This is a genomic window from Streptomyces tateyamensis, assembly GCF_003205575.1.
GTDB classification, from domain to species: Bacteria; Actinomycetota; Actinomycetes; order Streptomycetales; family Streptomycetaceae; genus Kitasatospora; species Kitasatospora tateyamensis.
Genome location: NZ_PYBW01000050.1, coordinates 1 through 57671 on the forward strand (window position 1 = coordinate 1; position 57671 = coordinate 57671).

At 73.1% G+C, this 57671-nt stretch carries 44 protein-coding genes and 1 riboswitch (1 of these 45 running past the window's edge); of the genes, 10 read left to right on the top strand and 34 right to left on the bottom strand.

The window, feature by feature from the left end; all coding sequences use genetic code 11:
- Positions 1–126: 126 nt before the first annotated feature.
- From cimA to C7C46_RS16140, 4 genes are all read right to left on the bottom strand, one after another.
- Entirely contained in the window at positions 127–1737 is a 1611-nt protein-coding gene (gene cimA, locus C7C46_RS16125) for a citramalate synthase (protein ID WP_110670226.1), read from the bottom strand.
- Positions 1738–2190: 453 nt separating this feature from the next.
- On the bottom strand, positions 2191–3309 hold the full coding sequence (locus tag C7C46_RS16130) for a branched-chain amino acid aminotransferase (protein ID WP_110670228.1): 1119 nt from the start codon (positions 3307–3309) through the stop codon (positions 2191–2193).
- Positions 3310–3453: 144 nt separating this feature from the next.
- Positions 3454–4491: a 3-isopropylmalate dehydrogenase gene (locus tag C7C46_RS16135; protein ID WP_110670230.1), complete on the bottom strand. Its 1038-nt coding sequence runs from the start codon at positions 4489–4491 to the stop codon at positions 3454–3456.
- A 61-nt stretch (positions 4492–4552) separates the two neighbouring features.
- The gene (locus tag C7C46_RS16140; RefSeq protein ID WP_110670338.1) at positions 4553–5116 is read right to left on the bottom strand and encodes a Uma2 family endonuclease; all 564 of its coding nucleotides are present in this window, start codon (positions 5114–5116) and stop codon (positions 4553–4555) included.
- Between the two features lie 92 nt (positions 5117–5208).
- Between C7C46_RS16140 and C7C46_RS16145 the strand changes: the two genes are divergently transcribed.
- On the top strand, positions 5209–7665 hold the full coding sequence (locus C7C46_RS16145; protein WP_110670232.1) for a YfhO family protein: 2457 nt from the start codon (positions 5209–5211) through the stop codon (positions 7663–7665).
- Here C7C46_RS16145 and C7C46_RS16150 read toward each other — a convergent pair.
- From C7C46_RS16150 to C7C46_RS16255, 22 genes are all read right to left on the bottom strand, one after another.
- On the bottom strand, positions 7625–10852 hold the full coding sequence (locus C7C46_RS16150; protein WP_110670234.1) for a S8 family serine peptidase: 3228 nt from the start codon (positions 10850–10852) through the stop codon (positions 7625–7627). The genes C7C46_RS16145 and C7C46_RS16150 overlap by 41 nt on opposite strands.
- A 99-nt stretch (positions 10853–10951) precedes the next feature.
- Positions 10952–11143: a hypothetical protein gene (locus C7C46_RS16155; RefSeq protein WP_110670236.1), complete on the bottom strand. Its 192-nt coding sequence runs from the start codon at positions 11141–11143 to the stop codon at positions 10952–10954.
- Between the two features lie 296 nt (positions 11144–11439).
- Positions 11440–13032, bottom strand: coding sequence for a phosphoglycerate dehydrogenase (gene serA, locus C7C46_RS16160; RefSeq protein ID WP_181442383.1), 1593 nt, complete (start codon positions 13030–13032; stop codon positions 11440–11442).
- Positions 13033–13315: 283 nt separating this feature from the next.
- Positions 13316–14311 carry a ketol-acid reductoisomerase gene (ilvC, locus tag C7C46_RS16165; RefSeq protein ID WP_110670238.1) on the bottom strand — a complete coding sequence of 332 codons (996 nt, stop codon included), beginning with the start codon at positions 14309–14311 and terminating at the stop codon, positions 13316–13318.
- A gap of 103 nt (positions 14312–14414) precedes the next feature.
- Complete coding sequence (ilvN, locus tag C7C46_RS16170) at positions 14415–14939, bottom strand: acetolactate synthase small subunit (protein WP_110670240.1); 525 nt, start codon at positions 14937–14939, stop codon at positions 14415–14417.
- A gap of 28 nt (positions 14940–14967) precedes the next feature.
- Entirely contained in the window at positions 14968–16818 is a 1851-nt protein-coding gene (locus C7C46_RS16175) for an acetolactate synthase large subunit (protein ID WP_110670242.1), read from the bottom strand.
- 246 nt (positions 16819–17064) lie between these two features.
- Positions 17065–20040, bottom strand: a complete 2976-nt coding sequence (locus C7C46_RS16180; protein WP_425470083.1) for a putative bifunctional diguanylate cyclase/phosphodiesterase — start codon at positions 20038–20040, stop codon at positions 17065–17067.
- Between the two features lie 187 nt (positions 20041–20227).
- Complete coding sequence (locus tag C7C46_RS37335; protein ID WP_281278553.1) at positions 20228–23302, bottom strand: helix-turn-helix transcriptional regulator; 3075 nt, start codon at positions 23300–23302, stop codon at positions 20228–20230.
- Positions 23303–23472: 170 nt separating this feature from the next.
- Positions 23473–23676, bottom strand: a complete 204-nt coding sequence (locus C7C46_RS16190; protein WP_110670246.1) for a hypothetical protein — start codon at positions 23674–23676, stop codon at positions 23473–23475.
- Between the two features lie 220 nt (positions 23677–23896).
- Complete coding sequence (gene gatB, locus C7C46_RS16195; protein WP_110670248.1) at positions 23897–25399, bottom strand: Asp-tRNA(Asn)/Glu-tRNA(Gln) amidotransferase subunit GatB; 1503 nt, start codon at positions 25397–25399, stop codon at positions 23897–23899.
- Between the two features lie 78 nt (positions 25400–25477).
- Positions 25478–25717, bottom strand: a complete 240-nt coding sequence (locus C7C46_RS16200) for a hypothetical protein (RefSeq protein ID WP_110670250.1) — start codon at positions 25715–25717, stop codon at positions 25478–25480.
- Positions 25714–27207 carry an Asp-tRNA(Asn)/Glu-tRNA(Gln) amidotransferase subunit GatA gene (gatA, locus tag C7C46_RS16205; protein ID WP_110670252.1) on the bottom strand — a complete coding sequence of 498 codons (1494 nt, stop codon included), beginning with the start codon at positions 27205–27207 and terminating at the stop codon, positions 25714–25716. The genes C7C46_RS16200 and gatA overlap by 4 nt, the downstream gene beginning before the upstream one ends.
- A gap of 5 nt (positions 27208–27212) precedes the next feature.
- Entirely contained in the window at positions 27213–27509 is a 297-nt protein-coding gene (gene gatC / locus C7C46_RS16210; protein ID WP_035845952.1) for an Asp-tRNA(Asn)/Glu-tRNA(Gln) amidotransferase subunit GatC, read from the bottom strand.
- A 119-nt stretch (positions 27510–27628) separates the two neighbouring features.
- Complete coding sequence (locus C7C46_RS16215) at positions 27629–29389, bottom strand: putative bifunctional diguanylate cyclase/phosphodiesterase (RefSeq protein ID WP_110670254.1); 1761 nt, start codon at positions 29387–29389, stop codon at positions 27629–27631.
- Positions 29390–29717: 328 nt separating this feature from the next.
- Complete coding sequence (ligA, locus tag C7C46_RS16220) at positions 29718–32009, bottom strand: NAD-dependent DNA ligase LigA (protein WP_110670344.1); 2292 nt, start codon at positions 32007–32009, stop codon at positions 29718–29720.
- A gap of 19 nt (positions 32010–32028) precedes the next feature.
- Entirely contained in the window at positions 32029–33039 is a 1011-nt protein-coding gene (locus tag C7C46_RS16225) for a methionine synthase (protein ID WP_281278554.1), read from the bottom strand.
- Between the two features lie 10 nt (positions 33040–33049).
- On the bottom strand, positions 33050–33721 hold the full coding sequence (locus C7C46_RS16230) for an NUDIX hydrolase (RefSeq protein ID WP_110670256.1): 672 nt from the start codon (positions 33719–33721) through the stop codon (positions 33050–33052).
- 68 nt (positions 33722–33789) lie between these two features.
- Positions 33790–35319: a hypothetical protein gene (locus C7C46_RS16235; RefSeq protein ID WP_110670258.1), complete on the bottom strand. Its 1530-nt coding sequence runs from the start codon at positions 35317–35319 to the stop codon at positions 33790–33792.
- Between the two features lie 158 nt (positions 35320–35477).
- On the bottom strand, positions 35478–36167 hold the full coding sequence (locus tag C7C46_RS16240) for an SDR family oxidoreductase (RefSeq protein WP_110670260.1): 690 nt from the start codon (positions 36165–36167) through the stop codon (positions 35478–35480).
- Positions 36168–36176: 9 nt separating this feature from the next.
- Positions 36177–36704: an LOG family protein gene (locus C7C46_RS16245; protein WP_110670262.1), complete on the bottom strand. Its 528-nt coding sequence runs from the start codon at positions 36702–36704 to the stop codon at positions 36177–36179.
- Between the two features lie 16 nt (positions 36705–36720).
- Positions 36721–37863 (bottom strand): tRNA 2-thiouridine(34) synthase MnmA, encoded by a 1143-nt coding sequence (gene mnmA / locus C7C46_RS16250; protein ID WP_110670264.1) that lies wholly within the window; start codon positions 37861–37863, stop codon positions 36721–36723.
- A 93-nt stretch (positions 37864–37956) separates the two neighbouring features.
- Complete coding sequence (locus C7C46_RS16255; protein WP_110670266.1) at positions 37957–39126, bottom strand: cysteine desulfurase family protein; 1170 nt, start codon at positions 39124–39126, stop codon at positions 37957–37959.
- A 154-nt stretch (positions 39127–39280) separates the two neighbouring features.
- Here C7C46_RS16255 and C7C46_RS16260 point away from each other — a divergent pair, with 154 nt between their 5' ends.
- Positions 39281–40102, top strand: coding sequence for an IclR family transcriptional regulator (locus C7C46_RS16260; protein WP_110670268.1), 822 nt, complete (start codon positions 39281–39283; stop codon positions 40100–40102).
- On the opposite strand, the gene C7C46_RS16265 is transcribed toward C7C46_RS16260, so the two are convergent.
- Positions 40038–40697: a trimeric intracellular cation channel family protein gene (locus tag C7C46_RS16265; protein WP_110670270.1), complete on the bottom strand. Its 660-nt coding sequence runs from the start codon at positions 40695–40697 to the stop codon at positions 40038–40040. The two genes, C7C46_RS16260 and C7C46_RS16265, sit on opposite strands and share 65 nt — an antisense overlap.
- An 86-nt stretch (positions 40698–40783) precedes the next feature.
- On the opposite strand from C7C46_RS16265, the gene C7C46_RS16270 reads away from it, so the two are divergent.
- On the top strand, positions 40784–41473 hold the full coding sequence (locus tag C7C46_RS16270) for a hypothetical protein (protein WP_110670272.1): 690 nt from the start codon (positions 40784–40786) through the stop codon (positions 41471–41473).
- Between the two features lie 21 nt (positions 41474–41494).
- Here C7C46_RS16270 and C7C46_RS16275 read toward each other — a convergent pair whose 3' ends face one another.
- The 7 genes from C7C46_RS16275 to C7C46_RS16305 all read right to left on the bottom strand — a co-directional run bounded on the left by C7C46_RS16275 (position 41495) and on the right by C7C46_RS16305 (position 49644).
- On the bottom strand, positions 41495–42595 hold the full coding sequence (locus C7C46_RS16275; protein WP_110670274.1) for an ABC transporter ATP-binding protein: 1101 nt from the start codon (positions 42593–42595) through the stop codon (positions 41495–41497).
- Positions 42596–42617: 22 nt separating this feature from the next.
- On the bottom strand, positions 42618–43673 hold the full coding sequence (locus C7C46_RS16280) for an ABC transporter ATP-binding protein (protein WP_110670275.1): 1056 nt from the start codon (positions 43671–43673) through the stop codon (positions 42618–42620).
- Positions 43670–44680 (bottom strand): ABC transporter permease, encoded by a 1011-nt coding sequence (locus C7C46_RS16285; protein WP_110670277.1) that lies wholly within the window; start codon positions 44678–44680, stop codon positions 43670–43672. Before C7C46_RS16285 ends, C7C46_RS16280 begins: the two co-directional genes overlap by 4 nt.
- A gap of 115 nt (positions 44681–44795) precedes the next feature.
- Positions 44796–46562, bottom strand: a complete 1767-nt coding sequence (locus C7C46_RS16290) for an ABC transporter substrate-binding protein (protein ID WP_110670278.1) — start codon at positions 46560–46562, stop codon at positions 44796–44798.
- Positions 46563–46621: 59 nt separating this feature from the next.
- On the bottom strand, positions 46622–47623 hold the full coding sequence (locus C7C46_RS16295) for an ABC transporter permease (RefSeq protein ID WP_110670280.1): 1002 nt from the start codon (positions 47621–47623) through the stop codon (positions 46622–46624).
- Positions 47624–47941: 318 nt separating this feature from the next.
- Positions 47942–48793 carry an enhanced serine sensitivity protein SseB C-terminal domain-containing protein gene (locus C7C46_RS16300; RefSeq protein WP_110670282.1) on the bottom strand — a complete coding sequence of 284 codons (852 nt, stop codon included), beginning with the start codon at positions 48791–48793 and terminating at the stop codon, positions 47942–47944.
- A 41-nt stretch (positions 48794–48834) separates the two neighbouring features.
- The gene (locus C7C46_RS16305; RefSeq protein WP_181442381.1) at positions 48835–49644 is read right to left on the bottom strand and encodes an enhanced serine sensitivity protein SseB C-terminal domain-containing protein; all 810 of its coding nucleotides are present in this window, start codon (positions 49642–49644) and stop codon (positions 48835–48837) included.
- A gap of 171 nt (positions 49645–49815) precedes the next feature.
- Positions 49816–49917, top strand: a riboswitch (glycine riboswitch).
- A 147-nt stretch (positions 49918–50064) separates the two neighbouring features.
- Between C7C46_RS16305 and gcvT the strand changes: the two genes are divergently transcribed.
- From gcvT to C7C46_RS16340, 7 genes are all read left to right on the top strand, one after another.
- The gene (gcvT, locus tag C7C46_RS16310; RefSeq protein WP_110670286.1) at positions 50065–51183 is read left to right on the top strand and encodes a glycine cleavage system aminomethyltransferase GcvT; all 1119 of its coding nucleotides are present in this window, start codon (positions 50065–50067) and stop codon (positions 51181–51183) included.
- An 84-nt stretch (positions 51184–51267) separates the two neighbouring features.
- Positions 51268–51651 carry a glycine cleavage system protein GcvH gene (gene gcvH / locus C7C46_RS16315; protein ID WP_110670288.1) on the top strand — a complete coding sequence of 128 codons (384 nt, stop codon included), beginning with the start codon at positions 51268–51270 and terminating at the stop codon, positions 51649–51651.
- An 82-nt stretch (positions 51652–51733) separates the two neighbouring features.
- Positions 51734–53002 carry a serine hydroxymethyltransferase gene (gene glyA, locus C7C46_RS16320; RefSeq protein WP_110670289.1) on the top strand — a complete coding sequence of 423 codons (1269 nt, stop codon included), beginning with the start codon at positions 51734–51736 and terminating at the stop codon, positions 53000–53002.
- 183 nt (positions 53003–53185) lie between these two features.
- Positions 53186–54553 (top strand): L-serine ammonia-lyase, encoded by a 1368-nt coding sequence (locus tag C7C46_RS16325; RefSeq protein ID WP_110670291.1) that lies wholly within the window; start codon positions 53186–53188, stop codon positions 54551–54553.
- A 142-nt stretch (positions 54554–54695) separates the two neighbouring features.
- Positions 54696–55094, top strand: coding sequence for a hypothetical protein (locus C7C46_RS16330; protein WP_110670293.1), 399 nt, complete (start codon positions 54696–54698; stop codon positions 55092–55094).
- 28 nt (positions 55095–55122) lie between these two features.
- Entirely contained in the window at positions 55123–57315 is a 2193-nt protein-coding gene (locus C7C46_RS16335) for a hypothetical protein (protein WP_110670295.1), read from the top strand.
- Between the two features lie 10 nt (positions 57316–57325).
- Positions 57326–57671: the 5' end (the start) of an SPFH domain-containing protein gene (locus C7C46_RS16340; protein ID WP_110670297.1), read on the top strand. It continues 773 nt past the right edge of the window; only the first 346 of its 1119 coding nucleotides appear in the window; its start codon is at positions 57326–57328; its stop codon lies beyond the right edge, outside the window.

Here is a 57671-nt window from a genome sequence, read left to right on the forward strand (position 1 = left end):
CCTCCTCGCCCGCCTGCGCTAGGGCTGACTGTCCGACGGCCCCGGCCGCGAGCACGGGCGTGCGCCGAACGCGAAGGAGCGGGGACCCCGGTTCGAGGTCCCCGCTCGCGCTCGTGTGACGCCTGCTCAGTCCTGCGGCCGCACGCCCGCCTTGAGCAGCCCGTAGGCGTAGGCGTCCTGCAGGGCCAGCCAGGAGGCGGCGATCACGTTGTCGGCCACGCCCACGGTGGACCAGGTGGAGCTGCCGTCGGTGCTCTCGATCAGCACCCGGGTCTTGGACCCGGTGCCGTGCTGGCCCTCCAGGATCCGCACCTTGTAGTCGGACAGCTCCAGCTTGGCCAGCTGCGGGTAGATCCGCTCCAGCGCGGTGCGCAGGGCCCGGTCCAGCGCGTCCACCGGGCCGTTGCCCTCGCCGGTGGCGATCATCCGCTCACCCTTGGCCCAGAGCTTCACCGTCGCCTCGTTGCCCGCCGTCCCGGCCGGGCCCTGCTCGCTGATGGTGCGCCAGGACTCCAGCGTGAAGTACGCCGCCGGACGCCCGTGCACCTCGCCGTGCAGCAGCAGCTCGAAGGAGGCGTCGGCCGCCTCGTAGGTGTAGCCGAGCAGTTCCTGTTCCTTGACCCGGGCCACCACCCGGCCGGCCAGGTCGCGGTCGGTGGACAGGTCGTAGCCGAGCTCGCGGCCCTTGAGCTCGATCGAGGCCCGCCCGGCCATGTCGGAGACCAGCATCCGCATGGTGTTGCCGACCAGTTCGGGGTCGATGTGCTGGTAGAGGTCCGGGTCCACCTTGATCGCCGAGGCGTGCAGGCCGGCCTTGTGTGCGAAGGCCGAGAAGCCCACGTACGGCTGGTGGGTCGAGGGGGTGAGGTTGACCACCTCGGCGATCGCGTGCGAGATCCGGGTCATCTCGGCCAGCTTGCCGGGCGGCAGCACCCCGCGGCCGCACTTGATCTCCAGCGCGCCGACCACCGGGAACAGGTTGGCGTTGCCCACCCGCTCGCCGTAGCCGTTGGCGGTGCACTGCACGTGGGTGGCGCCGGCGTCCACCGCGGCCAGCGTGTTGGCCACCGCGCAGCCGGTGTCGTCCTGGGCGTGGATGCCGAGCCGGGCGCCGGTGGCGGCCAGCACCTCGGCGACGATCTCGCGCACCCCGCCGGGCAGCATGCCGCCGTTGGTGTCGCACAGCACCACCACGTCCGCGCCCGCCTCGTGCGCGGTGCGCACCACGGCCAGGGCGTACTCGGGGTTGGCCCGGTAGCCGTCGAAGAAGTGCTCGCAGTCGATGAAGACCCGCCGGCCCTGCTCGCGCAGGAAGGCGACGCTGTCCCGGACCATCTCCAGGTTCTCCGCCAGCGTGGTGCGCAGCGCGAGCTCCACGTGCCGGTCGTGCGACTTGGCCACCAGGGTGACCACCGGGGCGCCGGAGTCGACCAGGGCGGCCAGCTGCGGGTCGTCCGCGGCCCTGGTGCCGGCCCGGCGGGTGGCGCCGAAGGCGACCAGCTGGGCGTGCTTGAAGTCCAGTTCGGCCCGGGCCCGGGCGAAGAACTCGGTGTCGCGCGGGTTGGCCCCGGGCCAGCCCCCCTCGATGAACCCGACGCCGAAGTCGTCCAGGTGCCGCGCAATGGTCAGCTTGTCGGCCACCGTGAGGTTGATCCCCTCGCGCTGCGCGCCGTCGCGCAGGGTGGTGTCGAAGACGTGGAAGGCGTCGTCGGGGCGCCGTGTACTGGCGTCGGTCATGGCCCTGGTTTCTCCGCTCGTGGGGGCACCACCCGGCCGAAGGCCGGGGGAGAGAGTCTGCTGCTGCCGGAATCGAGTTCCCGCTCCACTGTCCACCTTCCCGCGCGCCACCCGGAATCTTGACCCGCCCGGTCGGCGGGGGTGGAGGTCCGGGTCCTGCCCGGTCGGCGTGGGGTGGGCCTGACCGGGCAAAACAAAAGACCCCTCGCGGGTGCGAGAGGTCTGCGCGCGGGTCTGAGGACACGGTGGTCGTCCCGCGGGGTTCACCACAGGACGGTCACTGCGGACCGGCGCGCCTGCTGCCAATAATCAGCGCGAGCGAGGACACGCTCGCATTCTGGCACAGGTTCAGCGGCGGAGCGGGGACGTCTCGCGATGCGGGACGGGGCCGCAGCGGCGCGCTGGTGCGGAACCCGGGCGCCGCGCGGCGGTGGGGCGCCCGGGTGGGAGGTGTCAGGCCGTCACGATCGGGTGCAGCCAGCCGTGGGTGTCCGCGACGGTGCCGCCCTGGATGCCGAGCAGGGTCTCGCGCAGGCGCATGGTGACCGGGCCGGGCTCGCCGGCGCCCACCGTCCAGTCGGCGCGGGCCGACTTGACCGAGCCGACCGGGGTGATCACGGCGGCGGTGCCGCAGGCGAAGACCTCGGTCAGGGTGCCGTCGGCGTTGGCCTGCTTCCACTCGTCGGTGGAGATCTTCCGCTCCTCGGTGGCGTAGCCGAGGTCGGCGGCCATGGTGAGCAGCGAGTCGCGGGTGATGCCGGGCAGCAGCGCGCCGGACAGCGCCGGGGTGACGATGCGGGCGCTGTCGCCCTCGCCGAAGACGAAGTAGAGGTTCATGCCCCCCATCTCCTCGACCCACTTGTGCTCGGCCGCGTCCAGCCAGACCACCTGGTCGCAGCCCTGGGCCGCGGCCTGGGCCTGGGCGACCAGCGAGGCCGCGTAGTTGCCGGCGCACTTGGCGGCCCCGGTGCCGCCGGGCGCCGCGCGCACGTACTCCTCGGAGAGCCAGACCGAGACCGGCTTGACGCCGCCGGGGAAGTAGGCGCCGGCCGGGGAGGCGATCAGCACGAAGAGGTACTCGTTGGCCGGGCGCACGCCCAGGCCCACCTCGGTGGCGAACATGAACGGGCGCAGGTACAGGCTCTGCTCCGGCTCGGTGGGCACCCAGTCGCGGTCCTGCTGGACCAGCAGCTCGACCGCCTCGACGAAGGTGTCGGCGGGCAGCTCGGGCATCGCCAGGCGGCGGGCCGAGGACTGGAACCGGGCCGCGTTCGCCTCCGGGCGGAAGGTGGCGATCGAGCCGTCGGGCTGCCGGTAGGCCTTGAGTCCCTCGAAGATCGACTGCCCGTAGTGCAGGGTCATGTTCGCCGGGTCCATCTCCAGCGGGGCGTACGGGGTCAGCTGGGCGTCGTGCCAGCCGCGGCCCTCGGTCCAGCGGATGGTGACCATGTGATCGGTGAAGATCCGGCCGAATCCGGGGTTCGCCAGCCGGGCCGCGCGCTCAGCCGAGGGCAGCGGGTGCGCGGAGGGCTTGAGGTCGAACGGAATGGGCGCCTGGGTGGGCGTGGTCATGGCTTCAGTCCTTCACCGTGGGGTTGGTCAGGGCCGGCCCGCCAGGTGTTGGGACACACGACGGCACGGCCCACTGTTGATAGTCGCATCTCAGGGGCCGTGCCGAACAGCTGTGGGGTTGTGAGTGCCTCTCAGCCGGCCCGATCAGCCGGATACTCGGGCGGCGAGGGCGTCGCCGACCTCGGTGGTGGTCCGGGTACCGGCGCGCTCGGCGAGGTCGGCGGCGACGGCGGCCTCGACCTTGGCGGCCTCGGCGGTGTGGCCGAGGTGGTCGAGCAGCATGGCGACCGAGAGCACGGTGGCGGTCGGGTCGGCCTTGCCCTGGCCGGCGATGTCGGGGGCCGAGCCGTGGACCGGCTCGAACATCGAGGGGAACGCGCCGGAGGGGTTGATGTTGCCGCTGGCGGCCAGGCCGATGCCGCCGGTGACGGCGGCGGCCAGGTCGGTGAGGATGTCGCCGAACAGGTTGTCGGTGACGATCACGTCGAACCGCTCGGGCTGGGTGACGAAGAAGATCGTCGCCGCGTCCACGTGCAGGTAGTCGGTGGCGACCTCGGGGAACTCCTGGCCGACCTGCTGGAAGATCCGGGTCCACAGGTGGCCGGCGTGCACCAGCACGTTGTTCTTGTGGACCAGGGTGAGCTTCTTGCGCGGGCGGGCGGCGGCGCGCCGGTAGGCGTCGCGGACCACGCGCTCGATACCGAAGGCGGTGTTGAGGCTGACCTCGGTGGCCACCTCGTGCTCGGTGCCGGTGCGCAGGCTGCCGCCGTTGCCGACGTAAGGGCCCTCGGTGCCCTCGCGCACCACCACGAAGTCGATGGCGGGCTGGCCGGCCAGCGGGGAGGCGACACCGGGGAAGAGCTTGCCCGGGCGCAGGTTGATGTGGTGGTCGAAGGCGAAGCGCAGCTTGAGCAGCAGGCCGCGCTCGAGCACGCCGGAGGGGACCGAGGGGTCGCCGATGGCGCCGAGCAGGATCGCGTCCTGACCCTTGAGCTCCTCGAGCACCGCGTCGGGCAGGGTCTCCCCGGTCGCGTGGTAGCGGCGGGCCCCGAGGTCGTACTCGGTGGTCTCCAGCTTCACGTCGGCCGGAAGGGCGGCGGCGAGCACCTTGAGCCCCTCGGCGACCACTTCCTGGCCGATGCCGTCACCGGGGATCACTGCGAGACGAAGGCTGCGAGACATGTCTGGAACGGTACTCCGGGTCTCGGGGGGTGACACCTGGCGTCCAGAATGCGGACGAGGGTCAGGCGAGGGGGATGTCGAGGGGGAAGGGATGGGAGAGCTTGAGGCGGTCGTGGAAGATGCCCGTCAGGAAGTAGCTCTCCTCGGCCGGGTCCAGCTCGTAGGCGTAGACGACAGGACGGCCCTCGTCGCTCTCCACGCGCCAGTAGTAGCGGACACCGGCAGACGCGTACTTTCGCGGCTTGATCTCCCGATCCCGGAGCTCCGACTCCTCGGACACGACCTCGACGGCCAGAAGCACGTCCTCGGCCCTGAGCCACGTCTGCCGAGGACCGGTGTCCGCTGCCTTGGGTGCCAACGCCAGGTCAGGCTCCGGCCGGTTCTTGCGGTCCAGAACGATCGAGAACTCACGCCACACATCCCAGTCGGCTGGGATCGCTGCGAGAAGGCCGTTCTCGAGAATGCGCAGCGTGCGAAAGTGGAAATTCGCCTGAGGGCTCACGAAAACCAGGTTCCCGTCGATCAGCTCCGTGTGCGGAGGCAGGTCCGGGAGCCGGTCCAGATCGTCTGCCGTCCAGCCTCCGACGGGCGGCCGGAGCCAGTCCGGGAACGGTGCGGCGCTCATCATTACTCCCATGCGCGAGAGTCTGGCGGTCCACTTCAGGCTACCCGGCGGGTCCTGACGGGGAATCACCCGAACGTGTCCAGGATGGCGGCATGCGGGAACTGACGGGTGCGGCGGCGGCCGGGGCGGGCGCGGCCGGGGTGTACGGCGCGGCGGTGGCGGCGCACGGGGGGTACCCGTTCGGCGGGCGGTTGCGGGCCGGGACGGCGATGGCGGAGCAGCTGGTGCCGCTGCACACCCGGCTGTGGGACCTGGTGCACGGGCAGGCTGGCGGGGACCTGCTGCTGAACTGGCGCTCCGGGTACGGGGTGCCGTTCCTGCCGGACCTGGTGAGCGAGCTGCTCAACCCGTGCTCCTGGGTGGTGCTGCTGCTCCCCCGTTCCCAGGTGGCGCTCGGGGTGTTCCTCGCGGTGCTGCTGAGCCTGGGGCTGGGGACCGCGCTGATGACCCTCTTTCTGGGACGGCTGGGCGCGGGGCCGGTGCTGCTGCGCGGGCTGCTCGGGATCGGCTACGGGCTGTGCGCCTGGGTGCTGGTGACGGGGGTCGGGCGGCCCGCCTGGATGTGGGGGCTGGTGGCGCTGCCGCTGTTCTGCCTGGCCTTCGACCGCTGCGTGCGCCGCACCGGTTGGCCGCTCGGCACCCTGCTGGTGGCCGCCGGCTGGCTGGCCGACTTCTACACCGCCGCCACCGCCTCGCTGGGCGCCGCCCTGGTGCTGCTGCTGCGCCTCGCGGTGGCCCGCACCCCCGGGCGCGAGCGGCTGCGCGCGCTGGGCCGGGCGGCGGCGATGGCGGCGGTCGGGATCGCGCTGGGGGGCGCGCCGGTGCTCTGGCTCACCTACCGGGCCGGGCGGTCCGCCCAGCCGGCCACCACCGTGCACCCGAACACCCCGGGGCTGACCGACTACCTGGCCCAGCTGCTGCCGGGCGGGCTGGCGGCCCGGGCGCTGCCGAACGTCTTCGTCGGGGTGCTCGGGCTGCTGCTGGTGGCCGCGCTGCCCTTCAACCGGCGGGTGCGGCTGCGCGAGCGGGTGGCCTGGACCGCGGCGCTGCTGCTCGTGGCGGCCTCCTTCGTGTGGCGCCCGACCATCCTGCTCTGGCACGTGTCCACCGCGCCGGAGGGCGATCCGTACCGTTCCACCTTCGTGCTCAGCGGACTGCTGACGATGGCGGCCTGGGTCTGTCTGGCGCACCGGCCGACGCTGCCCGCGCTCGGCGCCGGGGTGGCGCTGCTCGCCCTGCTGGCCGCGGTCAGCCACGGGCGCGGTTCGACCCGACCGATCACCTGGGTGCTGCTGGGGGTCGGGGTGCCGCTGGGCGTGCTGGCGGTGCGGGGGACGGCGGGCCGGGCCGGGGCGCGGCGGGCGGCGGCCTGGGTGCTGGGCTGCACGGTGCTGGCCGGCTCCGGCTGGGCGGCCTTCTCGGTGCTGCAGCTGCGCGACCGGCAGGGCGCGGGTGCGCCGGCCGCACCGAACCGGGCCCAGCTGGCCGCGGCCCGGGCGCTGGTCGGAGCGGGCGAGCGGTGGCCGGGCGGGCGCAGCGACCCGGGCCCGCACCTGTTCACCGGCAACGACCCGATGCTGCTGGGCGGCGAGGGCGGCGGCTACCGCAGCGACTACCTGCCGGCGGCCACCGCCCAGGCACTGCACCAGCTGGGCGCGGGCTGGCTGCTGCAGGGCCGGCAGACGCTGAGCTTCACGGACCCGGTGAGCCAGGCCCTGTTCGGGGTGACCAGCTCGCTGAACCCGGACCTGACGGTGCGTCGGGCCCCGGCGCTCCCGCTGGTGACCGTCCTGGCGGGCCGGGGCGGCGACTCCTCCTCGCTCTGGGCCCGCCAACAGGCGCTGCTCGGGCCCGGGGTGAGCGTCTACCAGGTGCCGGCCCTGCTGCCCGGCGGCGGACCGGCCCCCACCGACCACGGCAGCAGCGGGTGGTCGATCCCCACCACGCCGGCCGGCAGCCCGCCCACCGAGCTGACCGCGCACTGCGCTCCCGGGCGCCAGGCCTACCTGTACGCGCCGTACCTGGCCGGGGAGCTCGGCGGCCTGCCGGGCGGCCGGCTGCTGGCGGTGCACGGGCAGCAGCCCCAGCTCGCGCTGCCGGTGCTCGCGCTGGGCCAGGTGCCGCCTGACGGGGTGGTCCGGGTGACGGTGCGGGTCGGGCCGGCCACCCAGGTGCCGGCCCACCCGTTCGGCTGTCTGGACCCGGCCGCGCTGAACGCGGCGGTGGGTGCGGGCGCCGCCCGGACCCGGGCGGTGTCCGCGGGCGGCCATGCGATCGGCGCCCAGCTCGCCCCGGGCAGCACCGGGACCGCGGTGCTGGCCGTCCCGGCGGTGCCCGGCTGGCGGTGCGGGGTGGACGGCGGCCCGCTCCGGGCCCCGGCGTCGGTGCAGGGGCTGCTCGCGGTGGACCTGGGCGCCGGTGCCGGCCGGGTGGACTGCGCCTTCCAGCAGCCGGGCCTGGCCCCGGGCCTGCGGGTGGCCCGCGGGGCGGGCCTGGTCTGGCTGCTGGTCACGGGCTGGAGCTGGTGGCGGCGCCGGACCCCACGGTGAGCAGCTGGGCCCGCTCGCCGTCCGGGTTGAGCTGGTGCACCACGAGCAGCCGGGCCGGCTGCTCGCCGGGGTGCCGGACCCGCAGCGAGGTGCCGGGCAGCGCCGGGAGCAGCACGGCGGGCGAACCGTCCGCCCCCGCCACCGCGAGCGCCGGGTGCTCGGTGTCGTACTCCAGTACCGGGCGCCCGTCGGTGAAGCCGATCGCGGACAGCGCCTTGGCCGAGTCCGGCACGGTGCCGGTGGGCCCCGTCCACACCGCGTAGCGCACCCGGCCGTGGCCGCGGGCCAGGCCGGGCAGCGCGGCGAGGCGGACCGGGAGCAGTACCGTATCGCTGTCCAGCAGGGCACCGACCGGGCCGCCCAGCGGCCGCACGTCCAGCTCGGCGCCGGTGCGGGCGTCGAGCACCCGGGCCACCAGCACGTCGCTGCCGCGCAGCCGGTCGGCCAGCACCAGGGTGTCCACCTCCCCGTCCCCGTCGGTGTCCAGCGAGACCCGGACGGCGGTGGCGCCGACCGGGGCGGCCGCCGGTGCCCAGCCGACCGCGGCGAACCAGAGCAGCCCGTCGCCGCCGGCCGCTCCGACCGCGCGCAGGTCCGCCGCCCGCTCGGCGGGGTAGGCCGCGCACGGGTCGGCCCCGGGGCAGTCCGGCCGGCGCGCCCCCTCCCCGCCCAGGGCGAAGGCGCTGACCAGCGAGGCGGGCCCCGTCCGGGTGAGCGCCGGGGTGCCGGCCAAGGTGAGCTCCGCACCGCCGGACCGCGGCCGGGCGGTCAGCTCGGAGGCCGGGTGCGGGGCCGCGAACAGCGGCACCCGCAGCTGCGGCGGGCCGGCCCGCTCCGGGGTGAGCAGCATTTGCCCGGACAGCTCGCCGCGCCAACTGCGCGGCTGCCCGGCCTGGACCGGTGCCAGGCTGGGATCGGGCGCCGGCCCCAGCAGCTCGCCGGCCCGCAGCACCACTCGCACCCGGGCGCTCTGTCCCGGCCCAAGGCTCACCCGATCGGGCGTCAGCTCGAAGTGGGCGCCCGGCAGTCGGGTGGCCTCCTGGTAGCCGACCCGGTAGTCGAGCGGCTGGTCCGCGAGGTTGCGCACCTCGACCTCGCGGCCGCGCTCGACGGCGCCGACCACCGGCACCGGCCCGAACGAGACGCCCACCGCGCCGGCCGGCTCCACCGCGTACGCCACCGCCGGGGTGGCGACCGCGCGTTCGACCCGCACCCGCCCGGCGCCGACCCGCTCGGGACCGAGCAGCGGACCTGAGCGGTCGTCACCCCCGTGCACCTCGGTGGCGGTGTTCATCAGCGCGGCCTTCACCTCGGCCACCGACCACTGCGGGTGCGCGGCCCGCACCAGCGCCGCGGCGCCAGCCAGGTGCGGGGCGGCCATCGAGGTGCCGTCCTCCCGGATCCCGCCGGTGCCGCTGCCGGCCCGGGCCGACCAGACGGTCTCGCCCGGCGCGGCCAGATCCGGCTTGACCACCCCCGGCACCCCGATCCCGCGGGAGCTGAACGCGGCCACCGTGTCCACCCGCTCGGGCTGGTCCTGGGGGACCGAGCCGCGCAGCGCGTTGCCCGGGGCGGCCAGCTCGACCCGCACCTCGCCCTGGTCGAGCGCCGCGCGCAGCGCCGCCCCGCCGGCCCGGTCGAGGATCGCGGCCGGGATCCGCTGGTTGCCGGAGAGTTCGCCCAGGTGGTCGGCGTCGGGGGCGAGCAGCACGCCGACGGCGCCGGCCTCGGCCGCGTGGTCGGCGCGCGGGGTGGAGCCGCAGGCCCGGTCGGGGTCGCGCACCGCCCAGTCGAGCAGCGCCACCCGGCCGCGCAGGCGCGCGGCGTCGGCGGCGGAGTAGGGGGCGCAGCCGTCGGCCTGGTCGGCCGGGCGGGCCACGGTGCCGGCCACCTCGGCGCTGGTCCAGGAGGGGTAGCCGGCGCTCCAGTGCGCGGGCAGCACACCGGCCAGCGCGGGCGGGGCGAGCACCCGCACCCCGTCCGCGTCGCCGTGGCCGCCGACCGAGGCGGCCACCGCGATCGCGCGGGCGGCCACCCCGGGGCTGCCGCCGACGCCGAACAGGTCGCCGTCGTTGCCGGCCGAGGCGACCACCACGGTGCCGGCCTCGGCGAGCCTGTCCACGGCCAGCGCGTCCGCGTCCGCCGGGTCGCCGAAGCCGCTGCCCAGCGAGAGGTTGACCACGTCGAGCCGGTCGGCCAGGTCGCCGTTCTGCTGCGGGTCGGCGGCCAGGTCCAGGGCGCGGGCGAGCTGGTCGGTCGAGCCGTGGCAGCCGAAGCCCCGGATCGGGTAGAGCTTGGCGCCCGGGGCCACGCCGGGGGCGACGCGGAAGGCGGCCGGGTCCAGGCCGGGGCGGTAGGGGCCCGGGTAGACAGCGCCGGCGGCCGTCACGCCCAGGCCGGCGGCGGTGCCGGCCACGTGGGTGCCGTGTCCGTTGCGGGCGCAGTCCAGCGGGTTGCGGCCGGGGTGCGGCACGGGCTGGTAGTCGGGTGCGCCCGGGTCCGGGTCGTAGTCGTCGCCGACCAGGTCCGCTCCGCCGGGGACCTTGGCGGTGGGGAAGAGCGCGCTGGAGCCGGCGCCCCGGGCGGCCCGGTAGGCGGCCTCGGTACCGGGGCCGCCGAAGTCGGCGTGGGTGTAGTCCAGGCCGGAGTCGATCACCCCGATGGTGACGCCCTCGCCCAGCGTGCCGGGGCTGCCCGACCAGACGGCGGGGGCGCCGATCAACGGGACCGAGTGCCCGTTGGACTGCTGCTTGAGGCTGATCGGGTGCACCGCGCGCACCCCGGGCAGCCGGCGCAGCGCGGCCAGCCGGGCCGCCGGTGCCCGCACCGCCAGGCCGGTGACCAGCGCCTGGGTGCGGTACAGCTCCTGGGTGCCGGGGCCGAGTGCGCGGGCGAGCGCGGCCAGCGCGGCGCCGGCCCGGGCCCGCTGGGCAGCGCCGGCGGCGGCAGCGGCGCGGCGCACTCCGGCCGGGTCGCGCAGCTCGCGCCGGGCGCCCTCGGCGGCCCGGCGCCAGGCGGGCGCGGCCGGTTCGGTGTCCAGTTCGAGCAGCACCGACCGGGCGGCGGCACCCGGCGGGGCCTGCGACGGGACCTGGGCGGCCGAGACCGCGGGGGCGGCCAGCAGCACCAGGACCAGGCCGGGCCCGGCCAGCAGCCTGATCAGCGGCGGGAAGGATCGGATACGCACCGGTCCAGGATCGAGCCCGCCCCGTTGGCGCGCCGGGGATTTGACGAGATGTCAGGCCAATGGCCCAACGCCGGTTCCAGGCGTCGGGCCGGCCGACGTTCAGTGCCCGGTCACGCCGCCGTTGTCGCGCCGGTCCAGGGCCCGCTGCAGGGCTGCGGCGGCGTGCGGGACCCCCCGGCCGAAGGCCGGGGAAGTGTTGGGCTCGGTGCGGCGGCGCCGGCGGCGGGCCGGGAGGGCCGCGCCGGCGGTGGCGGAGTGGTCACGGTCGAGCAGGTCTGCGGTGGGGGGCATACCGGGCTCCTTGGTTCAGAGGGCGCGTTGCGGCGCCGGGTGAGGGAGGAGGGGATACGCCTGGCGGGGATCGCCCGCCGCATTGCGTACGTGCACGCAGGGCCCGCTCGCACCGGACGTCTGGTGGGGTCCAGGGTGCGGGGTCACCGGGTGCCATTTCACGGTACGCCCGCGCGCTTCCGGTGTCAGCGGAGTTAGTTGGATTTCCTAGTATCTGAGACGGGTCTCACCCCGACGGGCGCAAAGCACGGGGCCCGGACCGCTCTCGCGGTCCGGGCCCCGGGGCTGAGCGGGTGTCAGCCGAGGTCGACCGAGCGGGCGAACTTGGCGCCGATCTCGGCGGAGATCTCGGCCAGCACCTCCTGGGAGATCTCGCTGTCCACCGTGATCGAGGCCAGCGCGTCCTTGGTCTCGCCGTCCCGGGCCACCTGCATGCCGGCGATGTTGATGCCCGCGTCGCCGAGGATCCGGCCCAGAGTGCCGACCACGCCGGGGCGGTCCTCGTACTTGAAGAAGGCCATGTGGTCGGTGAGCGCCACGTCCACGTCGAAGGCGTCGACACCGACGATCTTCTGCTGCTGCTTGGGGCCGGACAGCGTGCCGGAGACGGCGATCTCGCCGCCGTTGGCGAGGGTGCCGCGCACGGTGATCACGTTGCGGTGCTCGGGGCTCTCGCTGCTGGTGGTCAGCCGCACCTCGACGCCGCGCTCCTGGGCGAAGAGCGGGGCGTTCACGTAGGACACGGTCTCCGCCACCACGTCCTCGAACACGCCCTTGAGGGCGGAGAGTTCGAGGACCTTGACATCGTGCTGGGTGATCTCGCCGTAGACCTCGACGTCGAGCCGGACGGCCACCTCGCCGGCCAGGCCGGTGAAGATCCGGCCGAGCTTCTCGGCCAGCGGCAGGCCCGGGCGCACGTCCTCGGCGATCACGCCGCCCTGGACGTTGACCGCGTCCGGGACCAGCTCGCCGGCCAGCGCGAGCCGGACCGACTTGGCCACCGCGATGCCGGCCTTCTCCTGCGCCTCGTCGGTGGAGGCGCCCAGGTGCGGGGTGGCCACCACGTTGTCGAAGGTGAAGAGCGGGGAGTCGGTGCACGGCTCCTTGGCGAAGACGTCCAGGCCGGCGCCGGCCACCCGGCCCTCCTTGAGGGCGCTGGCCAGCGCGGCCTCGTCCACGATGCCGCCACGGGCGGCGTTGACGATCCGCACGGTCGGCTTGACCTTGTGCAGCGCCTCGTCGCCGATCAGGCCGATCGTCTCGGGGGTCTTGGGCAGGTGCACGGTGATGAAGTCGGCGACCTCCAGCAGCTCGTCCAGCGAGAGCAGCTTGACGCCCATCTGGGCCGCGCGGGCGGCCTGGATGTAGGGGTCGTAGGCGACGATCTTCATGCCGAAGGCCGACATCCGCTGGGCCACCAGCACGCCGATCCGGCCCAGGCCCACCACGCCGAGGGTCTTCTCGGAGAGCTCGACGCCGGTGTACTTGTTCCGCTTCCACTCGCCGTTCTTCAGCGCGGTGCTGGCCGGCGGGATGTTGCGGGCGACCGAGATCAGCAGGCCGCAGGCCAGCTCGGCGGCGGTGACGATGTTGGAGGTGGGGGCGTTGACGACCATCACGCCGGCCTTGGTGGCGGCGGCGACGTCCACGTTGTCCAGGCCGACGCCGGCCCGGGCGACCACCTTGAGCTTCTTGGCCGCGGCCAGCGCCTCGGCGTCGATCTTGGTGGCAGAACGGATCAGGATGGCGTCCACGTCCGCGATGGCGGTCAGCAGCTCGGTGCGGTCGGCGCCGTCGCAGTGCCGGATCTCGAAGTCCGGGCCGAGCGCGTCGACGGTCGCGGGAGACAGCTCTTCGGCGATCAGCACCACAGCGGTCTTGGATGTCACAGTGCTCACGACAGTTTGTCCTTACTGTCCGGGACTCCCCCCGCTCCACGGGCACGTGGGTGGCGTGGCCGGCAAAGGTGGCCGGCGAGCGTGGGGATGGTGGCATGCCGCGTAAATTAGACGCACGACGCTGTGGGCCTGACGCGCACTCGGAAGTGTATCGACGTACAGGGGAGTTGCCTGTGCCCGTGCGGCGAAATCACCCGCACGGGACCAGACGGGTTGTACAGCGGGGGCAGGGCCGCTCGCGCGGCCCCGCCCCCACCGAACTCGCTTGCGGGAATCAGGCGTTCTTGACCCAGCTCATCAGCTTGCGCAGCTCACGGCCGGTGGTCTCGAGCAGGTGGTCCTGGTCGGCCTGCTTGTACTCGTTGTACTTCGGCAGGCCGGCCTTGTACTCGGCGATCCAGGTGTTGGCGAAGGTGCCGTCCTGGATCTCGGTCAGGACCTTCTTCATCTCGGCCTTGGTGTCGGCAGTGATGATCCGCGGGCCGGTGACGTAGTCGCCCCACTCGGCGGTCTCGGAGACCGACCAGCGCATCTTCTCCAGGCCGCCCTCGTACATCAGGTCGACGATGAGCTTCAGCTCGTGCAGGCACTCGAAGTAGGCGATCTCCGGCTGGTAGCCGGCCTCGACCAGGGTCTCGAAACCGGCCTTGACCAGGGCTGCGGTGCCACCGCAGAGGACGGCCTGCTCACCGAACAGGTCGGTCTCGGTCTCCTCGGTGAAGGTGGTCTTGATCACGCCCGCCTTGGTGCCGCCGATGCCCTTGGCGTAGGACAGGGCCAGCGCGAAGGCGCCACCGGTGGAGTCCTGCTCGACCGCCACGATGCACGGGACGCCGCGGCCCTCCTCGTACTGGCGGCGGACCAGGTGGCCCGGGCCCTTCGGGGCGACCATGCAGACGTCGACGTCGGCCGGGGGCTTGATGAAGCCGAAGCGGATGTTCAGGCCGTGGCCGAAGAAGAGCGCGTCGCCCGCCTTCAGGTTGGGCGCGATGTCCGCCTCGTAGACGTCGGCCTGGATCGGGTCCGGCACCAGGATCATGATCACGTCGGCCTCGGCGGCGGCCTCGGCCGGGGTGACCACGCGCAGGCCGGCCTCCTCGGCGGCGGCCCGCGACTTCGACTCCGGCTTCAGGCCGACCCGGACGTCCACGCCCGAGTCGCGCAGCGACAGCGCGTGGGCGTGGCCCTGGCTGCCGTAGCCGATCACCGCGACCTTGCGGCCCTGGATGATGGACAGGTCGGCGTCGTCTTCGTAGAACAGCTCGGCCACGGTGGGACTTCTCCTTGCGTGATTTCGCGTCGGTGCTCTGGCTACCGTACGCGCAGATGAGGGGGGTTCGGGGGGATGCGCTCGCCCAGTGAGACGCCTGGGCTCAGGCGCTGCGGTCCAGGGCGCGCAGCGAGCGGTCGGTGATCGACCGGGCGCCGCGCCCGATCGCCACCAGGCCGGACTGCACCAGCTCCTTGATGCCGAAGGGCTCCAGCATCCGCAGCATCGCCTCGAGCTTGTCGGAGCTGCCGGTCGCCTCGATGGTCACGGCCTCCGGCGACACGTCCACGGTCTTGGCGCGGAAGAGCTGCACGATCTCGACGATCTGGGACCGGGTCTCGTTGTCGGCCCGGACCTTGACCAGGACCAGTTCCCGCTGGATCGCAGCGGACTGGTCGAGCTCGACGATCTTTATCACGTTGACCAGCTTGTTCAGCTGCTTGGTGACCTGCTCCAGGGGCAGGTCCTCGACGTTGACCACGATGGTCATCCGGGAGATGTCCGGGTGCTCGGTCGGGCCGACGGCGAGTGAGTCGATGTTGAAGCCCCGACGGGAGAAGAGCGCGGCGATGCGGGCGAGCACGCCGGGCTTGTTCTCGACCAGGACGGACAGGGTGTGCTTGGACATGTGTCTGGTTCCGATTCCTGAGGGGCGGTCAGTCCAGGTCGTCGCCGAAGTCGGGGCGGACTCCCCGGGCGAACAGGATCTCGTCGTTGCTGGTGCCGGCCGCGACCATCGGCCAGACCATGGCGTCCTGGTGGACGATGAAGTCGATCACGACCGGGCGGTCGTTGATCTCCATCGCCTGCTTGATCACCGCGTCCAGGTCCTCGGGGCGCTCGCAGCGCAGGCCCACGCAGCCCATCGCCTCGGAGAGCAGCACGAAGTCGGGGATCCGGGTGCCCTGGGCCGGCGGCGCCACGCCGTCGTGCTCGGGGCCCGCGTGCAGCACGGTGTTGGAGTAGCGCTGGTTGTAGAAGAGGGTCTGCCACTGGCGGACCATGCCCAGCGAACCGTTGTTGATCACCGCGACCTTGATCGGGATGTTGTTCAGCGCGCAGGTGACCAGCTCCTGATTGGTCATCTGGAAGCAGCCGTCACCGTCGATCGCCCAGACCGCGGCCTCGGGCCGGCCCGCCTTGGCGCCCATCGCGGCCGGGACCGCGTAGCCCATGGTCCCGGCGCCGCCCGAGTTGAGCCAGGTGGCCGGCTTCTCGAAGCCGATGAACTGCGAGGCCCACATCTGGTGCTGGCCCACGCCCGCGGCGTAGATCGCCTCCGGGCCGACCAGTTCGCCGATCCGCTGGATCACCTGCTGCGGCGACAGTTCGCCGGCCGGGGCCGGGTCGTAGCCGAGCGGGTAGGTCTTCTTCCACTCGTTGAGCTTGACCCACCAGTCGGCGTAGTCGCCCTTGCGGCCGGCCTCGTGCTCGGCCTGGACGGCCACGATCAGGTCGGCCAGCACCTCGCGGGCGTCGCCGACGATCGGCACGTCGGCCGGGCGGTTCTTGCCGATCTCGGCCGGGTCGATGTCGGCGTGCACCACCTTGGCGTTCGGCGCGAAGGAGTCCAGCTTGCCGGTGACCCGGTCGTCGAACCGGGCGCCCAGGGTGAAGAGCAGGTCCGACTTCTGCAGCGCGGTGACGGCCGGGACGCTGCCGTGCATGCCGGGCATGCCCAGGTGCTGCGGGTGGCTGTCCGGGAAGGCGCCCAGGGCCATCAGGGTGGTGACCACCGGGGCGCCGGTCAGCTCGGCCAGGATCCGCAGCTCGGTGGTGGCGTTCGCCTTGAGCACGCCGCCGCCGACGTAGAGGACCGGCCGCTTCGCGCCGACCAGCAGCTTGGCCGCCTCGCGGATCTGCTTGGCGTGCGGCTTGGTGACGGGGCGGTAGCCCGGCAGTGAGGTGTCCACCGGCCAGCGGAAGGTGGTGGTCGCCTGCAGCGCGTCCTTGGCGATGTCCACCAGCACCGGGCCCGGGCGTCCGGTGGCCGCGATGTGGAAGGCCTCGGCGATCACCCGGGGGATCTCCACCGGGTCGGTGACCAGGAAGTTGTGCTTGGTGATCGGCATCGTGATGCCGCAGATGTCCGCCTCCTGGAAGGCGTCGGTGCCGATCGCCTTGGAGGCCACCTGGCCGGTGATCGCGACCATCGGGACCGAGTCCATGTAGGCGTCGGCGATCGGGGTGACCAGGTTGGTCGCGCCCGGGCCGGAAGTGGCCATGCAGACGCCGACCTTGCCGGTGGCCTGCGCGTAGCCGGTGGCCGCGTGGCCGGCGCCCTGCTCGTGCCGGACCAGGATGTGGCGGACCTTGGCGGAGTCCATCAGCGGGTCGTAGGCCGGCAGGATCGCGCCGCCCGGGATGCCGAAGATGGTGTCCGCGCCGACGGCCTCGAGAGAGCGGATGAGCGACTGCGCTCCGGTCATCGTCTCGACCACCACCGGGGTCTCGTGGGACGGGGCCGGGTGGTCCCCGCGGCGGGGGGATGCCGTGTGCTCAGTCATCTGCCTGTCTTCTTTCGCCGAATCGGCTGTCCGTTTCATCCCATTTTCCGGGGAAACGAGCGGGCGGTACAACGGTCTCTCAGCGGTTCGAGTGCAACAAAAAACCCCTCGTGCCGAAGGCATGCGAGGGGTGGCGCGTCGGTCTGTCTGGAGTCGGGCAGCAGAGCCCGCTCAGCCGACGCGCCCGCCAAGTACGAGAATTCGGGTGCGCATGGCACCGACCTTCCTCCTGGGCGTGGATGGATGTCAAGCAGGCGGGACGGCCGTCTCGCCATGCGGACCGAGGATGGACGGCCGCCCGCCGGGGCGGGTGTCGGCCGCCGACAGGTAGGCCCGCCGGGCCGACACCTGGCCGAGCGGGCGGGGCAGCGGGTAGAGCCGGCGGGCCAGCGCCCGGCGCAGCCGGAACTCGTCCAGCGGCTGGGCGAAGGCCAGGCCCTGGCCGTGCCGGCAGCCCAGCTCCTGGAGTACCGACACCTGGCGCGGCTGGTCCACCCCTTCGGCCGCGGTGGCCAGGCCCAGCTCGCGGCCCAGCCGCAGCGCGTGCCCCGCCAGCGCCCGGGCCCGGGAGGACTCGGCCACCTCCTGGACCAGGGTGCGGTCCAGTTTGAGCGCGTCGAGCGGCAGCCGGGCCAGCGCGGAGAGCGAGCCGCTGCCGGCCCCGTAGCCGGCCAGCGCGGTGCCTACCCCGAGCCGGCGCAGCGCGGCCAGCCGGCGCCCCAGCTCGTCGGCCGAGGCGTCCGGCCCCATCCGGGCCAGCTCGATCACCAGCCGCCCGGGCGCCAGCCCGGTGTCCCGCAGCGCCGCCGCCACCGTCTCGTACACGCCGGGGGCGCACAGCCGCTCGGCGGTCAGCCGGACCGAGACCGGCACCGCGGCACCGCGCCCGCCCTCGCCCGCCGGGCCGACCGCGCCGCGCGCCGCCGCCTGGGCCACCGCCTGCTGCAGCAGCCAGCGGGCGAACCGGGTGGCCGCGTCCCCCTGCTCGGCGCCGCGCAGGAACTCGGCGGGGGTGAGCAGCAGCCCGGCGGCCGAGCGCCAGCGGGCCAGCGCCTCCAGGCCGGTGACGGCGCCGGTGCGCAGGTCCACCACCGGCTGGTGCAGCAGCGCGAAGCCGCCCTCGCGGACCGCGACCCGCAGCCGGTCGTCCAGCTCCCGGCGGCGGTCCAGGTCGGCCCGCATCGCCGCGTGGTAGAGCACCACCCGGCCCTTGCCCTCGGACTTGGCCCGGTACATCGCGAGGTCGGCGTCGCGCATCAGCTCGTCGGCCAGCGCGGCCGGGTCCGCCGGCTGGCCGGAGCCGTCCGGGCCGGGCTCCAGCGGGCCGAAGGCGATGCCGATGCTGGCCGCCACCCCGAGCTCGGCGCCGGCGATCCAGTACGGCTCGGAGAGCGCGTGCCGCAGCCGCTCGGCCAGCTCCTGCACCCGCAGCCGGCCCAGCGGGCCGCTGACCAGCACCGCGAACTCGTCGCCGCCGAACCGGGCCACCGTGTCGCCGGAGCGGACGGTGGCCTGCAGCCGGCGGGCCGCCTGCACCAGCAGTTCGTCGCCCACCTGGTGGCCGGCGGTGTCGTTGACCGCCTTGAAGCCGTCCAGGTCGAGGAAGAGCACGGCGATCGCGGCGCCGTCCTGGTACGGGTGCTCGCGCGGGCCCTCGGCCCGGGCCTCGCCGCCGCGGGGGCCGAGCGCCGCCTTCAGCCGGGCCGCGAACAGCGCCCGGTTGGGCAGGTCGGTGAGCGGGTCGTGGAAGGCGTTGTGCTGCAGCTGGGCCTGGAGTCGGACCCGCTCGGTGACGTCGCGGCTGTTCAGGATCAGGCCGTCCCGGTACCGGTTGACGCTGGACTCCACGTGCAGCCACTCGCCGCCGCCGGCCCGGATCCGGCACTCCACCCGGGCACTCGGTTCGGCGCCGCGCGCCTGGGCGTGGCTGACCCGGCGGGCCAGCCGCTGGGCCCGGGCCAGGAACCGGCGCACCTCGCCGACCACCCGGTCGGAGTCCTCCGGGTGGACCAGGTCCAGCAGCCGGCTGCCGACCAGTTCCTCCGGGTCCCGGCTGTAGACGCCGAGCGCGGCCGGCGAGACGTAGGAGAGCACCCCGTCGGCACCGGTGATCATGATCACGTCGCTGGAGCCCTGCACCAGCGAGCGGAAGTGCGCCTCCTTCTGCGACAGCTCCTGGGCCAGCGACAGGTTGTCCAGCAGCATGATGCCCTGACGGACGATCAGCGCCAGGCCCACGGTGCAGGCCACCACGATCACCACCCGGTCCATCGCACGACCTCCGAGGGCGTTGTAGAGGATGCCCGCGGTGCAGACCGAGGCGGCGGCGTACGGGGTGAGCGCGCTGAAGGTGGAGGCCACCCGGCGGCGCGGGGTGCCGCCGGCCGAGGGGTGCTCACGGCTGGGCCGGCCGCGCCGCCAGCGGGCCGACCAGGGGGCGTAGGCCAGCAGCAGGCTGCCGCAGAACCACCCGGCGTCCAGCACGTCGCCGGAGTGGTAGCCGTCGCGCAGCGCGGGCGTGGTGAAGAGCGCGTCGCAGACCACTGTGACCGCCAGGCCCAGCATCGCGGTGTGCACCGCGGCCCGGTTGCCGTCCCGGCGGCGGAACCGCAGGCCGACCACCAGCGAGACCATCAGGATGTCCAGCACCGGGTAGGCCAGGCCCAGCGCCAGCCGCACCGGGTTGCCCGCGTCCCCCTCGGCGGCCCGGCCCAGCGCCAGGCTCCAGCCCAGGGTGAACAGCGAGCCGGCCACCATCCAGGCGTCCAGCAGCAGGCAGAGCCAGCCGGCCGCGCCGCGCGGGCGCTGGGCCAGCACCAGCAGGCCGAGCACGGCGAGCGGGGCGAACGGCAGGAAGGCGTAGTCGGCGAGCGAGTCGGCCGGCACGTCGGTGCGCAGCACCACCTCGTACCAGCCCCAGGTGCCGTTGCCCAGGGCCACGGCGGCCGAGGAGAGGCCGAACAGCAGCCAGGCCGGCCGGGGCGGGCCGGGCACCGAGCAGCCGTGCACCAGGCAGGAGAGGGCGGCGGCCAGCGCGGCGCCGGCCAGCCCGAAGTCGCCCATGAAGAGCGCCAGCGGGTGCGAACCCCAGGAGGTGGCGGCGCCCAGCGCGTACCCGAAGCAGAGCAGTGCGAGGGCCAGGGCCGGCAGCCGGCCGAGCAGCGCCGGACGGAGGGCGACCGGCGCACCCGCGACCGGCCGCAACTCAGGCCTGGGGTCCACCCGGCACCTCCCCCTCTGTTCCCAGCCGGGACCCTACACCACTTCGGTCACTCAATGACACGCGCACTCAACTTAGAGTAATGGTCAGAGAGTAGGTATCCGCACCCGCTTCCACCAGATCGGCCTGGTTTGCCGTAGCGCACGCCCGGGAGCACGCACGCCGGAGCGCGTGCGTCCGTGCGCCGTACTACGCTCCGGCGACGGCGGCCTCGCGGGCTCCGGCGGGCTCGGCCGCCGGGAACAGCCGCAGCCGGTGGGCCAGCGCGGCGGCCTCGCCCCGGCCGGATACCTCCAGCTTGGCCAGGATGTTCGAGACGTGCACGCTCGCGGTCTTGGGCGAGATGAACAGCTCCTCGGCGATCTGCCGGTTGGTCCGCCCGTCGGCCAGCAGGCGCAGCACGTCGGTCTCCCGGGGGGTCAGGTGGAAGGCGGCGGCTCCCCCGGGCTCGAACTCCTCGGCGCGCGCCCCCTGGACGGGCGCGGGCTCCGCGAGCGCGCGGGCCACCCCGGCCCGCTCGGCCAGCCTGGCGATCTCCCGGCGCAGCCCGGCGTCACCCCGCAGGGCCGCCAACTCGTTCGCCTCGCGCAGCAGTTCGCCGACCTCCTCGCGCCGGCCGGCGGCTGCGGCCCGGCCGGCGGCACCGAACAGGGCGAGCACCAGCGGGTAGGGCAGGCCGGTCCGGCGCAGCGGGGCCACGGCGGCGGCCCAGTGCTCCTCGGTGTCGGCGCCCGCGGCGCGCGCCGCCTCGGCCCGGGCCAGCAGCAGCCAGCCCTGCTGCAGCGGCACCGTCGGCCGCAGCCGCTCCAGTTCACCGGCGATCCGGTCCAGCACCGCGGCCCGGCCCGGCTCGGCGGCGGGCAGCCCGCGGGCGTCCGCCTCCACTCCGGCGGCCCGGGCCAGCAGCGGCGCCAAGGCGCTCTCCTTCAGCACCAGCGGGCTGTCCAGCACGGCCAGCAGCGTGGACCTGGCGTCCAGCGGCCGCCCCAGCTGCCCGGCCAGGTCGATCTCCAGGCGGGCCCGCGGCACCAGGTGCTGCGGCTGGTCCCGCTCCGCATCCAGCTCGGACCGGTCCAGGTAGGACCGGACCGCCGTCAGATCCCCCCTGAGCAGCGCGAGTTCGCCGCGCAGCCGGTGCAGGTACGGGTCGTAGACCTCGGTGCGGGAGTCGTCCTCCCACTCGGCCAGCACCGCGGCGGCCTCGGCCGGGCGGCCGACCAGCAGCAGGCACTCGGCCAGGTTGCCGGCCAGGATCGCGCCGTTGTTGCGCAGCAGGCCCACCCGGCCCGCCACCGCCAGCCCCTCCCGGGCCAGCTCCACCGCCTCCGCGGCCCGGCCCAGCTGGCCGAGCATGCTGGCCAGGTTGTTCAGGCCGCGGGTGAGCAGGTCCGGCACCGCCTGCTTGCGGGCCCCCTCGATCGCCTCGCGCAGGGCGGCGATGCCGCGGTCCGGCTCGCCGAACTCGGTGTAGAAGGCGCCCAGGGTCATCTGCGCGTGCAGTTCCACGCCGACCGCACCGACCTCGCGGGCGATCGCCACCGCGCGCTCGGCCAGCACCAGGTCGCCGTCGGTGGCGCGGTGCAGCATCGCGGTGCCGGCCGCCAGCGCGAACACGTCGGCCTGGACGGCGGACGGCGCCCGGCCCTCGACCAGGCGCAGCGCGTGGCCCAGTTCCTCGTCGCCGCCGCGGCGGTTGAGGTGGCCCAGCATCCGGGCCCGGTTCATCCGGAACCAGGCGGCGCGCAGCGGGTTCTCGGACTCGTCCACCTGCTTGAGGGCGCGCTTGGCCAGGCTCAGGCCGCGGTCCCGGTCGCCGGCCCGGCGGGCCGCGACCACCGCCTCGGCCAGCACGTCGACCAGCCGCAGCCGGTCGCACTCGGCATCGCACTCGCCCGGCTCGCAGCAGCACGGCGGGTAGGTCTCGGCCCAGTCGGGCGGGCGCAGGGTGGAGCGCAGGGTCTCCTCGGGCACGTCGTCCCAGAGTTCGATGGCCCGCTCCAGCAGGCTGAGCTGCTCGGCGAAGGCGTGCCGGCGGCGGGCGGCGCGGGCCGCCTCCAGCGCGGTGGGCAGCGCCCGGGCGGGATCGTGCGCGTGGTACCAGTAGTTGGCCAGCCGGGCCGGGCGCTGGTCGCCCTGGACCAGGGAGGGTTCGGCCTCCAGCACGCTGGCGAAGCGGCGGTTGATCCGGGTCCGCTCGCCGGGCAGCAGGTCGTCCGAGACCGCCTCGCGGACCAGCGCGTGCCGGAACCGGTAGCCCTCGCCGTCCTTGTCCAGCTGCAGGATGTTGGCTCCGACGGCGGTGCGCAGCGCGTCGATCAGCTCGTCCTCCGGGCCGTCCAGCACGGCGGCCAGCAGCTCGTGCTCGATCCTGGAGCCGCCCTCGGCAGCGATCCTGACCACCCGTTGGGTCGGCTCGGGCAGCGCCTCGACCCGGACCAGCAGGATGTCGCGCAGCGAGTCGCTCATCCCCACCGAGCAGCCGCCGGTGTAGCTGCAGGCCAGCTCCTCGACGAAGAACGGGTTGCCCTCGGAGCGGCGCAGCACCATCTCGACCAGCTTGTGGTCGGCGGCCGGCACCCCGAGGATCCCGGCCAGCTGGGCGGCGACCTCCTGGCGGCCGAAGCGGCTGAGCTCGATCCGCTGCACGGTGCGCTGGCGCTCGAGTTCGACCAGGAACGGGCGCAGCGGATGGCGGCGGTGCAGGTCGTCGGTGCGGTAGGTGGCCAGCACCAGCACCCGGGACCGGTGCAGCGTGCTGATCAGGTAGCTGAGCAGTTCGCGGGTGGAGCGGTCGGCCCAGTGCAGGTCCTCGATGGCCAGCACCAGCGGGTGCTCGGCGGCGAGGCGCTCGAAGAGCCGGGCGATCTGCTCGAACAGCCGGGCCCGGCCGTACTCGTCGCTGGGCTCGGTGTCGGCCTCGCCGAACTCCGGCAGCAGCCGGGCCAGGTGGCCCTCCAGGCCGGCGGCGGCGCGCTCCAGCTCGGCGCCGAGCCGGCGGTGCAGCCGTCGCAGTGCGGTGACCAGCGGGGCGTACGGCAGCCCCTCGGCACCCACCTCCAGGCAGTTTCCGAGCATGGTGATGGTCCCGTCCCGCTCCGCGCGGCACAGGAACTCCTCCAGCAGCCGGGTCTTGCCGACCCCCGCCTCACCCCCGATCAGCAGCGCCTGCGGCGACCCGCCCACGGCACGGCGCAACGCTCCCCCGAGTGTGGCGAGCTCGCTGCCGCGACCGATGAAGACGGGACTGACCGAGATCTGCTCCACGGCGCCGAGCATGCCATACCCGGCGGACAGCGGCCCATCGGTTATCCCGCCCCGCGGACCGGCCGGCCCCGCAACGCCCGAGGGGAGGGCGCCGGCGGCGTCCGTCCCCTCGGTGTACCGACCTGCCGCCCCCGGGACTCCCCTCGTGGCCCCGGCGGCGATCTTTTCGGTCAGCACTCGGCGGTGGTGCGGTCGGTGTGCAGCGCGGTGCGGCGCAGGCCCGCGGTCAGCCGGCCCAGCCGGGCGGCCACGGTGCCCTCAGCGGCGGTGCGGCGGCCGCGGGCGGCCTGGCGGGCCTCGGCCACCAGGCGCGCGTGGGCGGCGGCGGCCTGCAGTTCGGCGCTGCGCTGGCGGTACATCTCGTACTCGTACATGTCCGGTTTCCCCTCTGGGTTCCTCGCCACCGGGCCCGTTGGCCCGATAGCTGTAGATTCCTCGCCCAGGGGGGTGCCGGGCATCGGCAGCATGCCGGATCTTGCGGGGCGTCAGGTCCTTAGACCCGGCGCGAAAGGGCCGGGGCCACCCCTAAGGAGGGGTGGCCCCGGCCGTTCGACGGGTACTCAGATGCCCGGGTACTCAGGTGATCGGGCCCGCTCAGGCGCCCAGCTTCGCCAGGATGAGGTCCTTGACCCGGGCCGCGTCGGCCTGGCCGCGGGTGACCTTCATGACCGCGCCGACCAGCGCGCCGACCGCCTGCACCTTGCCGCTGCGGATCTTCTCCGCCACGTCCGGGTTCTCCGCGATCACCTGGTCGACGGCCGCGCCGAGCGCCGAGTCGTCCGAGACCACGGCCAGGCCGCGCCCCGCGACGACCTCGTCCGGCTCGCCCTCGCCGGCCAGCACGCCCTCGATCACCTGGCGGGCCAGCTTGTCGTTGAGCTTGCCCTCGGCCACCAGCGCGCAGACCCGGGCCACCTGGACCGGGGTGATCGGCTGCTCGGACAGCTCGGTGCCGGTCTCGTTGGCGCGGCGGGCCAACTCGCCCAGCCACCACTTGCGGGCCTGGTCGGCTGGGGCACCGGCCGCGATGGTGTCCAGGATCAGCTCGACCGCGCCGGCGTTCAGCACCGACTGCATGTCCTTGTCGGACAGGCCCCACTCGGCCTGCAGCCGCGCCCGGCGGACCCGGGGCAGCTCGGGCAGTCCGGCCCGCAGCTCCTCGACCCACTCCCGGGCCGGGGCGATCGGGACCAGGTCGGGCTCGGGGAAGTAGCGGTAGTCCTCGGCGTTGTCCTTGATCCGGCCGGCCGTGGTGGTGCCGTCCTCCTCGTGGAAGTGCCGGGTCTCCTGGACGATGGTGCCGCCCTCGCCCAGCACGGTCGCGTGCCGCTGGACCTCGAACCGGGCGGCCCGCTCGACGCTGCGCAGCGAGTTGACGTTCTTGGTCTCCGAGCGGGTGCCGAAGGTCTGGGTGCCGTTCGGACGCAGCGACAGGTTGACGTCGCAGCGCATCTGGCCCTTGTCCATCCGGGCCTCGGAGACGCCCAGCGCCCGGATCAGCTCGCGCAGCTCGGCGACGTAGGCACGGGCCACCTCGGGCGCGCGCTCGCCGGCGCCCTCGATCGGCTTGGTGACGATCTCGATCAGCGGGATGCCGGCCCGGTTGTAGTCGAGCAGCGAGTGGGTGGCGCCGTGGATCCGGCCGGTGGCCCCGCCGACGTGGCTGGACTTGCCGGTGTCCTCCTCCATGTGGGCGCGCTCGATCTCCACCCGGAAGGTCGAGCCGTCCTCCAACTGCACGTCGAGGTAGCCGTTGAAGGCGATCGGCTCGTCGTACTGCGAGGTCTGGAAGTTCTTCGGCATGTCCGGGTAGAAGTAGTTCTTCCGGGCGAACCGGCACCACTCGGCGATCTCGCAGTTCAGCGCCAGCCCGATCCGGATCGCCGACTCCACGCCGACCGCGTTGACCACCGGCAGCGAGCCCGGCAGGCCCAGGCAGGTCGGGCAGACCTGGCTGTTCGGCTCGGCGCCCAGCTCGGTCGAGCAGCCGCAGAACATCTTGGTCTTGGTGCCCAGCTCCACGTGGACCTCAAGGCCCATCACCGGGTCGTACGACGCGAGAGCGTCCTCGTAGGAGACCAGGTTCATGACGCTCACAGCGTCCCCTTCGCTAAAAGTCTTGGGAGGTACCGGCCCGGCCCCGGCGGGTCTGCCGGGGCCGGGCCTGACGGGACGTCAGTCCGCGAGGACGTCGTCGCTGCCGAGCCGGCGCAGCTCGCGGGCCAGCAGCAGGGTGCCGGTGACGATCGCGGCCGCGCCGACCAGCGCGTTGGCCAGCAGCAGGGTGTCGTTCTCGCTGCGGGCCTTCCTGACGTCCTTGGCGATGCTCAGCGCGCCGAAGGCGGTGGTGCCGATGGACAGCCAGATGCCGGGCCTGGTGTGCTTGAAACCCTTGGCCTTCTCGATCTTGCTCACAGTACCGGTGCCTCCTCCAGCAGGGGGTGCCCCCACTTGTCGTTGAGTGCGGCCTCGACGGCGCCGCCCACGCGGTACAGGCGGTCGTCCGCCATCGCGGGCGCGATGATCTGCAGGCCGACCGGGAGATTGTCCTCCGGCGCCAGGCCGCAGGGCAGCGACATGGCCGCGTTGCCGGCCAGGTTGGACGGGATGGTGCACAGGTCGGCCAGGTACATCGCCATCGGGTCGTCGGCGCGCTCGCCGATCGGGAAGGCGGTGGTCGGCGTGGTCGGCGAGACCAGCACGTCCACCCCGGCGAAGGCGGCGTCGAAGTCGCGCGAGATCAGCGTGCGGACCTTCTGCGCCGAGCCGTAGTAGGCGTCGTAGTAGCCCGAGGAGAGCGCGTAGGTGCCCAGGATGATCCGGCGCTTGACCTCGGGGCCGAAGCCGGCCTCGCGGGTCAGCGCGGTGACCTCCTCGGCCGAGCGGCTGCCGTCGTCGCCCACCCGCAGGCCGTAGCGCATGGCGTCGAACCGGGCCAGGTTGGAGGAGGCCTCGCTCGGTGCGATCAGGTAGTAGGCGGGCAGCGCCAGGGTGAAGGACGGGCAGGAGACCTCGACCACCTCGGCGCCGAGCTCGCGCAGCAGCTCCACGGCCTCGTTGAACCGCTGCATCACGCCGCTCTGGTAGCCCTCGCCGGCGAACTCCTTGACCACGCCGATCCGCATGCCGCGCACGTCGCGCAGCTTGGCGGCGGCGACCACGGCGGGCACCGGGGCGTCGATCGAGGTGGAGTCCAGCGGGTCGTGGCCGGCGATCGCCTCGTGCAGCAGCGCCGCGTCCAGCACGGTGCGGGCGCACGGGCCACCCTGGTCCAGCGAGGAGGAGAAGGCCACCAGGCCGTAGCGGGAGACCGAGCCGTAGGTGGGCTTGACGCCGACCGTGCCGGTGACCGCGCCGGGCTGGCGGATCGAGCCGCCGGTGTCGGTGCCGATCGCCAGCGGGGCCTCGAAGGCGGCCAGCGCGGCCGCCGAGCCGCCGCCGGAGCCGCCCGGGATCCGGGACAGGTCCCACGGGTTGCCGGTGGTGCCGTAGGCGGAGTTCTCGGTGGAGGAGCCCATGGCGAACTCGTCCATGTTGGTCTTGCCCAGGATCACCACCCCCGCGTCCTTCAGACGGGACGTCAGGGTGGCGTCGTACGGCGGGATCCAGCCTTCGAGGATCTTGGAGCCGCAGGTGGTGGGCACGCCCTTGGTGGTGAACACGTCCTTGAGCGCGAGCGGGACGCCGGCCAGCGGGCCGAGTTCCTCGCCCTTGGCGCGCCGCTGGTCGACCGCCTTGGCGGCCGTCAGCGCGCCCTCGGTGTCCACGTGCAGGAAGGCGTTGACCTTCTTGTCCACCGCGTCGATCCGGTCCAGGTGGGCCTGTGCCACCTCGACGGCGCTGACCTGGCCGGACTTGATCGCCTCGGCGGTCTCGGCAGCCGTGTACTTGATGAGGTCGGTCATCTGGCTCAGTCCTCCCCGAGGATCTGCGGGACCCGGAAGCGCTGCTCCTCGGCGGCCGGCGCACCGGCCAGGGCCTGCTCCGGGGTGAGCGACGGGCGCACCTCGTCCGCGCGCATGACGTTGGTCAGCGGCAGCGGGTGGGAGGTCGGCGGGACGTCCTGTCCGGCGACCTCGGAAACGCGGGCGACCGCGCCGATGATCACGTCCAGCTGCTCGGCGAAGTGGTCCAGCTCCTCCGCCTGCAACTCCAGACGCGACAGCCGGGCGAGGTGGGCGACCTCCTCGCGCGTGATGCCAGGCATGCAGCGATCCTCATCTGAGTTCTGGGCGAGGCCGGCACCCGCACCACCGCACGGCGAGCGGCGCTCCGTCCTCTTTGTCTTTGACCACCTATCCTAGGGGGCGCGCGGTGCGGCCGGTGTTACTGAGGGGTCGTGGGTGCCTCGGTGGGCGGGGCCAGCGGCTGGCGGGGCAGGCCGGGGCACGGGAGTTCGGCCTGGCCGGTCCAGCGTTCCAGCGTGGGCAGCCGCTCGGCCGGCGGCGGGCCGGTTCGGTGCACCCGCAGCCAGGCGGTGGCCTGGTCGGCCGGCAGCGCGGCGGAGACCAGCCAGCCCTGCACCGCGTCCACCCCCAGGCCGTGCAGCCGCTCCCAGGTCTCGTCGTCCTCCACGCCCTCGGCCACCACGGTCAGCCCCAGCGAGTGGGCCAGCTCCACCGAGCAGCGCACCACCGCCGCGTCGTGGTGGTCGGCGACCATCCGGGAGACGAAGGACCGGTCGATCTTCAGCTCGCCGACCGGCAGGCTGCGCAGCCGCACCAGCGAGGAGTGGCCGGTGCCGAAGTCGTCCAGCGACATCCCCACCCCGTGGCCGCGCAGCTCGGCCAGCGTGTCGGCGGCCAGCCGGGAGTCGTCCAGCAGCAGCCGCTCGGTGATCTCCAACTGCAGTGCGTGCGCCGGTACCTGATGGCGCTCCAAGTGCCCGGCCACCCGGCGGGCGAAGCCGGGGTTGAGCACGTCGCGCGGCGAGACGTTGACCGCGACCTGGACCTGCAGCCCCTGCGACCGCCAGTCGGCCAGCTGGCCGATCGCGGCCTCCAGCACGTAGTCGGTCAGCCGGGGCATCAGGCCGCTGGACTCGGCCAGCCCGACGAACTCGTCCGGGGAGACCCGCCCGCGCCCGGGGCGCTCCCAGCGCAGCAGTGCCTCCAGGCCCACCACTCGGCCGTCGAAGGCCACCTTGGGCTGGTAGTGCAGCTGCACCTCGCCGGTCTCCAGCGCGCGGCGCAGGTCGCCGAGCAGGCCGATCCGGTAGGGCGTGTCGGCGTCCTGCGAGTGGTCGTACTGCTCGACGCCGGTGCGGGCCTGCTGGGCGTGGCCCATCGCCACGTCGGCCCGGCGGAGCAACGATTCTGCGTCCGCGGCGTGCTTGGGGTAGACGCAGACGCCGGCGGTGGCCTCCAGCACCAGCAGCAGGCCGTCGAGCCGGATCGGCGCGGCCAGCTCCGCGATCAGCGCCTTGGCCAGGCGCTCCAGGGTGTCGGCGCAGCCCACCCCGGGCAGCAGCACGGCGAACTCGTCGCCGCCCATCCGGGCCACCACCGCGCGCCGTCCGTTCTCGGCGACGGCGGGCAGCGAGGCGAGCAGGTCCTCGGTCTCCCGGCGGCGCTCGGCGGCCCCGGGCGGCCCGGCGGCCCGGGCGGCCTCCAGGGTGGGCCCGGGCAGGCCCGGGCCGCGGGCCTCCGGCGAGGCGCCGCGCAGCACCCGGTGCAGCCGGCGGCCGATGTGCACCAGCAGCCGGTCGCCCGCGCCATGACCGAGCGTGTCGTTGAGTGACCGGAATCGATCGAGGTCCAGCAGGATCAGACCGACGTTGTACGCCTCTTCGGCCTCGTGCTCGGCGATCGCCTCCTGGGCGGCGAGCAGCAGGGCGTGCCGGTTCGGCAGCCCGGTGAGCGGATCGGTCAGCTGGTCCCGGGCGCGGTCCCGGGCGATCCGCCAGGCCGCGACCAGCACCGCCAACGGCACGGCGAACAGCGGCAGCAGCTCCGGCTCGTGCCGGCTCACCAGGACCGCCAACGGGATCAGCGGGGCGGCTCCGGCCAGCAGCACACCGAGCAGCAGGACCGCCCCCGCCACCCCCTGCGGCGGGCGCGTCGGCGCACCGCCGGTCGTACGATCCATACGCCCTGTCCTCCGTCAGGCCCGCCCCCGCCCAGGCCGCATAGCGGCTGGAACCGACCCGAAGAACGGTCGGCGCCGGCACCGCTGATGCGGTGCCAGTCGGTCTCAGCCGGGTAGCGCCCCTGTCGGCGCCGGAGAACCCCCGGTGCCCCACTCCTGCTGACACACTGTTGCGCTCCAGAGTAAGTCCGGCCTCACGGGGAGGGCGGACTTTCAGTCATCCGGGAGCACGCCAGCACGGATCCGGCGCCGCACACTGACACGATGCCCCTTTTCCACGCCCACCACCCAGGTGACGGGGCATCAGCACGATAACAAGAGGGACACGTCAGTCCTGGTCAGCCCCCTCGGGGGTTACCCCGGCCGACTCGGTCCCGGCCGCGGGCAGCCCGAGGTGGGCGCGCGCCGCCTCGGCACCGTCCGTCAGCAGTACCGCAAATCCGGCATCGTCCAGCACCGGCAGCCCCAACTGCACCGCCTTGTCGTACTTTGACCCCGGGTTGTCTCCCACCACAACGAAGTCGGTCTTCTTCGACACCGAACCGGTCACCTTCGCGCCACGGGAGACCAGTGCCTCCTTGGCCCCGTCCCGGGTGTGTCCGGCCAGCGTCCCGGTGACCACCACGGTGAGCCCCTCCAGCGGCCGCTCCCCCTGCTCTGCGGTCGCCTCCTCGGTGAACCGCACCCCCGCCTCCCGCCATTTCCGCAGGATCTCGCGGTGCCACTCCTCCTGGTACCACTCCTGGATCGACCGGGCGATCTTCGGCCCGACCCCCTCGGTGGCCGCCAACCGCTCCTCGTCGGCGGCGAAGATCGCGTCCAGGTCGCGGAACTCCCGGGCCAGCGCCTGGGCCGCCACCGGGCCGACATGACGGATCGACAGCCCGTTCAGGTAGCGCCAGAGCTCCTTCTGCTTGGCCGCCGCCAGGTTCTCCAGCAGCAGGGTGGCGGTCTTCTTCGGCTCCCCGCTCAGGTTGGCGAAGAAGGAGACCTCCTTCTCCTCCCCGGTCGCGTCGTCCAGCTTGGGCATCCCGGTCTTCTGGTCGCGCACCAGCACCCGGATCGGCAGCAGCTGTTCGACCGTCAGGCCGAAGACGTCCCCCTCGTCGCGGACCGGCGGCTCGGCCGGCTCCAGCGGCTGGGTCAGCGCGGTGGCCGCCACGTAGCCCAGGCCCTCCACGTCCAGGCTGGCGCGGCCGCCCAGGTAGGCGATCCGCTCGCGGACCTGGGCCGGGCAGAACTGGGCGTTCGGGCAGCGCAGGTCGATGTCCCCCTCGGACATCGGGCGCAGCGCGGTGCCGCACTCGTGGCACTCGGCGGGCATCACGAACTCCTGCTCGGTGCCGTCGCGCAGGTCCTCCACCGGGCCGAGGATCTCCGGGATCACGTCACCGGCCTTGCGCAGCACCACGGTGTCGCCGAGCAGCACGCCCTTGGCCTTGACCACCTGCTGGTTGTGCAGGGTCGCGTACTGCACCATCGAGCCGGCCACCTTGACCGGCTCGGCCAGCACCGCGTACGGAGTGGCCCGGCCGGTGCGCCCGATCCCGACCTTGATCGAGGCCAGCTTGGCGGTGACCTCCTCCGGCGGGTACTTCCAGGCGATCGCCCAGCGCGGCGACTTGGAGGTGGCGCCGAGCCGGCCCTGCAGCGCGATCTCGTCCACCTTGACCACCACGCCGTCGATCTCGTGCTCGACCGAGTGGCGCTGCTCGCCGTACTGCTTGATGAAGGCCCGCACCTCGTCCAGGGTCGCGACCACCCGGTTGTGCCGGGCGGTGGGCAGGCCCCAGTCGTGCAGCAGTTGGTAGGCGTGCGACTGGCAGTCGATCTCGAAGCCCTCCCGGGCGCCGATCCCGTGCACCACCATGTGCAGCGGGCGGGACCCGGTGACCAGCGGGTCCTTCTGGCGCAGCGAGCCGGCCGCGGCGTTGCGCGGGTTGGCGAACAGCTTGACCAGCGCGTGCGGGCGCCGGCCCTCGGCGGCCCGCTGCTCGTTCTCCGCGCGCCGGCGGTCGTTCTCGGCGGCCAGCGAGGCGTTCAGCTCGGCGAAGGCCTCGGTGGGCAGGTAGACCTCGCCGCGGATCTCCACCAGGGCGGGCGGGTGGTCGCCGCGCAGCCGGTGCGGGATCTCCTTGATGGTGCGCACGTTGGCGGTGATGTCCTCACCGATCCGACCGGTGCCGCGGGTGGCGGCCAGCACCAGCTCGCCGTGCCGGTAGGTGAGGTTGACCGCCAGGCCGTCCACCTTCAGCTCGCACAGGTAGTGGTACTGGAGGCCGTCCAGTTCGCGGGCCACCCGGTCGGCCCAGGCGGTCAGCTCCTCGTCGTCCATCGCGTTGTCCAGGCTGAGCAGCCGCTCGCGGTGCTCGACCTTGGCGAAGCCCTCGGCCACCCCGCCGCCGACCTGCTGGGTCGGCGAGTCGGGGGTCACCAGTGCCGGGTGCGCGGTCTCCAGCGCCTCCAGCTCACGCATCAGCGTGTCGAACTCGGCGTCGCTGACGGTCGGCGCGTCCTGCTCGTAGTAGCGGACCCGGTGCTCCGTCAGCTCGGCCGCGAGTTCGGCGTGCCGCCTGCGCGCCGCCGCCGGCACGTCCTCCCAGCCCTCGACCGCCGCCACCACTGGCCTCCCTGTGCACTCACTCCGGGTTGTCCACCAGGCTCCGGGCCCCCTTCACAGCCAGTGACAGCGCCTGCCGGGCGTAGGCGGGGCTCGCCCCCGCCAAACCGCAGGTCGGCGTCACCAGCACGCGGCGGCCCAGCAGTTCCGGGTCCAGCCCGAGCCTGCGCCACAACCTCCTGACGACGGTGACACTACCGGCCGGGTCGGACGAACCCGCCTCAACGGCGGGCACCACACCGGCGAGGATCGCGGTGCCGGCCTCGATCGCCTCACCCAGGTCCTCGTCCTCACGCTCCGTCAGCAAGCCGAAGTCCAGCGAGATCCCGGCCACGCCGGCGCGGCGCAGCAGCGGGATCGGGACCTCGGGCGCGCAGCTGTGCACCAGCACCGGGACGTCCAACGAGCGGATCAGCTCGCGCAGGCTTTCCTCGGCGACCTGGCGGTCGATTGAGCGCAGCCGCTGGAAGCCGCTGGCCGTCTTCACCTGCCCGGACAGCACCGCGGGCAGCGAGGGCTCGTCCAGCTGCAGTACCAGCTGCGCGCCGGGGAGCCGCTTGCGCAGCTCGGCCAGGTGCCGGCGCAGGCCCTCGGCCAGCGAGCCGGCGATGTCCCGGCAGGCCCCCGGGTCGGCCAGCGCCTTCTCGCCGTGCCGCAGTTCGACGCTCGCCGCCAGCGTCCACGGGCCGACCGCCTGCACCTTGAGCGCTCCCTGGTACCCCTGGGCGAACTCCTCCAGCGCGTCCAGGTCCTCACCCAGCCAGGAGTGCGCGCGGCGGGTGTCGCGGCCGGGCCGGTCGGCGAACCGCCAGCCGCTGGGCTGCACCTCGGCGAAGAGCTCGACCAGCAGCCCGGCCGAGCGGCCGATCATGTCCGCCCCCGGGCCGCGGGCGGGCAGTTCGGGTAGGAACGGCAGCTGCTCGAGCGCGCCGGTCGAGGTCTTCGCGGCCTCCCGGGCGTCGGTACCGGGCATGGAGCCGACGCCGGTGGCGGCGCCGTGCAGGTCGGGGAAGGGATACGTGGCGGTCACGCTGGGCAGCCTACTGTCCCAGCAGGCCGGCCAGCCGGGCCCGGTAGAGCACCGCCACGGTGAAGCCGCAGCTGATCCGGCCCGCGGCCACCAGTTGCTCGGCCTCGGCGAAGGAGAACCGCACCGCCCGGCGGATGCCCTCCGCGGCGTCCAGCTCGCCGTACCCCGACACCCGGGCCGCGTAGAGCAGCACGTGACCGGCCACCAGCCCGGTGTCCGGGTACAGCGGGCCGAGCGGGACGAGTTCCGGGGCCCCGACCCCGAGCTCCTCGGCCAGCTCGCGGCGGGCGTTCTGCTCGCCGTCGGCCCCCGGTTCGCCGTAGCCGCGCGGGGCCTCCAGGTGCCAGGAGCGGGTGGGGTGCCGGTAGTGCTCCAGCAGCAGCACCCCGTCGGCCAGCAGCGGGAGCACCACCACCCCGGGCACCCCGGCGGGGTCCAGCATCCGCAGGTGCAGGCCCAGGCTCCCGCCGGGGAACCGGACCGGGTCGCGCAGCAGGGTCAGGTAGGGGTCGGCGTAGACCACGCCGGACTGCGCGGCGGCCACCGGGGCGGCGCCGCCGCGCTCGCGCACCGCCTGCTCGGCGGCGGCGGCCTCGGCGGGGTCGGTGAGGATCTCGATGCCCTCGGGGTCGTTGCGGAACAGCTCGGGGCGGTCGGTGCGCAGCTGGGCGTAGCGGTCCATGGCGGGCTCCTTTCTGCTACCCGGCATGGTGCCCGCTGCGCCGACGCCCCGTCAGCCGGTTGCGGAGTTCAGGCCACCGGTTCCGGCTCGCCCAGCTCGGCCGCCTGCGCGGCCGCGTCGATCCCGGTCACCTCCGCGAAGCCGGCCTTGCGCAGGTCGGCGACCAGGGTCTCCCACTGGCGCAGCCCGCTGCCCGCGAACCGGCCCTCGATCAGCCGCAGGCTGGCCTCCAGCCGGGCCTGCTCGGACCGCCCGGTGGACCGGTTGACCACCAGGCGCACCACCACCGGCGCGGCCCGGTTGGCGAAGGCCCGGGTCACCTCGCCGAGGATCTCGAAGGCCGGGTGCGCGCCGAAGATCACCCGTACCGAGGCGGTCGCCACCTCGACCAGCAGCTCCACCTGCGGGGTCCAGCGGGCCATCCGGGCGGCGACCTTGCGCCTGGCGACCCGGGCGCTGGCCTCCCGGACCATCGCCACGTAGGCGGAGACCACCGCCGGCGCGCCGTGCTCCGGGTCGCCGAACCGCCCCGGGTCGGCCACCCGGGGATCGGCCAGCAGGGCCTGCAGCCGGGTCAGGTAGCGCTGCCACTGCGGAGTCTGACGCAACGCCAGCACGTCCGGCAGCGCGAGCTCGGCGAAGGACTCGACGTACAGTCCCTCCTGGACCACCTCGAAGGCGGTCCGGCGCACGATCTCCACCAGCTGCTCGGGGCTCAGCTCGGCCTTCTGCGTGGCCCACCGGAGCACCGACTCCTGCAGCGCGCTGCGCGGCATCGAACCCTGCGGGGTCAGCGCGAACGCGCCGAGCCGGTCGGCCAGGTTGATGTTGTAGGCGAGGTCCACCACCTGCTTGATCTCTGCCCCGAACTCCCGGGTCGGGTCGTAGGCGCGGTCGGCGGGGTTGCTGCCTTCGCGCACCACGAAGTGGCGGTAGAGCTCGTCGCGCAGCACCAGGCCGCGCTCGCGGATCCGGTCGTTGCTGAACTCGGCCACCGCCAGGAACCGCTCGCGCAGCCGGTCCTGCCGCTCTGCCGGAACCTCCAGCGCCCTGGCCAGCGCCGGGAAGTCCATCAGGTTGAGGTCGTGCGCGTAACGGGAGAACTCACGTCCGAGCACCGTCCCGTCCTGCGAGTTGGCCGCCTCGTCCCAGGCCATCCGCAGGCAGACCGGCCGGGTCTCCTGGCAGACCCGCTCCCAGGCCTGCCACCCCTGCTCCGCCACCCCGAACAGCGGCTGCTGCACCGGCGACGCCTCGTTCCACAGGAACGGCACCAGGGTGCCCTCGCCGAGCAGCTGCTTGAACGCCTCGCGCTCCGGCGAGTCGGTCAGGAAGTCCCGGGTCACCGCCGGGTTGTTGTAGAGGTAGGCCCGGTTGACCACCACCTGCTCACCGTTGACCAGGGCCCGGATGTACTCCGTGCGCACCCGGTCGTCCTGGTGGCGCAGCGCGGCCCGGCGCGAGAGGTCCCCGCGCCACACACCGCGCAGCTCCCCGGCGGCGAGCCACTGGTTGTCGAGGGCCTGGGCTATCACCGGCACCTGGCGCAGGTCTTCGGGCTCGATCCGGTCGAATTCGACGTTCGCCTCGCTGGACATGAGCGTGATGCTACCGGCGGTGGGTGACGGCCAGTCAGCTGATTTCGGGATCTCCTCGGTCAAGAGCCATCGTCACTCGGTCGACACCGGAGCGAAGTTGGTCACCTAGGCTCAGAGAGGCCTGTTCCGCCGATCGCGGAGCAGGCCTCTCACCAGGACTACAGGCCCGGGCGGACCGTCAGGTCGGTCAGCGTCGCGTCCCGGGGCAGGTCGAGAGCGGTGAGGATGGCGGTGGCCACCGACTCCGGGGCGATCCAGCGGGACGGGTCGTACTCCTTGCCCTCCTGCTGGTGCACCTTCTGCTGCATGGGGGTGGCGGTGCGGCCGGGGTAGACGGTGGTGACCCGGATGCCGTTCGGCTGCTCCTCGGCGCGCAGGGCGTCGGCCAGGGCGCGCAGGCCGAACTTGCTGGCCGCGTAGGAGCCCCACTCGGCGTGCGCGGCCAGGCCGGCGCCGGAGTTGACGAAGACCACGTGGCCGCGGGCCTGGCGCAGCTGCGGCATCAGCAGGCGGGTCAGCTCGGCGGGGGCGACCAGGTTGGCCGCCAGGGTGTCCTGCCAGACCTTCACCGGGGTGTCGGCGACCGGGCCGAGCTCGACCACGCCGGCCACGTGCAGCAGCGAGTCCAGGCGCAGCGGCAGGGTCTGGTGGCCCAGCGCCCAGGAGAGCTTGGCCGGATTGGCCAGGTCGCCGACCAGGGTCTGGACAGCGGGGTGGAGCCGGCGCAGTTGGGCGGCGCGGGCCGCGTCGCGGGCGAGCAGCCAGACCTCGTCGCCGCGCTCGATCAGACGCTGGGCGAGGGCGGCACCGATGCCGGAGCCGGCGCCGGTGAGCAGGTGGGTGGGCATGAGGGCCTTTCAGGCAGTGGTGAGGTGGGTAAAGACCTCGGCGGGGGTCTCGGCGAAGGCGATCAGCTGGTCGAGCGGGCGGGGCAGGAAGCCCTCGGCGTCCATCCTCTCCAACTGCACGCGCATGCCGGTGTAGAAGCCCTCGGTGTCGAGCAGCACGACCGGCTTGTCGTGCAGGCCGTGCTTCTTGAGTTCGAGCACCTCGGTGATCTCGTCCAGCGTGCCGAGGCCGCCGACCAGCACCACGATGGCGTCGGCCCGAGCCAGCAGCTGGGCCTTGCGCTCGGCGAGGTCGCGGGTGAGCACGAGTTCGTCGGCCCCCGGATAGGTCTTGTGCTTGAGCAGTTCGACCTGGATCCCGACCAGCTTGCCGCCGGCCGCCTTGACCTGGTCGGCCAGCAGACCCATCAGGCCGGCGTTGGAGCCGCCCCAGACCAGGGTGTGGCCGCCGGTGCCGAGCAGCCGGGCGAACTCGGCGGCGGGGGCGGAGTAGCGGTCGTCGAGCGAGTATGCGGAGCAGAAGACCGTGATGTTCATAGGAGCACCAGGACTATCAGATCTCCGCCACGGCCCGCCGCTCGGTTTCGGCGATGGTGGCCGAGCCGACCACCCGGGTGCCGTCGTAGAGCACCACGGCCTGGCCGGGCGCGATCCCGCGGGCCGGGGTGTCCAGGGCCACTCGCAGCTGCCCGCCGGCCAGTTCGGCGGTGACCGGCACCTCCTCGCCGTGCGCGCGCAGCTGGGCGGTGTAGCGGCCCGCGCCCACCGGCGCCGGGCCGCACCAGCGCGGCCGGATCGCGGTCAGGCCCAGCACGTCCAGGCCGGCCGCCGGGCCGACCGTGACGGTGTTGTCCACCGGCGAGATGTCCAGCACGTAGCGCGGCTTGCCGTCCGGCGCCGGGTGGCCGATCCGCAGGCCCTTGCGCTGGCCGATGGTGAAGCCGTAGGCGCCGTCGTGCTCGCCGAGCTTGGTGCCGTCGGCGTCCAGGATGTCGCCGGGCGCGCGGCCCAGCCGCTCGGCCAGGAAGCCCTGGGTGTCGCCGTCGGCGATGAAGCAGATGTCGTGGCTGTCCGGCTTCTTGGCCACCGCCAGGTCGCGGCGCTCGGCCTCGGCCCGGATCTGCTCCTTGGTGGTGTCGCCGAGCGGGAAGAGCGAGTGCGCGAGCTGCTGCGCGTCCAGCACCCCGAGCACGTAGGACTGGTCCTTGGCGGCGTCCACCGCACGGTGCAACTCACGGCCGCCGCCTGGCAGTTCGACGATCCGGGCATAGTGGCCGGTGCACACCGCGTCGAAGCCCAGGGCCAGCGCCCTGTCCAGCAGCGCGGCGAACTTGATCTTCTCGTTGCAGCGAAGGCAGGGGTTGGGGGTGCGGCCGGCCGCGTACTCGGCGACGAAGTCGTCGATCACGTCCTCGCGGAACCGCTCGGCCAGGTCCCAGACGTAGAACGGGATGCCGATCACGTCGGCGGCCCGGCGGGCGTCCCGGGAGTCCTCCAGGGTGCAGCAGCCGCGGGCGCCGGTGCGGAAGGACTGCGGGTTCGCCGCCAGCGCCAGGTGCACCCCGGTGACCTCGTGCCCGGCTTCCACCGCGCGCGCCGCGGCCACGGCGGAGTCGACGCCGCCGGACATGGCGGCGAGCACGCGCAGGCGGGGGCTGGTGGAGGGGCCGCTGGGGGCGCCGGGGAAGTCAGTCATAGTGCCCTCCAGCGTACGCAATGAGCGGCTTCGGCCGGACCGGCCCCAGCACCGACCGGTCCTGGCACCGACCGACCCCGGCTCCGACCGGCCCTAGCGCTGTCCGGCGCGCTCGGCCCGCTGGACCACCGGGCCGATCGCCTCGGCCAGCACGTCCACGTCCGCCTTGGTGGAGGTGTGCCCCAGCGAGAACCGCAGCGAGGAGCGGGCGAGCAGCGGGTCGGCGCCGATCGCCAGCAGCACGTGGCTGGGCTGCGGCACGCCCGCCGAGCAGGCCGAGCCGGTGGAGGCCTCGATGCCGGCCGCGTCCAGCAGCATCAGCAGCGCGTCGCCCTCGCAGCCGGGGAAGGAGAAGTGCGCGTTGGCGGGCAGCCGGCCGGCCGGGTCCGGGTCGCCGTTGAGCACCGCCGCGGGCACCGCGGCCCGCACCCGGGCCACCAGGTCGTCGCGCAGCCCCGCCACCGCCACCGCGTGCTCGGCCTGCCGCTCGACCGCCAGCCGCACGGCGGTCGCGAAGCCCGCCGCGGCCGGCACGTCCAGGGTGCCGGAGCGCACGTCGCGCTCCTGGCCGCCGCCGTGCAGCAGCGGCACCGGGGTCTGGCCCCGGCCGAGCAGCAGCGCGCCGACCCCGTACGGGCCGCCGACCTTGTGCCCGGTGACGGTCAGCGCGTCCAGCCCGCTGGCCGCGAAGTCGATCGGCACCTGACCCAGCGCCTGCACCGCGTCGGCATGCATCGGGATGCCGAACTCCTTGGCCACTGCGGCCAGTTCGGCGATCGGCAGCAGGGTGCCGATCTCGTTGTTGGCCCACATCACGGTGACCAGGGCGACCGAGCCGGGCTCCCGCTCGATCGCCTCGCGCAGCGCCTCGGGGTGCACCCGGCCGTGTCCGTCCACCGGCAGGTACTCGACCTGCGCGCCCTCGTGCTCGGCCAGCCAGTGCACCGCGTCCAGCACCGCGTGGTGCTCCACCGGGCTGCACAGCACCCGGGTGCGGGCCGGATCGGCGTCCCGGCGGGCCCAGTACAGCCCCTTGACGGCGAGGTTGTCCGACTCGGTACCGCCGCCGGTCAGCACGATCTCGCTCGGCCGGGCGCCCAGCGCGGCGGCCAGCGACTCGCGGGACTCCTCGACGACCCGGCGGGCCCGCCGGCCGGCCGCGTGCAGGGAGGAGGCGTTGCCGGTGACGCCGAGGTGCGCCGTCATCGCGGCGATCGCCTCGGGGAGCATCGGGGTGGTGGCCGCATGGTCGAGGTATGGCATGGCTGCACCAGTGTAGGCGGAGCACTGGAACGGCCCGCGCCGCAGGGCGTGGCCCGGGTCACGATTCGGCCATTGCACGCTCTGCAACGCGGGGTTAGCCTCCTCGCGCCGGCCACTCGATGGCCACCTAGGTGAATGAGGGGTGCGGGCCGCAATGTCGCAGACCGTCGACCGGGCGCTGACGATCCTCGCCTCGCTGGGGGACGGCCCCGCCTCGCTGGAGCAGGCGGCCGGAACCATCGGGGTGCACAAGTCCACCGCCCTGCGGCTGCTGCGGACCCTGGAGGAGCACGGGTTCGTGCAGCGCCAGGCCGACCACCGCTACCGGCTGGGCGGCCGGCTGCTGTCGCTGGCGCACATCGCGCTGGAGGGCATCGACGTGCGCCAGGTCTCGGCGCCCTACCTCGCCTCGCTCAGCGAGCGCTACGGGCACACCGTCCACCTGGCGGTCCTGGAGGGCTCCCAGGTGGTCTGGGTGGACAAGGTCGAGGCCCGGTACCCGGTCCCCGTGGACAGCTGGCTCGGTCCGGCCTCCCGGATCGGCCGCAAGGCCCCGGCCGGCGCCACCGCGGCCGGCAAGGTGCTGCTGGCCGACCTGGTGGAGGATCAGCTCGCCGCGCTGCTGGACTCGCTGGACTTCCCGGCCCGCACTCCGCGCAGCCTGCGCTCGGCCCACGAGCTGCGCACCGAGCTGCTCGCGGTGGCCGCCCACGGCTGGTCGCTGGACCAGGGCGAGTACCAGGAGAGCGTCAACTGCCTGGCCGCGCCGATCAAGGGCAACGACGGGCGGGCGATCGCCGCCTGCACGATCTCGGTACCGTCCGCGGTGGCACCGGTGGGCGAGCTGAACCGGCTGCTGCCCGAACTGCTCTGCACGGTGGAGGCGATCTCCCTGGCCTACGGCGGCTCGCCTACTCCTCGCTGGTGCGAGAACCGTTGCGGTGCCAAGCACGCGGCGCGCGCCAGCCATACCTGAGCGCCAGCATCCGCAGCCCGAAGGCGGTCATCGCGGCGGCCGAGGCGGTCAGCGTGGTCAGGTGCTGATGGACGATCAGCACCGCCACCATGGTCGAGCCGACCAGGGCCGGTACCGCGTAGATCTCCCGGTCCCAGCGCAGCAGCGAGACCGTCTCGTTGGCCAGCACGTCGCGGATCACCCCGCCGCCGGCCGCGGTGAGCATGCCCAGCGCGACCGAGGCCACCGAGCCCAGGCCGTAGTCGTGCGCCTTGGCGGTACCGGTGACGCAGAACAGGCCCAGGCCCAGCGCGTCCAGGGTCTGCACGCTGCTGTTGATCCGCTCCACCTCGGGGTGCAGGAAGAAGACCACCACGCCGGCCAGCAGCGGGGCCAGGAAGTAGCCCATGTTGGTGAAGGCGACCGGTGGAGTGGCCCCGATCAGCACGTCGCGCACCACTCCCCCGCCCAGGGCGGTGGCCTCGGCCAGCACGCAGATGCCGAAGATGTCCATGTTCTTGCGCACCGCCAGCAGGCCCCCGGACAGGGCGAAGACGAAGATGCCGACCACGTCCAGCGGCTGCTGCACATCGGGGGAGAAGATCTGCGAGGTCACCGGCCCAGTGTCTCCCGGTACCCCGCCGGTACCGAATCCCGGCCCCCGCCCTTCTCCGCGCCCCACCCGGGCGCCACACTGTGGCGGTGGCCTCCAGACCGAACAAGAAGCGCAAGCGCCCGCTCGCCCCGGACCACCGGCCGGAGCCGAAGCCGTACCGGCGCGGCCGCCGCGAGCAGGTGCTCTCGGCCGGGGCACGGCGGCGCTGCGCGCTGCTGGCCGCTGCGGCGCCGGTGCTGCTGATCGGGGCCGCGCTGCTGGGCAGCAACCAGGACATCGGCGGCTACGGCTACGTGCCCGGGATCGTGCTGCTGATCACCGCGCTGGTGCTGGTGCTCTTCGGCGGGGCCAACGGCTGGCTGCTGATCGGCGCGACCTTCTGCAGCATCGCGGTGCTGGCGATCCCCGGGCCGCTGTTGGACGCCGAGCTGATGGTGCACCGGGGCGTGCGGGTGGAGACCACGGTGGTCGCGGTGCACCGGTCCAAGGGCAAGCACGGGCCGACCTACAGCTGTGACCTGCGGCGCGACGACGGGGTGCCGCTCGCGCACCCCGCCCTGGGCACGAACGACTGCTACGGCAGCAACGACCTGGGCAGCCACAAGGAGGTGATGGTGGACCCGGGCGGCTGGGCCGGCCTGGATCCGGCCGACACCGACTACAGCGGGCTGGACCTGGGCATCGGCGCGCTGGCCGGGGCCACCGTCGGCTACGAGCTGTTCGTCTGGCTGGCCGCCCGGCGCGGACAGCGCCGGGCGGCGGCCGGCCTCGACTAGGTCCTGTCCGGCCGCAGGGGACTACGGAGTCGTCACCTGGTTCTCGGGGCTCTGCTGATTCTCGGGGAAGTGGCACGCCACCTGTTGCCCCGGGCTCAGCAGCTCCAGCAACGGCTCCTGCTCGGCGCAGATCTCCTGCGCCTTCCAGCAGCGGGTGCGGAACCGGCAGCCGGAGGGCGGGTTGATCGGCGAGGGCACGTCCCCGGTGAGCAGGATCCTCCCCCCGCCCTCGCCGGGAGCTGCCCCCACCCGCCGCTCCTTGCGCCGCGGGTCCGGCACCGGCACCGCGGAGAGCAGCGCGGTGGTGTACGGGTGGGCCGGCCGTGAGTAGAGGGTGTCCCGGTCCGCGACCTCCACGATCTTGCCCAGGTACATCACCGCCACCCGGTCCGAGACGTGCCGGACCACCGAGAGGTCGTGCGCGATGATCAGGTAGGTCAGCCCGAGCTCGCGCTGCAGGTCGTCCAGGAGGTTGACCACCTGGGCCTGGATCGACACGTCGAGCGCCGAGACCGGCTCGTCCGCCACGATCATCTTCGGCTTGAGCGCCAGCGCCCGGGCGATCCCGATCCGCTGCCGCTGACCGCCGGAGAACTCGTGCGGGTAGCGGTTGTAGTGCTCGGGGTTGAGCCCGCACAGCTCCAGCAGGTCCTGCACCGCGCGCTTGACGCCGTGCTCGGTGGCCACCTTCTGCAGCTTGAACGGCGCCCCGACGATGGTGCCCACGGTGTGCCGCGGGTTCAGCGAGGAGTACGGGTCCTGGAAGACGATCTGGATGTCGCGGCGCAGCGGCCGCATCGCCGCCGCTCCCAGGTGGGTGATGTCGCGGCCCTCGAACTCCACGGTGCCGCCGGTGGGCTCGTCCAGCCGGGTGACCAGCCGGCCCATGGTGGACTTGCCGCAGCCGGACTCCCCGACCACGCCCAGGGTCTCCCCCGGGTGCACCGCGAAGCTGATCCCGTCCACCGCGCGCACCGCGCCGACCTTGCGGCGCAGCACGCCGCCGCCCTTGATCGGGAAGTGCCGCACCAGGTCGGTGACCTTGAGCAGCGGCGCGCGCTGCGGGTCGCGCTCCGGGGAGGGCGTGGGCGAGGGCACCGCGGCGGGCTGAGTATCCGTCATGATACGTACAACTCCAGGAAGTTCAGAGCCGGGGCGCGATCTGCTCGGCGAAGATCCGGTGCCGGTCGGCGATCGGCAGGTGGCAGGCGGCGTGGTGTCCGGGCGCGGCCTCGGCCAGCACCGGCCGTTCGCCGGCGGACCGGCCGCCGGTCAGCTCGGCGTACGGGCAGCGCGGGTGGAAGGCGCAGCCGCTGGGCACGTTGATCAGGCTCGGCGGGGTGCCGCCGACCGGCACCAGCCGCTCCTGCAACGGGCGGTCCAGCCGCGGCATCGATCCCAACAGGCCCCAGGTGTAGGGGTGCTCGGGCGCCTCGAACAGGGTCGTGGCCGGGCCGCGCTCGACGCACCGGCCGCCGTACATCACCAGGATGTCGTCGGCCAGCTCGGCCACCACGCCCAAGTCGTGGGTGATGATGATGACGGCGCTGCCGAACTCGCTCTGCACGTCCCGGATCAGGTCCAGGATCTGGGCCTGCACGGTGACGTCCAGCGCGGTGGTCGGCTCGTCGGCGATCAGCAGCTGCGGGTTGTTGACCAGCGCCATGGCGATCATGGCCCGCTGGCGCATGCCGCCGGAGAACTGGTGCGGGTAGTCGTCCACCCGGCGGTCCGGCTGCGGGATGCCGACCCGGTCGAGCATCTCGATCGCGCGCCGGCGGGCCTCCCGCTTGGTCCCGCCCGGGTGGTGGGCCAGGTAGGCCTCGACGATCTGCGCGCCCACCGTGTAGAGCGGGTGCATCGCCGTCAGCGGGTCCTGGAAGATCATCGCCATCTTCTGGCCGCGCAGCCGGCGCACCCGGTCCGGGTCGGCGCCGACCAGTTCCTCGCCGTCCAGCCAGATCTCGCCGCTGATCCGGGCCCGCCGCGAGCGGTGCAGGCCCATGATGCCGAGCGAGGTGACCGACTTGCCGGAACCCGACTCGCCGACGATGCCCAGGGTGCGGCCCTCGGCGAGGTCAAGGCTGACCCCGTCCACCGACTTCACCAGGCCGTCGTCGGTGTCGAAGTGGATGCGCAGGTCGCGCAGGGCCAGGAAGGCGTCGCCGGGACGGCGGGCGTCCTCGGGCTGGACGGTCATGACAGCCTCACCCGGGGGTCGACGGCGGCGTACAGGAGGTCAACCAGCAGGTTGCACAGGATGACGAAGAAGGCGGCCACCAGGGTCACGCCGAGGATCTTGGGCAGGTCGTTGTCGCCGATCGCGGCCACCGCGAAGGCGCCGATGCCCTGCAGCGAGAAGACCGTCTCGGTGATCACCGCGCCGCCCAGCAGCAGACCCAGGTCCATGCCGAAGATGGTCAGCAGCGGGGTGAGCACGGCCCGCAGCCCGTGCCGGACCACCACCTTGCGTTCGATCAGGCCCTTGGCCCGCGCGGTGCGGATGTAGTCCTCGTTCATCGTGTCCAGCATCTCCGAGCGGGTCAGCCGGGCGTAGAGCGCGGAGTACAGGAAGGCCAGCGAGATCCAGGGCAGCACCATGTTGCGCGCCCAACTCAACGGATCGTCCGTGAAGTTGACGTAGTGCAACTTGTCGAAGATCGGCCACTGGTAGCTGAACAGGAAGAGCAGCAGGGCACCGGTGAAGAAGATCGGCAGCGACACGCCGGCCAGCGACACGCTCATCGCGAGCCGGTCGAAGATCGAGCGCGGCCGCAGGGCGGAGACCACACCGGTGGCGACGCCGGCCAACACCCAGAGCACCGCGGCGCCGATCGCCAGCGAGATGGTCACCGGCAGCCGGCTCTGGATCTCCGGCCAGACCTCCAGGTGGTTCTTGAAGGAGTAGCCGAAGCACGGCACGTGGCAGGTGGTCGCGTCGGGGCCGTACTTGTACTGGGCCCCGAGGACCAACTGCTTGATGAACCGCGCGAACTGGATGTACAGCGGCTGGTCGAACCCGAGGTTCTTCTTGATCGCCACCATCGCCTCGGGCGAGGGGTTCTTGCCGATGTACTGGGCGGCGAGCTGGTCGGCGGTCTCGCCCGCCAGGCGGGGGAGCAGGAAGAAGATGCCGAAGGTGACCGCGCTGACGACCAGCAGCAGTACCAGGGCCGCGAACGTCCTGCGGATGATGTAGGCCAACACGGTTGGACGGCTTTCGGATGTCCCGCCCCCGCCCGGCCGCCCCTAGTGGGGGCGGACCGGACGGGAACGGGCACCGCTCGCCTTCACCTGCCTTCAGGGATGGTGAGCCAGGCTCTTACTTGGTGGTGCCGATGTTGAGGTAGTCGTACTCACCGCTGAACGCGGAGGTGGAGACCAGGTTGGTCGCGGTGTCCGAGCGGTACAGGAAGACCTTGAAGTCGGTCAGCGGCACGATCACCGCGTCGTCCATGACCTGCTTGTCGATCGCGGCGTAGTCCTTCTCGCGGGCCGCCTTGTCGGCGTTGGAGCCGGCGTCGTCGAGCAGCTTGTTGACCGCGGGGTCGTTGAGCTGCGACAGGTTGCTGTTGCCGGAGTCCTTGATCGCCCGGCCGTCCACGATCTGCTGCAGGAAGCCGTAGCCGGTCGGCCAGTCGGCGCCCCACTGCATCATCATCAGGCCGACGCCCTTGGAGTTGATGAAGTTCGGCACACCCGCGTAGTCGGAGAAGTACTTGCCCTGCGGGAACTGCTGGATGTCGGCCTCGATGCCGATCGTCTTGAGCTGGCTCTGGATCGCGGTGGCGGCGGCGATCTCGGCCTTGCGCTCGGTGCGCGCGATCAGCGTGGTCTTGAAGCCCTCCGGGTGGCCGCAGGCCTTCAGCGCGTCCTTGGCCTTGCTCGCGTCGCCCTTGTTGCCGGCGGTGGCGAAGGGGGCGATGTCCGCGTGGCCGGGGATGTCGGGCGGCAGCACGCTGGTGGCGATCTGACCGCGGATCGGGCCGCCCTCGGCAGTCTGCACCGCGACCTTGTCGATCGCCAGCTGGACGGCCTTGCGGCAGTCGGTGTTGTCGAACGGCGCCTGGTGGCTGTTGATCGCCATGTAGACCAGTCGGCCGCCGTAGGCGTTGTCGGTCTTGGCCTTGAGCTTCGGGTCGAGCAGGATCTTGGCCTGGGTCTGCGGGTCGACCCCGCCGCCGACCAGGTCGACCTGGGCGTTGCCCGCGATCAGGTCCTGGTCGATGGTGGCCTGGTCGATGTTCATCTTCAGGTCGATCTTGTCGGCCAGCTGCTTGCGCAGCGGGTCGGTGCTCGCGTCCCAGTTGGTGTTGGGGACCAGCACCGCTTCCTTGCCGTCCGCGTAGGACTGGAACTTGTAGCTGCCGCTGGAGACGATGTGCTTCACGTACCCGGCGCCGTCGTCCTTGGGCTGCGGGACCGGCGCGGTCTGCGGGGCGCTGACCAGGTAGTCGAAGTCGGCGAACGGCTGCTTGAGGTGGAAGACGACGGTGGTGTCGTCCGGAGTCTCGATCGACTTCAGGCCGTCGGGGCTCTTGTCGTCGTACGGACCCTGGTACGGGGTCGCGTTGTCGACCAGCAGCTCCTGGAAGTAGGTCGGCCCGTTGGAGTTGACCTTGGGAGCGAAGTTGGAGCGCTCCACCGCGTACTTGACGTCCTTGGAGCTGATCGGGGTGCCGTCGTCGTACTTCAGCCCGCTGCGCAGGTGGTAGGTCCAGGTCAGGCCGTCGGCGCTGACCTGGCCCATGCCGGACGCCAGGTCCGGGACCAGCTTGTTGCCGTCCTGGCCGGGGCCGGGGGCGAAGGTGGTGAGCGGACGGGCGTACAGCCGCGAGAAGTTGTAGATGTAGGCGTAGTACGTGTTGCCCGGGTCGAGCGAGTCCGGGGTGCCCTTCATCTCGTAGGTGACCGTGCCGCCCTTGTGGTCGGAGGCGTTCACGATGCCCTTGGTGGCGGCGTCCTGGCCGCCGGCACCGGCGCTGCCCGAGGGCGCGGCGGAGCCCCCCTTACTGCTGTCGCAACCGCTCAGCACCAGCGCGGCGGTGGCGGCCACCGCGGCCAGGACGAGCGTACGGGATCGGCGCATGGCTGGATCAACCCCTTGGTAGTGGAGTGGAACGTGAGGGAACAGCTGGGTGGTGGGAGTCAGTTGCTACGCGGGTCGAGCGCGTCGCGCAGTCCGTCGCCGAGCAGGTTGAAGGCGAGCACGGTGAGGAAGATGGCCAGGCCGGGGATGACCAGGTACGAGGTGTCCACCTGGTAGTAGGTGATCGCGTCGTTCATCATCCCGCCCCAGGAGGCCTGCGGGGCCTGGATGCCGACGCCCAGGAAGCTGAGCGCGGCCTCGAAGAGGATGTTGGTCGGGATCAGCAGGGTCGAGTAGACCAGGATCGGCCCGACCAGGTTCGGCAGCAGCTCCTTGAACAGGATCAGCGGGCCGCGGGCGCCCAGCGAGCGGGCCGCGAAGACGAACTCCCGCTCGCGCAGCGAGAGCGTCTGACCGCGCACGATCCGGCCCATGTAGGGCCAGTTGAAGAAGCCGATGACGAAGATCAGCACCGCGATGTGCAGCGGCAGCCCGTGCAGTCCGAAGGCACCGCCCTGCAGCGTGGCCGAGATGGAGATCGCGAACAGCAGCAGCGGGAAGGCCAGGAAGGTGTCCATCACCCGGCTGATCACGGTGTCCACCCAGCCGCCGTAGTAGCCGGCGACCACGCCGAGCACGGTGCCCAGGGTGTTGGAGAGCACGGTGGCGCCGAAGGCCACCAGCAGCGAGACCCAGGAGCCCTCGATCAGCCGGGCCAGCAGGTCGCGGCCCTGCAGCGGGTCGATGCCCAGCGGGTGGTCCAGGCTCATCCCGCCGAACGAACCCAGCGGCAGGCCGCCGAGGTTGGGGTCCAGCAGGTCCGAGTGCGGCACGTTCGGGTCCAGGCCGAAGACGGCCTCGATCGGCTTGGCCAGCACGGCCAGCAGCACCAGCAGGATCACCACGACGCCGCCGGTCATCGCCGCCTTGTCCCGCTTGAAGCGGGTCCAGGCGATCCTGCCGAGCGAGCGGCCCTCGATCCGGCCGGGCGCACTGGCGGCGCCGGTCGTGCCGGGCTCGCCCGGTGCGGGTGCGGTGGTGGCGATGGGTGGTGTGGTCATGGGCAGTTGCGTCCCCTCGCCGACAGTTCGTCGGCCCAAGGCGGCCCGCGGGCAGGCATGACGGTTTCAGGTCCAGGTCAGGACCTGCTTGCCATGGTGCCCCGGCTGCTCGGCTGGTGCGGTGCGCAGAACTCTTCACGTTCCCGACAGCGTCGCGCCAGCCCCCATTGGTGAAGGATGCCCAACTGTGATCTACCGATCTTCGTGATCGATAAACCCGACGGGTCGTCGGATTCCGGTGTTCGGGCAGCCGACAACACCAGTCTCCGGTACGGTTCGTGGACGACCGGAGCAAATGTCAGGTGGTTCGCCGACTGGTCAGCGGCCGAGCCAGGGCGGGGCCGGCCAGCCCGGCTGGGGCTGGGGCTGGGGCTGGCCGTGCGGGTAGCCGTACCCGGTCGGGTACGGGGCCGGCGTCGCCTCACGGTGGTAGAACGGCCGCGCGTTGGCGCGCATCCACAGCGCCACCGGGTCGTAGTCGTCGCTCATCGCCACCGTGGAGACCGCCAGACCGGCCGGCGCCTGCGCGATCGCCCGCTGCATCAGGGCACGCACCGCCTCCACCGCCGGCGGCGAGGTGTCGTAAAGCTCCAGGCCGATCGCCAGGTACGGATCCCCCAGCACCGGCCGCACCCAGGCCCGGCGCAGCGCCCGGACCGGACGCACCGACGGCGCCTGGTGCTGCAGCAGCCCGAAGAACGGCTCGGTGCCCGGCAGCTGGGGCTCGCTCAGCTGCAGCGGACCGGCCGGCAGCCGGTCCAGCCCGGCGGCCACCCGGCGCAGGTCGGCCCACGGCACGCCGACCCCGCCGCCGGGCGCGTGCGGGTTGAGCCACAGGCCCCAGCGGGTGCGGTGCAAGGTGGCGGCGATCTCCCGGCCGGAGATCACCTCGTGCGCCCGGGACCAGCCGCTGGCGGCCAGCTGCTCGGGCGAGGTGGCGGCCGGCGCGTAGCCCAGGCCGCCGATCTCCATGTTCCCGTACTGTGCGTCGGGGCTGCCCGGGCTGCCGTGCCACAGCAGCATCCAGACCCGGCCCTCGGCGAGGGTGCGCAGCAGGTGCTCGTACGCCTCCCAGCGCTCTGGGGCGACCTGTTGCAGCGCGCGCTCCAGGGCGCCCGGATCGCCCGGTGCCGGCCCCCACGGCCCCGGTCCGCCCGTCGCTCCCGTCACTGCACGCGCCCCTCTCTCGCCTGGCCCATCACCGGTCCGACTCAGCCCCGCTCGTAGAACGGCCGGACCTGGTGCAGCATCCAGTCCACCACCGGGTCCGCCGCCAGGTCCAGCAGCACGATGTGCACACCGCCGGGCAACGGGGCGGCGCCGAGCGCCCGGCCGAGCGCCGCGTTGGCCTGGGCCGGGTCGGCCGGTGCCGCCGGGTCCAGCTGCACGCCGACGAAGAGCACGGTCGGCTCGCCCTCGACCGAGGCCAGCGCCCGACGGGCCGTCAGCACGCCGGGCAGCGCGGCGAGTTCCGCGCGGACCGCGGCCAGGAAGGCGACCGGCTCCTCGGCCGGCTCCGGCTCGCGCAGCGCGACCCGGGCGCCCTCGGGCAGCGGCGCGCCGGTGGCCGGGTCCCAGCGGTCGGCCTGCGGGCCGCGGCGCAGCTCGGCCACCCCCTCCGGCGGCACCGGCAGGCCCACCGGAGCCTCGGGGTTGACCGCGATGCCCAGCCCGAGCGGCAGGCCGCGGGCGAACTCCCAGACCGGGGCCACCGCGCAGCTCATCCCCGGGGCGTGCCGCAGGAACTGCTCCTCGGAGGAGAAGACCGGCACGTACGGGGTGCCGGCCAGCTCCATGGTCGGCAGGTCCAGGGCCTGCCCCCGCGGATCGGCGCCGACCGGCAGCGGGATCCACACCTGGCTGCGGGCCAGCACCTCGATCAGCCGGGGGGTGGCGCCGGGATCGCCCAGGGCCGCGGTCAGCACCTGCTCCAGCTCGTTCGCGGGCCACCCGCTGCCGGCCGGCGCCTGACCCGGCTCGGCCCACCCGGGCCCCGCCGCGGCGTACCCCTGACTCTCCATCCGCCCCTGCCCGCTCGTCACGCAGTCCGTCCGGTAGCAGCCTACCGACCCCCGGGACGCCGGACCCCCCTCCCGTCCCGGCCGACGGCATGCCATGATGTGCGCGCAGCACGAAGTCCTCCGCGCTCTTCGCGGGACCGAATCCGCAGGACCAATTTCATACTGGCCGCTCGAACCCGCGCGGGAGAGTCCGGAAGTGCCGCTGGCACAGGCCGGCGCCGAAGGAGCAAGTCCTCCCCGGAATCTCTCAGGCACCCATACCGCGTGGGCGAGGCGAATCTGGAAAGTGGAACACGGCCGTGCCGTGCGCCCACCCACGGTGCAAGCCGCGCCATGCTGGTCGCGGTGAAGCTCTCAGGTTTGACGACAGACGGGGAGACTCCACCCTGACCTGCCTGTTTCCAGACCGGGAGTCCCGCCATGTCCCCGCGCCTGACCGCGCTCGACGCCCTGCACCGCGCCCTCGGCGCCACCATGACCGACTTCGCCGGCTGGGACATGCCGCTGCGCTACGGCAGTGAGCGCGAGGAGCACCTCGCCGTCCGCACCAAGGCCGGTCTCTTCGACCTCTCGCACATGGGCGAGATCACCGTCTCCGGTCCGCAGGCCGGTGAGCTGCTGGACCACGCGCTGGTCGGCTTCATCTCCGCGCTCGGCGTGCTGCGGGCCCGCTACACCATGATCTGCCGCGAGGACGGCGGGATCCTGGACGACCTGATCGTCTACCGGACCGCCGAGGACGAGTACATGGTGGTCGCCAACGCCTCCAACGCCCAGGTGGTGCTGGACGCGCTGACCGAGCGCGCGGCCGGCTTCGACGCCGTGGTGCGCGACGACCGGGACGCCTACGCGCTGCTCGCGGTCCAGGGCCCGGCGGCCAACGCGATCCTCTCCTCGGTCACCGACGCCGACCTGCCCGGCCTGAAGTACTACGCGCTGCTGCCGGCCACCGTGGCGGACAGGCAGGTCTGGCTGGCCCGCACCGGCTACACCGGCGAGGACGGCTTCGAGATCTTCTGCGCCCCGGCCGACGCCGAGCACCTGTGGCAGGCGCTCACCGCGGCCGGCACCCCGCACGGCCTGGTCCCGGCCGGACTGTCCTGCCGCGACACGCTGCGCCTGGAGGCCGGCATGCCGCTGTACGGGCACGAGCTGGACACCTCGCTGACCCCGTTCGACGCGGGCCTGGGCCGGGTGGTCCGGTTCGACAAGACCACCAACGGCGGCGAGTTCGTCGGCCGCAAGGCGCTGGAGGCGGCCGCCGCCCAGGCCGAGGCCAACCCGCCGCGGGTGCTGGTCGGCCTGGTCTCCGAGGGCAAGCGGGTGCCGCGCGCCGAGTACGCGGTGGTGGACGCGGCCGGCGCCCCGATCGGCCGGATCACCTCCGGCGCCCCCTCCCCCACCCTCGGCAAGCCGATCGCCATCGCCTACCTGGACGCCGCCCACGCCGCCCCCGGCTCGGCCGTCGCGGTGGACGTGCGCGGCAAGCACGAGCCGGTCGAGGTCGTCGCGCTGCCGTTCTACAAGCGCGCCCGCTGACCCGAGGCAGTCCCGTTCCGCACGCGCTGTCCGGTCTCCGGACAGCGCGCGATCCCCGCTTCCCACTGATGGAGAATGAGCCCCATGAGCAACCCGCAGACCCTGCAGTACAGCAAGGAGCACGAGTGGCTGACCGCCGCCGACGCTGACGGCGTCTCCACGGTCGGCATCACCGAGCACGCCGCCGGCGCGCTCGGCGACATCGTCTACGTGGACCTGCCCGCCGTGGGTGACACCGTCACCGCCGGCGAGACCTGTGGGGAGCTCGAGTCCACCAAGTCGGTCAGCGACCTGTACTCGCCGGCCAGCGGCGAGGTCGTCGAGGTCAACCAGGACGTCATCGACGACCCGGCGCTGGTCAACTCCGCTGCCTTCGAGGGTGGCTGGCTGTTCCGGGTGAAGGTCACCGCGACGGACGAGCTGATGAGCGCCGACGAGTACACGGCCTTCACCTCCGCCGCAGGCTGACCGACCTTCGGGGGGGGCGGCCGCAGCGCGGCGGCCGCCCCGCCCGGTAACCCCCCGCACCGCCCCACGGGAAGACGCCACCATGACGGTTCTCAACCAGTCCCTGCACGCTCTCGACCCGGAGATCGCCGCCGCGGTCGACGCCGAGCTGCACCGCCAGCAGTCCACCCTCGAAATGATCGCCTCCGAGAACTTCGCGCCGGTCGCGGTCATGGAGGCCCAGGGGTCGGTGCTGACCAACAAGTACGCCGAGGGCTACCCCGGCAAGCGCTACTACGGCGGCTGCGAGCACGTCGACGTGGTGGAGCAGATCGCCATCGACCGGATCAAGGCGCTGTTCGGCGCCGAGGCCGCCAACGTGCAGCCGCACTCCGGTGCCCAGGCCAACGCCGCCGCGATGTTCGCGCTGCTGCAGCCGGGTGACACCATCCTGGGCCTGAACCTGGCCCACGGCGGCCACCTGACCCACGGCATGAAGATCAACTTCTCCGGCAAGCTCTACAACGTGGTCGCGTACCACGTGGACGAGCAGACCAACCTGGTCGACATGGAGGAGGTCGAGCGCCTGGCCAAGGAGCACCAGCCCAAGCTGATCGTGGCCGGCTGGTCCGCCTACCCGCGCCAGCTCGACTTCGCCGAGTTCCGCCGGATCGCCGACGAGGTCGGCGCCTACCTGATGGTGGACATGGCCCACTTCGCCGGCCTGGTGGCCGCGGGCCTGCACCCGTCCCCTGTGCCCTACGCGGACGTGGTCACCACCACCACCCACAAGACCCTGGGCGGGCCGCGCGGTGGCGTGATCCTCTCCAAGGCCGAGCTGGCCAAGAAGATCAACTCCGCGGTCTTCCCCGGCCAGCAGGGCGGCCCGCTGGAGCACGTGATCGCCGGCAAGGCGGTGGCCTTCAAGGTCGCGGCCACCCCGGAGTTCAAGGAGCGCCAGGAGCGCACCCTGGAGGGCGCCAAGATCCTGGCCGCCCGCCTGCTCCAGGAGGACGCCAAGGCCGCCGGTGTCTCGGTGCTCTCCGGTGGCACCGACGTCCACCTGGTCCTGGTCGACCTGCGCAACAGCGAGCTGAACGGCCAGGACGCCGAGGACCGGCTGCACGAGGTCGGCATCACGGTCAACCGCAACGCGGTGCCGAACGACCCGCGCCCGCCGATGATCACCTCCGGTCTGCGGATCGGCACCCCGGCCCTGGCCACCCGCGGCTTCCAGGCCGCGGACTTCACCGAGGTCGCCGACGTCATCGCCGAGGCCCTGCTGCCGGCCTTCGACGAGGAGAAGAAGACCGCGCTGAAGGCCCGCGTCTCCGCGCTGGCCGAGAAGTACCCGCTCTACCCGGAGCTGTAGGACCTGTCCGACAGGTCAGGGCCTGTCCGACAGGCCCTCGTCCCACCAGCGGGCCCGTGCTCGGCGTCACCACGCCGGGCCGGCCCGTTCTCCCGGGGCACCGCGCACACTGGAACGTGAGCCGGTGCCCCGCGCCGTGTCTCCTTCACCTCCGGTCCACGAGACCAGACAAGGACGTCCCCCGTGGCCATCAGCGTCTTCGACCTCTTCTCCATCGGCATCGGCCCCTCCAGCTCGCACACCGTGGGTCCGATGCGGGCCGCCCGGATGTTCGCCCGCCGACTGCGCTCCGAGGGCCTGCTGGACCAGGTGGTCTCGGTCAAGGCCGAGCTGTTCGGCTCGCTCGGCGCCACCGGCCACGGCCACGGCACCCCGAAGGCGGTGCTGCTGGGCCTGGCGGGCAACTCGCCGCGGACCGTGGACGTGGCCAAGGCCGACCTGGACGTGGAGCGGATCCGCGAGCTGCGCCGGCTCTCCCTGCTCGGCAGCCACGAGATCGACTTCGACCCCGACACCCAGCTGGTGCTGCACCGGCGCCGCGCGCTGCCGTACCACGCCAACGGGATGACCCTGGTGGCCCGGGACGGGGCCGGCGCCGACCTGCTCACCAAGACCTACTACTCGGTGGGCGGCGGCTTCGTGGTCGACGAGGACGCGATCGGCGCCGACCGCGTGGTGCCGGACGACACCCAGCTGCGCTACCCGTTCCGCACCGGCGAGGAGCTGCTCCGGCTGACCCGGGAGACCGGCCTGTCGATCTCCGGCCTGATGCTGGAGAACGAGAAGGCCTGGCGCTCCGAGGACCAGATCCACACCGGGCTGCTGGAGATCTGGACCGTGATGAAGGAGTGCGTCAGCGCCGGCATGAGCCGCGAGGGCATCCTGCCCGGCGGCCTCAAGGTGCGCCGCCGCGCCGCGGCCGGCGCCCGGGCGCTGCGCGCCGAGGGGATCGGCCCGGCCAACGCGATGGAGTGGGTCACCCTCTACGCGATGGCGGTCAACGAGGAGAACGCATCCGGCCAGCGGGTGGTCACCGCCCCGACCAACGGCGCGGCCGGCATCATCCCCGCGGTGCTGCACTACTACCAGAACTTCATCCCGGGCGCCGACGACGAGGGCATCGTCCGCTTCCTGCTCGCGGCCGGCGCGATCGGCATGCTCTTCAAGGAGAACGCCTCCATCTCCGGCGCCGAGGTGGGCTGCCAGGGCGAGGTCGGCTCGGCCTGCTCGATGGCGGCCGGCGGCCTGGCCGAGGTGCTCGGCGGCACCCCCGAGCAGGTGGAGAACGCGGCCGAGATCGGCATCGAGCACAACCTGGGCCTGACCTGCGACCCGGTCGGCGGCCTGGTCCAGATCCCGTGCATCGAGCGCAACGGCATGGCCTCGGTCAAGGCCGTCACCGCCGCCCGGATGGCCCTGCGCGGCGACGGCCGCCACCACGTCTCGCTGGACAAGGCGATCAAGACGATGAAGGAGACCGGCGCCGACATGAAGATCAAGTACAAGGAGACCTCACGCGGCGGCCTCGCGGTCAACGTCATCGAGTGCTGATCGGACGGTTCCGTGACCGCCTCGCAACGGCCTGTGTCCCCACTCGGATGAATTCCGACCAGCCGATCCCGTAGAGTTTGCGCTCGGTAGGCGTAGCGCTACAGCAGGCCTACGGGATGACACGGTCATGGGGGCGACAGTCATGGACCCGATCAGCGCCACCGCTATTGCGGCAGCGGCCATTGCAGCCAAGAGCACTCTCGAAGCGGCGGCCCAGGAGGCAGGCAAAGCCTCCTGGGGTGGCGCGGCGCGCGTCGTCGAGCGGATCCGGGCCCGGTTCGGCGGGGACCGCCAGGCGCAGCAGGTGCTGGAACGCGCCCAGCGGAACCCGCAGGACGAGTCGGCGACAGCACTGCTGCGGGCACTGCTGCAGTCCCTCATGCAGGGCGACCCCGTCTTCGCCGACGAACTGCGCACGCTGGTCGACGACGCGGTAGCCGCCCAGGGTCCAGCGGGTTCGGCGGTGAACGCGGCCGTGATCAAGAACGTCCAGGTGAACCAAGGCCCGGTCGAGGTCCACGGCGACCTGAACTTCAACTGACCGCACCGCGAGAGCACTGGTCGAAGACGTGGACACATCTGCCACCCCGCCGACCGACGGGTCGCCGTCCGACCGGACCCCCGGGGCCGCCGCGCCCCCGTCCACCGGCTCGGCACCGGCTCCGGCGCCGCCCGCCGACGGGCCACTGAGCGAGGCGGACGCGCTGCGTCAACTGGCCGGCACCGTCGAGCCGGACCCGGACCGCGAAGAGAGCGCACAGGCCGCCGCGATCGCAGGACTGATCGCCGAGCGCCTGCAGGGATCGGCCTCCGGCCTGACCATCGGCACCCTTGCCATGTTCCAGGACACGGTCAGCTTCGGCGGCAGCTTCAACGCCGCCGGCCGCTCCGCCGCCGCGGACCACGGGCGCTCCGCACTGGTTCGGATCGAGGCCGACGAGCAGACCGGTTTCGTCACGCACTTCCTCCAGCCGCCGGGATACGCCACTGCCGCCAAGGTGCTGAGTGAGCGTCACCTTCTGGTACTGGCCGCGCCGCCGGGCACTGGGCGCGAGGCGGCCGCGGTGAACCTGGTGGCCGAGGCGCTGGCGCTGCACGGCGCAAGCGACGGCGGCACGAGCTATTGGGTCACCGAACCCGAGGCGATAGCCGGAACCGACTGGCACCCGCCCCACCAGGAGGCCGGCTACCTGCTGGTGGTCGACGATACCGAGGCGGGCCGCGACTTCACGGCCCGGACCGTGGACACCCACTGGCTGGTCGCCCTCGGAGCCCGGCTGAAGGCCGCCCGAAGCTTCCTGGTGCTGGTCACCGGACCAGCCCGGGGCGCCCTGGCCAGGACGGCGGATCGGTCCGATCAGGTCAGGACCGACCTCGGCATGGTGGACCCGGCGGGGGTACTGCGCCATCGGGTCCTTGGCCACCAAGCCACCGACGCAGAACACGCCCAGCTGGAAAGGCTGTTGGCCGATTCCGGTGCCGCCCGGGCGCTGCGCGAGCAGCCCACTCCCGCCGTGGCGGTGCGGCTCGCCGGTGTACTGCGGGCCGGGGGCGACCTGGCCCGCGAGGTTGCGCTGGTGCGCGACCCCAGTGAGCAGGTGCACCGCTGGTTCGTCCACCACGATGATCCGGCCACGGTCTGCTTTGCCCTGGCCGCCGCGGTGCTGGAGGACTGCGGGTACCTCACCGTCGCCGATGCGGCGCTGCGCCTGTATGCGTCGGTGGCCCCGCCGGAGGCTTCGCCGTACGGCATCCGGTTCCTGGACCGGCTCGCTCAGGAGCAGCCCTGGATCTCGATCAATCCCTCGGACTCGGCTTCCGGCCCGCCCCGGGTGGCGTTCCGCAGTGAGCTGATCGGGCAGTCCTTGCTGAGCCACGCCTGGACCTACCAGGACGGGCAACGCGACGCCTTGGTCGGCTGGCTCCGCTCGCTGCTGGTCCACCCGGACGTCACAGTGCGGGCCAAGGCGGCGGTGGCCGCCGGCATCCTGGCTTGGAGCGACCACGAGCACGCGGTGCACCGCTTCCTGCGAAGCTGGGCCGGGAGCGAGGCCGGGCCGGTGCGCCAGGCTGCCGCCAGCGCGTTGACCGTCGTGGCCAGCCGCGCCGAACTGACCGAATGGGTCTGGGACCTGCTGGACGGCTGGGTCGACGGTGGCCGGTCCACCGTCGACCGGCGGCTCGCCAAGACCGCAGCGACGGCGGTCGGCGGCGTGCTCGGCAAGCATCAACCCCACCGGGCCCTGCGACTGCTGCGCACCGCGCTGGACTGGCAGGGTGACTGGGGCAACCTGACCACGGTCGCCTGGAGCTGCCTCGCGTTGATCGAGCAGGACCGCGAACGCGACGTGCTGACCGCTCTTTTGTCCTGGTCCGCCGCTCAGGACCGATCTCCGATGGTGGCCAAGTCGCTCTCGGTGTTCCTATTCACCGCCGGCCGCACGGACTCCGGTGACGGTGTTCCGACTCTGCTCCTGCGGGCCCGTGAGCTGCGACCGGAACTGACCGAGCTGTGGGCCCGCGCACTGGGCCGCCGACCGATTCAGGACCAGGCCCTGCCAATCCTGCGGGAGTGGGTGGACTGCTACCGCAAGGACGACCGCACCGCGGCTGAACTGCGCGCGCTGATCGGCCGGGTGGCCGCACTGCCGGGCAAGCACCGCGAGCGGCTCACCTACTACTTGGACCGATGGTCGCGGGACCGCGACCAGCCCTCCCCCGGCGCTGCGGCGCTGCTCGATGTGGTGGAACGACTCCCCTGAGGAGCTGCTCATGACCCAGTTGACCTACGACCCCGTGCTCAGCTGCGTGGACGTCGCGCCGCTGCGCCTGCTGAACCCGCTGCGCTCACCGGAGCCGGGGCGAGCCCTGGTGCTGGTTCCGCACTCCGGATCAGCCGTCACCGTGCGCCCAGGGGAGAGTGTGCCCTCGGCCCGGTTCGGCGGCTACTACAAGGCCTACACGGTGGACCTGACGGACCACCGCCTCGCCCTCGCCATTCCACTGCTGAGCCGGGACGTGTCATTCGCCTTCCAGAGCTCGGTGACCCTGACCTGCCGAGTGACCGACCCGGCCGAGGTGGTGGCCCGCGGGATCCGCGACATGAGCGGGGCCCTGT

Excerpts from the sequence above, each read along its gene's own strand:
- cimA (WP_110670226.1), bottom strand. The coding sequence starts at position 1,737 with ATGACCGACGCCAGTACACGGCGCCCCGACGACGCCTTCCACGTCTTC.
- C7C46_RS16130 (WP_110670228.1), bottom strand. The coding sequence starts at position 3,309 with ATGACCACGCCCACCCAGGCGCCCATTCCGTTCGACCTCAAGCCCTCC.
- C7C46_RS16135 (WP_110670230.1), bottom strand. The coding sequence starts at position 4,491 with ATGTCTCGCAGCCTTCGTCTCGCAGTGATCCCCGGTGACGGCATCGGC.
- C7C46_RS16140 (WP_110670338.1), bottom strand. The coding sequence starts at position 5,116 with ATGAGCGCCGCACCGTTCCCGGACTGGCTCCGGCCGCCCGTCGGAGGC.
- C7C46_RS16145 (WP_110670232.1), top strand. The coding sequence starts at position 5,209 with ATGCGGGAACTGACGGGTGCGGCGGCGGCCGGGGCGGGCGCGGCCGGG.
- C7C46_RS16155 (WP_110670236.1), bottom strand. The coding sequence starts at position 11,143 with ATGCCCCCCACCGCAGACCTGCTCGACCGTGACCACTCCGCCACCGCC.
- ilvN (WP_110670240.1), bottom strand. The coding sequence starts at position 14,939 with ATGTCCAAGCACACCCTGTCCGTCCTGGTCGAGAACAAGCCCGGCGTG.
- C7C46_RS16175 (WP_110670242.1), bottom strand. The coding sequence starts at position 16,818 with ATGACTGAGCACACGGCATCCCCCCGCCGCGGGGACCACCCGGCCCCG.
- C7C46_RS16190 (WP_110670246.1), bottom strand. The coding sequence starts at position 23,676 with ATGTACGAGTACGAGATGTACCGCCAGCGCAGCGCCGAACTGCAGGCC.
- gatA (WP_110670252.1), bottom strand. The coding sequence starts at position 27,207 with ATGACCGACCTCATCAAGTACACGGCTGCCGAGACCGCCGAGGCGATC.
- gatC (WP_035845952.1), bottom strand. The coding sequence starts at position 27,509 with ATGCCTGGCATCACGCGCGAGGAGGTCGCCCACCTCGCCCGGCTGTCG.
- C7C46_RS16215 (WP_110670254.1), bottom strand. The coding sequence starts at position 29,389 with ATGGATCGTACGACCGGCGGTGCGCCGACGCGCCCGCCGCAGGGGGTG.
- C7C46_RS16230 (WP_110670256.1), bottom strand. The coding sequence starts at position 33,721 with ATGGACCGCTACGCCCAGCTGCGCACCGACCGCCCCGAGCTGTTCCGC.
- C7C46_RS16235 (WP_110670258.1), bottom strand. The coding sequence starts at position 35,319 with ATGTCCAGCGAGGCGAACGTCGAATTCGACCGGATCGAGCCCGAAGAC.
- C7C46_RS16240 (WP_110670260.1), bottom strand. The coding sequence starts at position 36,167 with ATGCCCACCCACCTGCTCACCGGCGCCGGCTCCGGCATCGGTGCCGCC.
- C7C46_RS16245 (WP_110670262.1), bottom strand. The coding sequence starts at position 36,704 with ATGAACATCACGGTCTTCTGCTCCGCATACTCGCTCGACGACCGCTAC.
- mnmA (WP_110670264.1), bottom strand. The coding sequence starts at position 37,863 with ATGACTGACTTCCCCGGCGCCCCCAGCGGCCCCTCCACCAGCCCCCGC.
- C7C46_RS16255 (WP_110670266.1), bottom strand. The coding sequence starts at position 39,126 with ATGCCATACCTCGACCATGCGGCCACCACCCCGATGCTCCCCGAGGCG.
- C7C46_RS16260 (WP_110670268.1), top strand. The coding sequence starts at position 39,281 with ATGTCGCAGACCGTCGACCGGGCGCTGACGATCCTCGCCTCGCTGGGG.
- C7C46_RS16275 (WP_110670274.1), bottom strand. The coding sequence starts at position 42,595 with ATGACGGATACTCAGCCCGCCGCGGTGCCCTCGCCCACGCCCTCCCCG.
- C7C46_RS16280 (WP_110670275.1), bottom strand. The coding sequence starts at position 43,673 with ATGACCGTCCAGCCCGAGGACGCCCGCCGTCCCGGCGACGCCTTCCTG.
- C7C46_RS16290 (WP_110670278.1), bottom strand. The coding sequence starts at position 46,562 with ATGCGCCGATCCCGTACGCTCGTCCTGGCCGCGGTGGCCGCCACCGCC.
- C7C46_RS16295 (WP_110670280.1), bottom strand. The coding sequence starts at position 47,623 with ATGACCACACCACCCATCGCCACCACCGCACCCGCACCGGGCGAGCCC.
- C7C46_RS16305 (WP_181442381.1), bottom strand. The coding sequence starts at position 49,644 with ATGGAGAGTCAGGGGTACGCCGCGGCGGGGCCCGGGTGGGCCGAGCCG.
- gcvT (WP_110670286.1), top strand. The coding sequence starts at position 50,065 with ATGTCCCCGCGCCTGACCGCGCTCGACGCCCTGCACCGCGCCCTCGGC.
- gcvH (WP_110670288.1), top strand. The coding sequence starts at position 51,268 with ATGAGCAACCCGCAGACCCTGCAGTACAGCAAGGAGCACGAGTGGCTG.
- glyA (WP_110670289.1), top strand. The coding sequence starts at position 51,734 with ATGACGGTTCTCAACCAGTCCCTGCACGCTCTCGACCCGGAGATCGCC.
- C7C46_RS16330 (WP_110670293.1), top strand. The coding sequence starts at position 54,696 with ATGGACCCGATCAGCGCCACCGCTATTGCGGCAGCGGCCATTGCAGCC.